The organism is Pseudomonas sp. GD03944 (assembly GCF_029839275.1).
In the GTDB taxonomy this organism is placed as follows: domain Bacteria; phylum Pseudomonadota; class Gammaproteobacteria; order Pseudomonadales; family Pseudomonadaceae; genus Aquipseudomonas.
This window is the reverse complement of the sequence record NZ_JAOCAH010000011.1, coordinates 111,183-167,129: the sequence shown is the minus strand read 5'-3', so window position 1 is coordinate 167,129 and position 55,947 is coordinate 111,183. Positions and strand designations below refer to the sequence as shown.

At 66.2% G+C, this 55,947-nt stretch carries 49 protein-coding genes and 1 pseudogene (2 of these 50 running past the window's edge); 26 read left to right on the top strand and 24 right to left on the bottom strand.

Annotated features, from left to right (window positions below):
- On the top strand, positions 1-495 hold the 3' portion of the coding sequence (catA, locus tag N5C28_RS17660; protein WP_279824373.1) for a catechol 1,2-dioxygenase. Its footprint begins 444 nt before the window's first position; 495 of the gene's 939 nt are visible here — the last part of the coding sequence; its start codon lies off the left edge, out of view; it ends in the stop codon at positions 493-495.
- Here catA and N5C28_RS17655 read toward each other — a convergent pair.
- Positions 489-719, bottom strand: a complete 231-nt coding sequence (locus N5C28_RS17655; protein WP_279824372.1) for a hypothetical protein — start codon at positions 717-719, stop codon at positions 489-491. The two genes, catA and N5C28_RS17655, sit on opposite strands and share 7 nt — an antisense overlap.
- 121 nt (positions 720-840) lie before the next feature.
- Here N5C28_RS17655 and N5C28_RS17650 point away from each other — a divergent pair, with 121 nt between their 5' ends.
- The gene (locus N5C28_RS17650; protein ID WP_279824371.1) at positions 841-2,022 is read left to right on the top strand and encodes an MFS transporter; all 1,182 of its coding nucleotides are present in this window, start codon (positions 841-843) and stop codon (positions 2,020-2,022) included.
- Positions 2,023-2,050: 28 nt separating this feature from the next.
- Here the strand turns inward: N5C28_RS17650 and N5C28_RS17645 are convergent, their stop codons facing one another.
- Both N5C28_RS17645 and N5C28_RS17640 read right to left on the bottom strand, forming a co-directional pair.
- On the bottom strand, positions 2,051-2,212 hold the full coding sequence (locus N5C28_RS17645) for a hypothetical protein (RefSeq protein ID WP_279824370.1): 162 nt from the start codon (positions 2,210-2,212) through the stop codon (positions 2,051-2,053).
- Positions 2,213-2,340: 128 nt separating this feature from the next.
- Positions 2,341-3,219: an alpha/beta hydrolase gene (locus tag N5C28_RS17640; RefSeq protein WP_279824369.1), complete on the bottom strand. Its 879-nt coding sequence runs from the start codon at positions 3,217-3,219 to the stop codon at positions 2,341-2,343.
- Positions 3,220-3,578: 359 nt separating this feature from the next.
- On the opposite strand from N5C28_RS17640, the gene N5C28_RS17635 reads away from it, so the two are divergent.
- On the top strand, positions 3,579-5,204 hold the full coding sequence (locus tag N5C28_RS17635; protein ID WP_279824368.1) for a methyl-accepting chemotaxis protein: 1,626 nt from the start codon (positions 3,579-3,581) through the stop codon (positions 5,202-5,204).
- Between the two features lie 42 nt (positions 5,205-5,246).
- Here the strand turns inward: N5C28_RS17635 and N5C28_RS17630 are convergent, their stop codons facing one another.
- A complete protein-coding gene (locus tag N5C28_RS17630) occupies positions 5,247-6,689 on the bottom strand; it encodes a SulP family inorganic anion transporter (RefSeq protein WP_279824367.1) in 1,443 nt (480 codons plus the stop codon).
- 231 nt (positions 6,690-6,920) lie between these two features.
- Here N5C28_RS17630 and N5C28_RS17625 point away from each other — a divergent pair, with 231 nt between their 5' ends.
- Complete coding sequence (locus N5C28_RS17625; RefSeq protein WP_279824366.1) at positions 6,921-11,942, top strand: autotransporter domain-containing protein; 5,022 nt, start codon at positions 6,921-6,923, stop codon at positions 11,940-11,942.
- 27 nt (positions 11,943-11,969) lie between these two features.
- Here the strand turns inward: N5C28_RS17625 and N5C28_RS17620 are convergent, their stop codons facing one another.
- Complete coding sequence (locus N5C28_RS17620; RefSeq protein WP_279824365.1) at positions 11,970-12,443, bottom strand: Lrp/AsnC family transcriptional regulator; 474 nt, start codon at positions 12,441-12,443, stop codon at positions 11,970-11,972.
- Between the two features lie 132 nt (positions 12,444-12,575).
- Between N5C28_RS17620 and N5C28_RS17615 the strand changes: the two genes are divergently transcribed.
- Positions 12,576-13,478 carry a DMT family transporter gene (locus tag N5C28_RS17615; protein ID WP_279824363.1) on the top strand — a complete coding sequence of 301 codons (903 nt, stop codon included), beginning with the start codon at positions 12,576-12,578 and terminating at the stop codon, positions 13,476-13,478.
- A gap of 6 nt (positions 13,479-13,484) precedes the next feature.
- On the opposite strand, the gene N5C28_RS17610 is transcribed toward N5C28_RS17615, so the two are convergent.
- A complete protein-coding gene (locus N5C28_RS17610; RefSeq protein ID WP_279824362.1) occupies positions 13,485-14,537 on the bottom strand; it encodes a GGDEF domain-containing protein in 1,053 nt (350 codons plus the stop codon).
- Positions 14,538-14,718: 181 nt separating this feature from the next.
- Here N5C28_RS17610 and N5C28_RS17605 point away from each other — a divergent pair, with 181 nt between their 5' ends.
- Positions 14,719-15,501, top strand: a complete 783-nt coding sequence (locus tag N5C28_RS17605) for a transporter substrate-binding domain-containing protein (protein ID WP_279824361.1) — start codon at positions 14,719-14,721, stop codon at positions 15,499-15,501.
- A 3-nt stretch (positions 15,502-15,504) separates the two neighbouring features.
- Here the strand turns inward: N5C28_RS17605 and N5C28_RS17600 are convergent, their stop codons facing one another.
- Positions 15,505-16,071 (bottom strand): hypothetical protein, encoded by a 567-nt coding sequence (locus tag N5C28_RS17600; protein ID WP_279824410.1) that lies wholly within the window; start codon positions 16,069-16,071, stop codon positions 15,505-15,507.
- 86 nt (positions 16,072-16,157) lie between these two features.
- Positions 16,158-16,862 (bottom strand): glutathione S-transferase N-terminal domain-containing protein, encoded by a 705-nt coding sequence (locus tag N5C28_RS17595; RefSeq protein WP_279824360.1) that lies wholly within the window; start codon positions 16,860-16,862, stop codon positions 16,158-16,160.
- Positions 16,863-16,969: 107 nt separating this feature from the next.
- Here N5C28_RS17595 and N5C28_RS17590 point away from each other — a divergent pair, with 107 nt between their 5' ends.
- Positions 16,970-17,407 (top strand): HIT family protein, encoded by a 438-nt coding sequence (locus tag N5C28_RS17590; RefSeq protein WP_279824359.1) that lies wholly within the window; start codon positions 16,970-16,972, stop codon positions 17,405-17,407.
- A gap of 13 nt (positions 17,408-17,420) precedes the next feature.
- On the opposite strand, the gene N5C28_RS17585 is transcribed toward N5C28_RS17590, so the two are convergent.
- Positions 17,421-18,320 carry a LysR family transcriptional regulator gene (locus tag N5C28_RS17585; protein ID WP_279824357.1) on the bottom strand — a complete coding sequence of 300 codons (900 nt, stop codon included), beginning with the start codon at positions 18,318-18,320 and terminating at the stop codon, positions 17,421-17,423.
- 114 nt (positions 18,321-18,434) lie between these two features.
- Here N5C28_RS17585 and N5C28_RS17580 point away from each other — a divergent pair, with 114 nt between their 5' ends.
- The 3 genes from N5C28_RS17580 to N5C28_RS17570 all read left to right on the top strand — a co-directional run bounded on the left by N5C28_RS17580 (position 18,435) and on the right by N5C28_RS17570 (position 21,302).
- Entirely contained in the window at positions 18,435-19,193 is a 759-nt protein-coding gene (locus N5C28_RS17580; protein ID WP_279824356.1) for an SDR family oxidoreductase, read from the top strand.
- A gap of 273 nt (positions 19,194-19,466) precedes the next feature.
- Positions 19,467-20,756, top strand: coding sequence for an NAD(P)/FAD-dependent oxidoreductase (locus tag N5C28_RS17575; protein WP_279824354.1), 1,290 nt, complete (start codon positions 19,467-19,469; stop codon positions 20,754-20,756).
- A gap of 111 nt (positions 20,757-20,867) precedes the next feature.
- Positions 20,868-21,302: a 3-isopropylmalate dehydratase gene (locus tag N5C28_RS17570; protein WP_279824353.1), complete on the top strand. Its 435-nt coding sequence runs from the start codon at positions 20,868-20,870 to the stop codon at positions 21,300-21,302.
- Here the strand turns inward: N5C28_RS17570 and N5C28_RS17565 are convergent, their stop codons facing one another.
- Together N5C28_RS17565 and N5C28_RS17560 are read right to left on the bottom strand one after the other, a co-directional pair.
- On the bottom strand, positions 21,303-23,615 hold the full coding sequence (locus tag N5C28_RS17565; protein WP_279824352.1) for an ATP-dependent DNA helicase: 2,313 nt from the start codon (positions 23,613-23,615) through the stop codon (positions 21,303-21,305).
- Complete coding sequence (locus N5C28_RS17560) at positions 23,612-25,255, bottom strand: VRR-NUC domain-containing protein (protein WP_279824351.1); 1,644 nt, start codon at positions 25,253-25,255, stop codon at positions 23,612-23,614. The genes N5C28_RS17565 and N5C28_RS17560 overlap by 4 nt, the downstream gene beginning before the upstream one ends.
- 254 nt (positions 25,256-25,509) lie before the next feature.
- Between N5C28_RS17560 and N5C28_RS17555 the strand changes: the two genes are divergently transcribed.
- On the top strand, positions 25,510-27,750 hold the full coding sequence (locus tag N5C28_RS17555) for a TonB-dependent siderophore receptor (protein WP_279824350.1): 2,241 nt from the start codon (positions 25,510-25,512) through the stop codon (positions 27,748-27,750).
- A gap of 675 nt (positions 27,751-28,425) precedes the next feature.
- On the opposite strand, the gene N5C28_RS17550 is transcribed toward N5C28_RS17555, so the two are convergent.
- The gene (locus N5C28_RS17550; RefSeq protein ID WP_279824348.1) at positions 28,426-29,343 is read right to left on the bottom strand and encodes a LysR family transcriptional regulator; all 918 of its coding nucleotides are present in this window, start codon (positions 29,341-29,343) and stop codon (positions 28,426-28,428) included.
- Positions 29,344-29,462: 119 nt separating this feature from the next.
- On the opposite strand from N5C28_RS17550, the gene N5C28_RS17545 reads away from it, so the two are divergent.
- Entirely contained in the window at positions 29,463-29,903 is a 441-nt protein-coding gene (locus N5C28_RS17545; protein WP_279824347.1) for a carboxymuconolactone decarboxylase family protein, read from the top strand.
- Positions 29,904-29,908: 5 nt separating this feature from the next.
- Entirely contained in the window at positions 29,909-30,319 is a 411-nt protein-coding gene (locus N5C28_RS17540; protein ID WP_279824346.1) for a cupin domain-containing protein, read from the top strand.
- Positions 30,320-30,356: 37 nt separating this feature from the next.
- On the opposite strand, the gene N5C28_RS17535 is transcribed toward N5C28_RS17540, so the two are convergent.
- Positions 30,357-31,583, bottom strand: a complete 1,227-nt coding sequence (locus N5C28_RS17535; RefSeq protein ID WP_279824345.1) for an MFS transporter — start codon at positions 31,581-31,583, stop codon at positions 30,357-30,359.
- 420 nt (positions 31,584-32,003) lie between these two features.
- Positions 32,004-33,317: an aspartate aminotransferase family protein gene (locus N5C28_RS17530; protein ID WP_279824344.1), complete on the bottom strand. Its 1,314-nt coding sequence runs from the start codon at positions 33,315-33,317 to the stop codon at positions 32,004-32,006.
- A gap of 104 nt (positions 33,318-33,421) precedes the next feature.
- On the opposite strand from N5C28_RS17530, the gene N5C28_RS17525 reads away from it, so the two are divergent.
- Complete coding sequence (locus N5C28_RS17525; RefSeq protein WP_279824343.1) at positions 33,422-34,279, top strand: LysR family transcriptional regulator; 858 nt, start codon at positions 33,422-33,424, stop codon at positions 34,277-34,279.
- A 458-nt stretch (positions 34,280-34,737) separates the two neighbouring features.
- Here N5C28_RS17525 and N5C28_RS17520 read toward each other — a convergent pair whose 3' ends face one another.
- The gene (locus tag N5C28_RS17520) at positions 34,738-36,348 is read right to left on the bottom strand and encodes an FMN-binding glutamate synthase family protein (protein ID WP_279824342.1); all 1,611 of its coding nucleotides are present in this window, start codon (positions 36,346-36,348) and stop codon (positions 34,738-34,740) included.
- 346 nt (positions 36,349-36,694) lie between these two features.
- On the opposite strand from N5C28_RS17520, the gene N5C28_RS17515 reads away from it, so the two are divergent.
- Positions 36,695-37,816, top strand: a complete 1,122-nt coding sequence (locus tag N5C28_RS17515; RefSeq protein WP_279824341.1) for a beta-ketoacyl-ACP synthase III — start codon at positions 36,695-36,697, stop codon at positions 37,814-37,816.
- A gap of 423 nt (positions 37,817-38,239) precedes the next feature.
- On the opposite strand, the gene hmpA is transcribed toward N5C28_RS17515, so the two are convergent.
- The gene (hmpA, locus tag N5C28_RS17510; protein ID WP_279824340.1) at positions 38,240-39,421 is read right to left on the bottom strand and encodes an NO-inducible flavohemoprotein; all 1,182 of its coding nucleotides are present in this window, start codon (positions 39,419-39,421) and stop codon (positions 38,240-38,242) included.
- 201 nt (positions 39,422-39,622) lie between these two features.
- Between hmpA and norR the strand changes: the two genes are divergently transcribed.
- The 5 genes from norR to N5C28_RS17485 all read left to right on the top strand — a co-directional run bounded on the left by norR (position 39,623) and on the right by N5C28_RS17485 (position 44,245).
- Positions 39,623-41,179, top strand: a complete 1,557-nt coding sequence (gene norR / locus N5C28_RS17505) for a nitric oxide reductase transcriptional regulator NorR (protein ID WP_279824339.1) — start codon at positions 39,623-39,625, stop codon at positions 41,177-41,179.
- Positions 41,180-41,231: 52 nt separating this feature from the next.
- Positions 41,232-41,690, top strand: coding sequence for a GNAT family N-acetyltransferase (locus tag N5C28_RS17500; RefSeq protein WP_279824338.1), 459 nt, complete (start codon positions 41,232-41,234; stop codon positions 41,688-41,690).
- Between the two features lie 287 nt (positions 41,691-41,977).
- The gene (locus N5C28_RS17495; protein ID WP_279824337.1) at positions 41,978-42,115 is read left to right on the top strand and encodes a hypothetical protein; all 138 of its coding nucleotides are present in this window, start codon (positions 41,978-41,980) and stop codon (positions 42,113-42,115) included.
- 245 nt (positions 42,116-42,360) lie between these two features.
- Positions 42,361-43,851, top strand: a complete 1,491-nt coding sequence (putP, locus tag N5C28_RS17490) for a sodium/proline symporter PutP (RefSeq protein ID WP_279824336.1) — start codon at positions 42,361-42,363, stop codon at positions 43,849-43,851.
- A gap of 172 nt (positions 43,852-44,023) precedes the next feature.
- Positions 44,024-44,245: a VF530 family protein gene (locus N5C28_RS17485; RefSeq protein WP_279824334.1), complete on the top strand. Its 222-nt coding sequence runs from the start codon at positions 44,024-44,026 to the stop codon at positions 44,243-44,245.
- Between the two features lies 1 nt (position 44,246).
- Here the strand turns inward: N5C28_RS17485 and N5C28_RS17480 are convergent, their stop codons facing one another.
- Positions 44,247-47,354, bottom strand: coding sequence for a transglycosylase domain-containing protein (locus N5C28_RS17480; RefSeq protein ID WP_279824333.1), 3,108 nt, complete (start codon positions 47,352-47,354; stop codon positions 44,247-44,249).
- 145 nt (positions 47,355-47,499) lie between these two features.
- Between N5C28_RS17480 and N5C28_RS17475 the strand changes: the two genes are divergently transcribed.
- The 4 genes from N5C28_RS17475 to N5C28_RS17460 are packed head-to-tail and all read left to right on the top strand — an operon-like array spanning position 47,500 to position 49,891.
- The gene (locus tag N5C28_RS17475) at positions 47,500-48,186 is read left to right on the top strand and encodes a methyltransferase domain-containing protein (RefSeq protein WP_279824331.1); all 687 of its coding nucleotides are present in this window, start codon (positions 47,500-47,502) and stop codon (positions 48,184-48,186) included.
- A gap of 19 nt (positions 48,187-48,205) precedes the next feature.
- Entirely contained in the window at positions 48,206-48,616 is a 411-nt protein-coding gene (locus tag N5C28_RS17470) for a VOC family protein (RefSeq protein ID WP_279824330.1), read from the top strand.
- 17 nt (positions 48,617-48,633) lie between these two features.
- Positions 48,634-49,050: a VOC family protein gene (locus tag N5C28_RS17465; protein WP_279824329.1), complete on the top strand. Its 417-nt coding sequence runs from the start codon at positions 48,634-48,636 to the stop codon at positions 49,048-49,050.
- Between the two features lie 19 nt (positions 49,051-49,069).
- Positions 49,070-49,891 (top strand): aldo/keto reductase, encoded by an 822-nt coding sequence (locus N5C28_RS17460; protein WP_279824327.1) that lies wholly within the window; start codon positions 49,070-49,072, stop codon positions 49,889-49,891.
- 19 nt (positions 49,892-49,910) lie between these two features.
- Here N5C28_RS17460 and N5C28_RS17455 read toward each other — a convergent pair whose 3' ends face one another.
- The 4 genes and pseudogenes from N5C28_RS17455 to N5C28_RS17440 all read right to left on the bottom strand — a co-directional run.
- Positions 49,911-50,240, bottom strand: coding sequence for a DHCW motif cupin fold protein (locus N5C28_RS17455; protein WP_279824326.1), 330 nt, complete (start codon positions 50,238-50,240; stop codon positions 49,911-49,913).
- A gap of 118 nt (positions 50,241-50,358) precedes the next feature.
- Positions 50,359-51,108 (bottom strand): SDR family oxidoreductase, encoded by a 750-nt coding sequence (locus N5C28_RS17450; protein WP_279824324.1) that lies wholly within the window; start codon positions 51,106-51,108, stop codon positions 50,359-50,361.
- A gap of 24 nt (positions 51,109-51,132) precedes the next feature.
- Entirely contained in the window at positions 51,133-51,519 is a 387-nt protein-coding gene (locus N5C28_RS17445; RefSeq protein ID WP_279824322.1) for a MerR family DNA-binding transcriptional regulator, read from the bottom strand.
- A 189-nt stretch (positions 51,520-51,708) separates the two neighbouring features.
- A pseudogene (locus N5C28_RS17440) lies at positions 51,709-51,951 on the bottom strand (hypothetical protein); the annotation flags it as partial.
- 600 nt (positions 51,952-52,551) lie between these two features.
- On the opposite strand from N5C28_RS17440, the gene N5C28_RS17435 reads away from it, so the two are divergent.
- Positions 52,552-52,908: a hypothetical protein gene (locus N5C28_RS17435; protein WP_279824321.1), complete on the top strand. Its 357-nt coding sequence runs from the start codon at positions 52,552-52,554 to the stop codon at positions 52,906-52,908.
- Positions 52,909-53,072: 164 nt separating this feature from the next.
- On the opposite strand, the gene N5C28_RS17430 is transcribed toward N5C28_RS17435, so the two are convergent.
- On the bottom strand, positions 53,073-54,041 hold the full coding sequence (locus N5C28_RS17430) for an MBL fold metallo-hydrolase (protein ID WP_279824320.1): 969 nt from the start codon (positions 54,039-54,041) through the stop codon (positions 53,073-53,075).
- Between the two features lie 333 nt (positions 54,042-54,374).
- Here N5C28_RS17430 and N5C28_RS17425 point away from each other — a divergent pair, with 333 nt between their 5' ends.
- Positions 54,375-55,070 (top strand): tRNA (adenine(22)-N(1))-methyltransferase TrmK, encoded by a 696-nt coding sequence (locus tag N5C28_RS17425; RefSeq protein WP_279824318.1) that lies wholly within the window; start codon positions 54,375-54,377, stop codon positions 55,068-55,070.
- A gap of 184 nt (positions 55,071-55,254) precedes the next feature.
- Here the strand turns inward: N5C28_RS17425 and N5C28_RS17420 are convergent, their stop codons facing one another.
- Both N5C28_RS17420 and N5C28_RS17415 read right to left on the bottom strand, forming a co-directional pair.
- Positions 55,255-55,518, bottom strand: coding sequence for a hypothetical protein (locus N5C28_RS17420; protein WP_279824317.1), 264 nt, complete (start codon positions 55,516-55,518; stop codon positions 55,255-55,257).
- A gap of 30 nt (positions 55,519-55,548) precedes the next feature.
- Positions 55,549-55,947, bottom strand: partial view of an exodeoxyribonuclease III gene (locus N5C28_RS17415; RefSeq protein WP_279824315.1) — the end only. It continues 414 nt past the right edge of the window; only the last 399 of its 813 coding nucleotides appear in the window; its start codon lies beyond the right edge, outside the window — the gene reads right to left on this strand; its stop codon occupies positions 55,549-55,551.

Below are 55,947 nucleotides of genomic sequence, written 5' to 3'. Positions count from 1 at the left end.
GGCGCCGTTGTCGACTTGTGGCACGCCAATACCAAGGGCACCTACTCCTACTTCGATTCGAGCCAAAGCGAATTCAACCTGCGTCGCCGCATCGTCACCGATGCCGAGGGCCGCTACCGTGCCCGCAGTATCATCCCGTCAGGCTATGGCTGCCCGCCGGAAGGCACCACCCAGGAAGTGCTCAACCTGCTTGGTCGTCACGGCAACCGTCCGGCGCATATCCATTTCTTCATTTCCGCGTCGGGTTATCGCCACCTGACCACGCAGATCAATCTGGCTGGCGACGAGTACCTATGGGATGACTTTGCGTATGCCACCCGTGAGGGCTTGATAGGCGATGTCAACTTCGTCGAGAACGAGGCTGCTGCGCGTGACCATGGTTTCCAAGGCGCTCGTTTCGCCGAAGTGAAATTCGACTTCCAGTTGCAGAGCGCCACCTTGCCTGATGCCGAGCAGCGTAATGTGCGCCCTCGTGCGTTGCAGTCCACTCAATAGTTATCCAGTTTCAGGTCGGCTCCGCGCTGCCAATGCAGGTTCTGGACCTGTGTTGGCAGCAAGAGCACATTCATGTCGCTATCGCCCAAGGCTGTCGCATGCAGTGGTCTGGCGTTGGAGGCTGTAGCGATGGTTCGGTGTGGAAAATGACCGGCACCTGGCCGCAGCGTTCTGCTTTTTTCAATTGAAGCAGAGGCATGGTAACGAAGGCGACGCATGACCATTGCGAGCTCTAGCGTGCCGTGTTGGCTCGTCCGCCAGGCATATTCACTATGCCCAGCAATCATTTGACCCAGCGTTCAACAATCCCTAGGGTGGCCAGCCGAATTCAAGCCAGAGGCAGCCATGTCCAACCGTTCCCCATTGCCACCTCTTGTCTATCTGCTGGGCGTGACCATTTTTTCGCTGGTGACCGCCGAGTTCATGGTCGCGGGGATGATGCCGGCGTTGGCCGATGCGTTCTCGGTGAGCCTGGCCCAGGTCGGTAACCTGATCGCCTTCTATGCCCTGGGCATGGCCCTGGGTGGGCCGCCCGTGACCATGCTGCTGTTGGCCAAGGGCATCAGCAGCAAGCATGCCCTGGTCGGTCTGCTGGCGGTGTATGTGGCGGCCGGTGCGCTGGCCGCGGCGGCCCAGAGTTACGAGGTGATGCTGGTGGCGCGGGTGATCATGGGCGTATCTAGCGCGGCCTGCATCGGTTTGTGCATGACGCTCTGCGCCGGGCTGGTCGGGCCTGCCGAGCGTGGTCGGGCGGCGTCGGTGGTGCTGGCCGGGTTGATGCTGTCGCCGGTCATTGGCGTGCCGATGACCACCCTGGTGGAACAGCATTTCGGCTGGCGAGCCAGCTCGTGGGCGGTGGTGGCACTGGCGCTGCTGTGTACAGTGCTGGCCGTGTTGCGCCTGCCGAAGGACGAGGCCGGTAGCCAGCCTGCACTGGGCCGGCAACTTGCGGACGTGCGCAACCGCAGCCTGTGGGGGGCGTACCTCACCAGCGGCCTGATCATTGGCTCCACCTTCGCAGCCTTCAGTTATTGCGTGCCGATCTTCATTCAGGAGGTTGGCATTTCGCCGACGCATATCGCGCTGCTGCTCGCCAGCTACGGCGTGGCCAATGTGCTGGGCAATATGTTCATCGGCCGCATCGCCGACCGTTATACCTTCCCCGCGCTTGCCTGCGGGCTGGCGGTGATGGTGCTGGCGTTGAGCGGTTTTGCCCTTGCAGGGGATCTGCACTGGCTGAGCCTGGTGTGCTTCATCCTGCTCGGGCTGACCGGTGTGGCGCTGAACCCGGCGATGGTGGCCCGGGTGATGAGGGCGGCCGAGCCCGGTGCCCTGGTCAACACCCTGCACACCTCGGTGATCACCGCCGGGCTGGCATTCGGCAGTTGGGCCGGTGGTGCGGTGATCGACGCCGGCTACGGCTTGCGCGCACCGTTCTGGGTGGGGGCGGCCATGGCGCTCCTGGGGCTGCTGAGCGTTGTCCGCCCGCTGCTGGCCACCCCGCCGGCGATGAAGCCCTGCACCTGATGCGGCTCCCGGCTTGCCTGGCACCGGGTCATACCCGGAGCAGGCAGGTCGTGGCGGGCGGCTGAGAGACACACAGCACGTAAGGGGCCGGCGTCGGCTCCGGTTTGGGGGCGAGTGGGTTGAGGAAGCCGGCGGTGTAGGCGAGGGCGAGCAGGGCGATCAGGGTGTTGATAAGGGGGAGTTTGTTCATGGTCGTTGTTTCCTTGTAGACCATGTATTTAGTGTTCTCACCCTTCGAAAACGGCCCGAAATCGCACTTTTCCTGAAATTTTTTTCAGCCGTTGCCGCCCCGTTCGGTCACCCCCTCCAGATGGCGCCTTATGCAACCGTGTGCACCCGGCCAAGAAAGCCGCGGGTCAGCGCCACCATTTCTTCGAGATGGGTTTCCAGCAGCCAGTGGCCGCCGTCGTTGAACAGGTGCAGTTCGGCGTTGGGCAGGTCGCGCAGGTAGGCCCGGGCCGAGGCTTCGGGCATGTAGCCGTCGCGCGGGCCCCAGACGATCAGGGTCGGCGGCTGGTGCTCGCGCAGGTAGGCCTGGTAACGCGGGAACCAGGCGAGGTTGTCCTTGAGGCCGGCGATCACGTCTACCGCTATCTGCCGACGCCGGGGCGTCATCAGCGCCCAGTGCAGGTGCCAGAGGTCCGGCGGGATGCGCAGCGCCATGTCCGGGCCCACCTCGTTCAGGAACTCCTCCTCGAAGCCATCCAGGCTCACCGCTTGCGCCAGCTCGTCCCGTGCCGCCTGGGTCGGGTTGGCGAAGAATTGCTGCAGTCCGGCGTATTTCGGCCCCAGGGTGTCTTCGTAGATGTCGCCGTTCTGCACGACGAGTGCAGCGATGCGGTCGGGCTGGGCGATGGCCAGGCGCAAGCCGATCTGCGAGCCGAAATCGTGCAGGTACAGGGCGAAGCGGGCGATGCCCAGACGCTGGGTAAAACGGTCGAGAAAATCCGCGTAGCCGTCGAAGTCATAGGCGAAGGTGTCCGGCGTGGCCGAGTAGCCGCAGCCGGGAAAGTCCGGCGCCACCAGGTGCCAGCGATCGCCGAGGCGCGCCATGTAGTTGCGGAACTCGTAGGACGAGCAGGGGTAGCCGTGGGGCAGCAGCACAACGGGGGCGTCCGTCGGGCCGGCGCTGCGGTAGAAGATGTCGACCCCGTCGAGGTCCAGATGAAGGTGGCGAACCGGAAAGGTGGAAGGCATGGCGGCGTCCTTGTGCAATGAGCTGTCCTGGCTCTGACCGCCATGCACCGGCCAGCGCTTCATTTACCCGCCGGGTGGTCGCCCCGGCAGCGTGCCGCCATGGCTCGCGAGGCTCTACCGCGCCGGTAGCCCGGATGCTGCCGGCTGTCGGAAGGCGCCCCGTTTGTGTGCAAGCCCCCCCTATCCGGCTGAGTCATCGTACGACTATGATGGCTCCGCGCAATCAGAGGCTGCCCGGGTCGCCGACCCTCCCGCTGCTTGTCGCGTGAACCGAAGGGCCTTGATGCACCAGGCTGTGTCGTATGGGGTGTGGGGTCTGCTGTGCGGTTGTCGTACAACAATATCTCTCAGAGGTCTCCATGCTTCTTCGTCAATGGAATATCGCTCCACGGGCTGCATTCGGTTTTGCCTTGATCGCCATGATGGTGGCGCTGCTCGGTGTCTTTTCCCTGGGCAAGATGTCCAGCATCCGCGAGCGCGCCGAGGTGATCGAACAGGATTGGGTGCCGAGCATCCGCGCGGTCGACACCATCCGCGAGAACATGCTGCGCATCCGCACCATTTCCCTGCGGCTGGCCCTGGACCCGGAGCCGGCCAACATCGACACCTACCGCAGCCAGTACGAGGCCCGCAATCAGGTGTTGATGACCAATATCAGCGACTACGAGCGGCTGGTCGACACCCCGGAAGAAGAGCGCCTCTACGAGCAGTTCCGCCGCGATTTCGCCATTTACCAGCGCGGCATGGCCGACTCCTTCACCCTGGCGCGCACCGGCGACACGGCGGCGCTGAACAAGCTGCTGCTGGTGGACATGAAGCCGGTGGTGGACGGCACCGGCGCGCAGCTCAACGAACTGGGCGAGATCTACGCCAAGGGCATCGAGCAGGAGGGACGTGAGGCGGCAGCGCAGTACGCCAACTCGCGCTATGTGGTAATCCTGGTGATTCTGATCGCCGCGCTGGCCACCGTCGGCCTGGCCTGGATGCTCACCCGCAGCATCGTCGGCCCGCTGCGCGGCGCGGTGCAGGCGGCCCAGCACGTGGCGGCCGGTGACCTGACCAAGCCGATCCAGGTCGACGGCCAGGACGAGGTCAGCCAGTTGCAGGCGTCCCTGCAGCAGATGCAGAACAACCTGCGCGAAACCATGGCGCAGATTTCCGGTTCGTCCACCCAACTGGCGGCGGCTGCCGAAGAGCTGAACGCGGTGACCGAGGAAGCCGGCCGTGGCCTGCAGCGGCAGAACGACGAGATCGAGCAGGCCGCCACGGCGGTCAACGAGATGAGCGCGGCGGTGGATGAGGTGGCGCGCAACGCGGTGTCCACGTCCGAGGCGTCCAAGGCCTCCAACCAGTCGGCGCAGCTGGGCCATGAGCGCGTGGCCGACACCATCGAGGCCATCACCACGCTGTCCGCCGAGGTGGACACCACGGCCGGGCTGGTGCGTGATTTGGCCAACCAGTCCCAGGACATCGGCAAGGTGCTGGACGTGATCCGCGCCATCGCCGAGCAGACCAACCTGCTGGCGCTCAACGCGGCCATCGAGGCGGCGCGGGCAGGCGAGTCCGGCCGTGGTTTCGCGGTGGTGGCCGACGAGGTGCGGGCCCTGGCGCACCGCACCCAGCAGTCGACCCAGGAAATCGAGCAGATGGTGTCCGGCATGCGCAATGGCGCCAGCCAGGCGTTGACCTCGATGCAGACCAGCAGCGGCAAGGCCCGCTCGACCCGCGAGCTGGCAGAGAGCGCCGGGCTGGCGCTGAGCGAGATCACCGGTTCCATCGGCGAGATGTACGAGCGCAACCTGGTAATCGCCAGCGCGGCGGAAGAGCAGGCCCAGGTGGCCCGCGAGGTGGACCGCAACCTGGTGAACATCCGCGACCTGTCGGTGCAGACCGCCACCGGCGCCCACCAGACCAGCGCCTCCAGCTACGAGCTGTCGCGCCTGGCGGCGGACCTCAACCGCCTGGTGGGGCGTTTCAGCCTGTAAGCCTCAGCGGCCGGCACCTGCCGTTGCGGGTGCCGGCGTCACTCAGTCGTGGGCGCCGGCGCGCTTGAGCAACTGCTTGCAACGCTCGGAGAGGTGCACCACGCGCAGGTGCTTGCCGGCTTTCTCATAGCGTTCGCGCAGGGTCTTCAGCGCGGCGATGGCCGAGTAATCGACAAAGCTCAGGTGGCGGCAGTCCAGCGTCACCTCGTGCGGGTCGTTGGCCACGTCGAACAGGTTGAGAAACGGCGTGGTCGAGGCGAAGAACAGCGTGCCGTGGGCCCGGTACAGGGTGCTGCCATCGGTTTGCGGGTCGCTGTCCACGTACAGTTCCCGGGCGTGCTGCCAGGCGAAGTTGAGCGCGGCGATGACGATGCCGCACAGCACGGCAGTGGCCAGGTCGGTGAACACGGTGATCACTGTCACCGCGACGATCACCAGCACATCGTTGGCCGGCACCTTGCCCAGCACCCGCAGCGAGGCCCAGGCGAAGGTCTGCTGCGATACCACGAACATCACCCCCACCAGCGCCGCCAGCGGGATCAGCTCGATCAGCGGGGCGAGAAACAGCACGAACAGCAGGATCATCACCCCACTGACCACCCCGGACAGCCGGCCACGACCGCCGGAGCTGAGGTTGATCACGGTCTGGCCGATCATCGCGCAACCGCCCATGCCGCCAAACGCCCCGGACACCATGTTGGCCGCGCCGAGGGCCACGCACTCGCGGTTGGTGTGGCCGCGGGTCTGGGTGATTTCGTCGGTGAGGTTCAGGGTCAGCAGGGTTTCCAGCAGGCCGACCAGGGCCATCAGTACCGCATAGGGCGCGATGATCCGCAGGGTTTCCAGGTTCCAGGGAATGTCCGGCAGGGCGAAGGTCGGCAGGCCGCCGGCGATGTGCGCCATGTCGCCCAGGGTGTGGGTGGGCAGGCCGAACAGGTAGACCAGCAGGCCGACGCCGAGGATCGCCACCAGGGCCGGCGGCACCGCGCGAGTCAGGCGCGGCAGCAGGTAGACGATGGCCATGGTCAGCGCCACCAGGCCGAGCATCCACAGCAACGGCGCGCCGCCGAGCCAGGCGTCGTCGTGCTTGAAATGCTCCAGCTGGGCCAGGGCGATGATGATCGCCAGGCCGTTGACGAAGCCGATCATCACCGGGTGCGGCACCATGCGTACCAGCTTGCCCAGGCGCAGCAAGCCGAACGCCAGCATGATCAGGCCGCCCAGCAGCACCGTGGCCAGCAGGTACTGCACGCCGTGCTGCACCACCAGCGCCACGATCACCACCGCCATCGAGCCGGCCGCGCCGGAGATCATCCCCGGGCGGCCGCCGAACAGGGCGGTGATCGTGCAGATGATGAACGCCCCGTACAGCCCCATCAGCGGGTTGAGGTGGGCCACCAGGGCAAAGGCGATGCACTCGGGCACCAGGGCGAAGGAGGAAGTGAGTCCGGCCAGGACGTCGGTGCGCAGACGGGCGAGTTTCATGGGCTACCTGAAGCGAGAACGGTGATCGCGGCATGGGGGCAAGGCGCGCCCGGCATGCCTGAAAGGGCTGCGGATAGTACGGAATCGCGCGGCGTGTCACCAGTTCAATCTGATCGGCGTGCGTCCCGCTTCGGCCGGTTAATTCAGAACGCTCCTATATCCATTCCTCGCAGGGGAAACCCTAATGCCGCCTCCGTCCTGAGTAAGCTTCGGCCAGCGAGTGAGTGTGAGATGAGCAAGCCCGGTACCCGGTTTCAGATACGCAGCAACCCCTTGAAGTCGGGCATCGGCGTGAAGTCGCTGCTGTCGGCGGTGCTGCTCACCCCGTCGGCCCTGGCCCAGGCGCAGGGTGTTGTCCCGCCGGCCACGGGCAGCCAGCCGGGGCCCTATGTCACGCCCCACACCCTGGAAACCCCCGCGCTGTGGAGCGCGGATGCCGAGTACCGGGCGAACTGGGGGCTGGACCTCACCGGGTTCCATGCGGCCTATGCGGCAGGCGCCTACGGGCAGCACATCAAGGTGGGGGTGCTGGATGACGGCACCTGGTCGGGCCATCGCGAGTTCAGCACCCGCAACAACCTGCTGCCTTTCGGCGGGCCCTTCGGTGCAACGGACGTCCCAGCCATCAGCAGTTCCGGCGTGCTGCTCAATCACGGCCTGCATGTCGCGGGCATCATCGGCGCCAACCGCGACGGTGAAGGCATGCACGGCGGGGCCTTTCTGTCGACGGTCTACGCCGGTGTCGGGGCTGGGAGCAATACGCCGCTGACGCGGCCAGGGGCTGCCCAGGCGGTCATCGACAGCGGCGTCGATTTTCTGAACAACAGTTGGGGCAGTCGCTATCAGCGCGACATTCTTTACCCCACCCCGTTTTCGCCGCAGAGGAGTATTTCCCGTTACGCGATTCCCATGGCCATCGAGGCCGACGGCGCCACTCGGGCGTCGTACCATGGCCCCGACATCCACGCGTCCGGGCGTGCCACCGCGCACCTCTTGCGTGGCAATCGCGTGATGCTGCAAGCGATGCGTGACATCGCGCGGTCCGGCGTCGTGAACGTCTTCGCCACAGGCAACGACACCCATGGTTCCGTGATGTTCAGGGGCGTCTCGCCGGCGCCGCTGACCGTGACGTTGCCGAATGTGCTGGCGTCCGGCCCCAGGTTGTTGGCAGACCACGCCTCCACGGCCGGCTCGACCTACCAGGCGCTCAACGGTCGATTCGAGCGGGCGAACTGGTTCTCGCCGAACCGCGATGCCCGGCTGGCCACCTACCGTGGCCTGATGACCGAGGTGGAGGCACTGGACGCCGAGGTCCGCAACGACCCGCGCCTCGTGCGCCTGGCCGATCACCTGCAGCTGCTGCTCGAGCCGGTCGATGGCGAGGCCACGGGCTACGAACGACTCGAACGCCTGCGCGCAGACAGTACCTGGGCCAGCACCGAGCCCACGGTGCTGCAACCCCTCAAGGCGTTGCGCAGCGACTTCCTCAAGATCACCTCACTGACCGATGGGGACGTCGACAGGTACCTGGCCAACGCGCGTATTCAGCTGGGCAACCTGGATCAGGTTTCGAGGCTGCACCCGGCGGTGGTCACGTTCCAGACGGAGGTGGCCGCGCTCGAGGCCGATCGCGACCTGTACCAGCGTGGCCAGTTCGACCCCACGGAGGCGGATCGTGCTTTTCTTGAAAGCGTGCGCACCCAGGACGATTTCCGGCAGCTCGAAAAGCACTGGCTGACCGTCGCCAACCTCAGCGGCGATGAGCGCCTGACGGCCAATTCCAAGCTGTGCGGGCCATCGAAGTACTACTGCCTGGCCGCCCCGGGCGGGTCTTATTCCCAGTCGCCGGATGCCGAGGAGGTGGCGGTACCGGCCGTCCCCGCGGGCGCTCCGGTCTTCGATCAGCACGGCGTCGCTCGGCAGGGCAGGGTGCCCGCGCCCGCCTACCAGATCTTCAGCCTGGGCATCACCAGCGATGTTCCGGCAGGCAGCAGCAATGCCGAGAAACAGCAGGCGGCGACCTCGGCCTACCAGATGATGAGCGGCACTTCGATGGCCGCGCCCCATGCGACGGCAGGGCTGGCGGTGCTGAAATCCCGCTTTCCCTACCTGGAGAACGCCCAGGTCCGGGACACCTTGCTGTCGACTGCCAGGGACATCGGCGCCCCGGGCATCGACCGGGTCTACGGCTGGGGCCTGATGGACCTGGAAAAGGCCATGGGCGGGCCGGCGAAGCTCTGGCAGTTGAAGAAGGACTACGACCTGACATTCGCCGAGCAGCGCGCCGCGGAAAAATACAACCCGATCGTCGCCACTGCCGAGTACTACGAGCGTGCAGCACCGCTCGCCATCGCCGAGGCAATCGCCAGGAATCAGCCCCTTGGCGAGAACCATGCCCGTCTGGCGATGGAAATCAACCAGCTTGCGCAGGAGGGCAATATGGCCGACGCCCAGGCGCGCGCCGCACTGGAAGCGGGCGACAGGACCACGGCCATCAGGCAATCCGAGCTGGCGAACGACAAGTTCGCCGAAGCGCGAAAGAAGAACGAAGAAGCCGAGCGCATCCTCACTGAAATCCGCCAGAACGAAGCGCTGGCCAACGAGGCGATAGGCCGTGCGCGCACCAGCGAACTGACCCGTGATCAGGCCAACGAACCGGAGGACACGCTGGCCGCCGCCTTCGAATACTTCGACTTTCGGGTCGATGTCCCCGGCGAGCGGACGGCGGCGTGCGACTCGCAAGCCTGCATCGCGGACTACTGGAGCAACGACATCGACGGCCCTGGCGGGCTGACCAAGCTGGGCAGCGGGGCGCTGGCCCTGGTCGGCGACAACACCTACGAAGGCGGTACGCGTATCGACGGCGGTGTCCTGCAACTGGGCATGGGCGGCACCACCGGCAGCGTGACCGGCAACATTGCCAACAACGCCGTGCTGGCCTTTCACCGGGCGGATGAGTGGGCGTACCCGGGCGTCATCAGCGGCAGCGGTTCGCTCGAAACCTATGGCGGCACCCTGCGTTTGCTGGGCAGCAATACCTACAGCGGCGACACCCAGGTCAACGGCGGGGTTCTCTCGGTGGATGGCAGCGTCGCCTCGCGGGTGAAGGTCAACGCCGGTGGCCGGCTGGGCGGCACCGGCCGTGTTGGCGCGCTGCTGGTACGTGACGGCGGGACGCTGGCGCTGGGCGATGCGGTGGGCACCCTCACGGTGGCCGACGATGCCCGGTTCGAACCCGGCAGCCACTACGACGTGAAAATAGCCACCGACCAGAGCCGGTCCGACCGCTTGCAGGTGCTCGGTGCCGTCACGCTGCTCGGTGGCAACGTGTCGGTACGCATGGAAGGCGAGGCGAACCCGCTGAGCCAGCTCTCGACGGAGGCGCTGTTCTCGCGCAAGTACGACATCATCACGGCGGGCCGGGGTGTGACCAACCGCTTCGACGGGGTGACGCCCCAGTACAATTACATCACCGCTCAGCTCGACTACGCCGACCCTAGCAAAGTGGTGCTGCACTTCGACCTCACCCAGGAGGCCAAGTCCGAAGAGGCGAGGCGCAAGCAGGCCGAGTTGGAGGAGCGTGAGCGCGAGTTGGCGGCGCGACAGAACGAGGAACCCCAGCCCCAGGAGACGCCTGTGGCCCTGGGGCCAGCCGCATCACCCGCCGAGGCCACGGACGATGTAAAGCCGGAAGAGGTTGCGGCTGTCGTCACTCCCGATCCGCAGGTCGAGCCGCAGGAGCCAGAGGTGGTACTGCCTGTTGCCGCGCTTGAGCCCGAAGTTGAGCCGGTTGCAGTCGTCGAGCCTGTCACACCACCTTCCGATGAAGTGGTGCAGCTGGAGCCAGACGTCGTGTTGCCTGTAGCCGCGCCCGATCCTGAGACCAAGCCGCAAGAGCCGGTTGTGGCCATCGAGCCCGTCGCACCGCCTGTCGAAGTAGTGGCACAGCTGGAGCCAGAGGGGGTACCGCCTGTTGCCATGCCTGATCCCGGGCCGCTGCAGCCGTCCGAGGACGCAGCGCCCCCAAGTGAGGCACTGGCCAGCCTGGAGGCTGATGTGCAGCGCAGGCGGTTGGAGCTGCTGGACCTGCGCTTTCGCGAGCTCGATCTGTTGGGGGCGACCACGCCGAATCGCAGAAGCGTCGGCGAGGGCGTGAAGTCCCTCGGGCTGGCGAGCGGTCATCCCCTGGTCGCCGGGCTGCTGGGCTCCGAAGTGGGCGCCGTTCCCGATTTCGACAGCCTGAGCGGTGAGGTGCATGCGACTCTGGTCGGCGCGCTGCCGGACGACAGCCGTTTCGTGTCCCGGGTGGCGCTCGATCGCTTGCGGGCGCGGTTCGCCGAAACGCCAACCGTGGAATACGCGCTGGTCGAGGGGCCGCTGCTGGCCAGCCTGACGGCGGGCGGCGGTGCGTTTGCCTTTGCTCCCGTGCCGAGGGATTCGCTCTTCTGGGCCCAGGCCTATGGCGGGCGGGCCCATGCCGACAGCGACGGCAATGCTGCCGGTTATCGCAGCAGTAGCGGCGGCCTGGTCCTGGGCGTGGACGGTGTCGCGGGCAACGATTGGCGGCTGGGCTTGCTGATGAGCCTTGGCAGCAGCTCGTTGCAGGCAAACACCGGGCGCGCCTCGATCGACACCTACCGCCTGGGTGCCTACGGCGGCACGCACATCCAGGGGCTGGAACTGCGGCTCGGTGGCAACCTCGCCTGGCATGAGATCGACACCCGGCGCCAGGCGCACTGGTTCGGGGTGACGGAACACAACAAGGCGTCCTATGACGCCGTGAGCACCGAGCTGTACGGCGAACTGGCCTACCCGATGATCACGCCGGTCGCCACCGTCGAGCCCTTCATCGGTGTGTCCCATGTGCATGTGAGAACCGAGGGCTTCGAGGAGGACGGCGCCGTCACCGGCCTTGCCGGCAGCGCCGACGCGATCGACACGAGCCGGGTGACGACAGGCCTGCATGCCGCCCGGGCATTCAATCCCAACGAGCAGACGCATCTCACCGTGCGGGGCATGCTGGGCTGGTCACAGGCCTTCGGCGACACCGCCCCGCAGGCGTCCCTCGGTTTTGCCGGGGGCGACCGATTCGCCATTCAGGGCCTGCCGATGGCACGCCAGCGCACCACCGTCGAGCTCGGCCTGGACGCCGCATTCGGTCGCACGACCCAGCTGGGCATCACCTACACCCGGCAGTTTGCCGGGGCGCTGACCGACAACGCGGTCAAGGCCCAGTTGCAGATACGTTTCTGACGAGGCGCGCCACGCGCGCTCAACCGTTCAGCGCAAGGCCGGCCGCTCGCCGGCCTTGCCGCGTGGGGCGATGCCCGGCGGGCGACGCTTGATCGGCTGGGATTTGACGATGGCGGTGCTGGTCTGGGCCTTGTCGGCAATGCGGTCGAGGATGTGGTCGAGCTGATCGATGGAGCGCACGTGCAGGCGCACGATGTAGCAATCATCGCCGGTGACCTTGTCGCACTCGCAGAACTCCGGGGTGTCTTCGATCAGCTTCTGCACCGTGTGCAGCATGCCCGGCAGGGGCTTGATGCGCACGATGGCCTGCAGCTGATAGCCCAGGGCGCGGGGATCGACGTCGATGGTGAAGCCACGGATCACGCCGCGCTCTTCCAGGCGACGCAGGCGTTCCGAGGCGCTGGGCGCCGACAGGCCGATGCGTCGCGCCAGTTCCTTGAGGGAAATGCGCGAGTCCTGCAGCAGGGTTTCGAGGATTTTCTGGTCGATCTCGTCGATCATTTTCTCTCTCCAGGCAGATTGGCCTGATCGCCTTCGATAATTAGGTTTTTGTCGTACTTGGCCTTTTTTAGACCATGTTGCGGTGGGCGGCAACGGATTAGCGTATGCCTCAGTCGATGACGGAGGTGTTCCATGGGCAGCAGCACGCTACGCGGCACGGTCGAGATGACCGCCGCCATGATGATTTCGGGGACCATTGGCTGGTTCGTGGCGGTGTCCGGCCAGCCGGTGATGGATGTGGTGTTCTGGCGCTGCCTGATCGGTGCGCCGGTGCTGTTGGTGGTGTGCGCCGCCTTCGGCCTGTTGCGCGGGCACCTGACACCGCGCCTGCTGGGACTGGCGGCGCTCGGCGGGGTGGCCATCGTGCTCAACTGGTTGCTGCTGTTTGCCGCCTATCCCCGGGCCTCGATCTCCATCGCCACGGCGGTCTACAACACCCAGCCGTTCATGCTGGTGGCGCTGGGCGCACTGTTCTTCGCCGAGCGCCTGACCCTGAACAAGTTGCTGTGGCTGGCCCTGGCCTTCGTCGGCATGCTGCTGATCGTGCAGGCCAAGCCCGGCGGCGGGTACAGCGGCAGCGACACCCTGGTCGGCATCCTATTGGCCTTGGGCGCGGCGTTCTTCTACGCCCTGGCTGCCATCGTCGCCAAGCACCTGAAGGGCACGCCGCCACACCTGATCGCGCTGATCCAGGTCTGCGTCGGCACGCTGATGCTGGCGCCGTTCGCCAACCTGGGTGCGCTGCCGGGCGATGGTGCGACCTGGGTCACCTTGCTGACGCTGGGGGTGGTGCACACCGGGCTGATGTACATCCTGCTCTACGGGGCGATTCAGAAACTGCCCACCGCGCTGACCGGGGCGCTGTCGTTCATCTATCCGGTGGTGGCGATCCTGGTGGATTTCCTGGCCTTCGACCACCGCTTGCAGCCGGTGCAATTGCTGGGCATCGCCGCGATCCTGGTCGCGGCGGCGGGGATGACCCTGGGGTGGCGGCTGTGGCGCCCGGCCGCTGTCACCCAGACCGCCAGCGAGTGAGGCCGGTCAGCGTGCCGGGGCGATGCCGCCGAAGGCCGGCTGGTCGGTGGCGATCACCCGGTTGCGGCCGGTGCGCTTGGCCACGTAGGTGCGCCGGTCGGCGACCTTCATCAGTTCGTCCAGGGTCGCGCCGTCCTGGCCCAGGGTGGCCACCCCGGCGCTGAGCGTCATGTTCAGCGGCGCCTCGGCCAGCGGCAGGGGCGCGGCGGTCAGACGCAGGCGCAGGTCTTCGGCGATATCGGTGGCCTGGGCCATGCTGGCGCGGGGCAGCAGCACGGCGAATTCCTCACCGCCCAGGCGGCAGAACAGGTCGGTGCTGCGCAGTCGCTCGCCCAGCACGTCGACCAGGTGACACAGCGCCTGGTCGCCGACGCTGTGGCCGTGGCGGTCGTTGATCTGCTTGAAATGGTCGATGTCGAGGAACACCAGCGACAGCGGCGCGCCGGTGCGACGGGCGTGGGCGCTCTCGCGCTGGAATATCTCGGCCAGTCGCGTGCGGTTGGCCAGGCCGGTGAGGCTGTCGGTGCTGGCCAGTTCCAGCAGGCGCTGTTCGTTGTGCAGGCGGCTGCGCTCGTAGATGTGCGAGAACAGCATGATCGCCAGGCTCGCCAGCCCGATGTTGGCGGTGACCTCCAGGTCCATCAGGGTGTCGCCGCTGTGGTGCCCGTGGTTGAAGGCCAGCAGGCCGAGGCTGATGAACAGCAGGGCGGTCCAGAACCCCTGACGCAGGCCCAGTAGCAGGTAGCAGATGATGGGGATGGTCTGGATCCAGGCGAACACCGCGAAGGTGGCGTTGGGCAACACCAGCGCCACCATCATGATCAGGAAGAACGGTCCCAGGTAGACCTGGGTCCATGTACGCAGGTGCGGGGTGCGGTCGACGATGCGCAGCAGGAATGCCGAAAACGCCGCGTAGCCCAGTTCGAGGACGGCCAGTAGCCAGATGTCACGCAGGATGTTGACGGTGGCGAAGAAGATGCCGCAGCCCAGGGTGGTCCACAACAGTGCTTTAAGGACTCGGCGCCGGTAGCGGTCGCTGCGATCCAGGGGTTCAGACATGCCGGGCCTTTGCCTCGAAGCTTCATTCAGGACTCCACGCTATTGTGCTTGCCGGGCGATGTCCAGCGTGCAATGCCCTGCGCAGGGGCGCGGGCCACCCGGACGGTCCGCCGACCGGCTAGACTGATGCCAGGGATCGGGGCGGGTGCGAGCGCTGGACATGGGGTGTATCGGTAGGGACATGGCGGCGCGTTGCAGGGTGTTCCATGGCGTGTTGGTCGGGTTGGCGCTGCTGCCGGGCCTGGCCCTGGCCTGCGAGAAAACCCTGCGCTGGGACGACGATCCGCCCTTCAGCCTGCAACGGGCCGATGGCGAGGTCGCAGGCATCTATGTCGAGAGCAATCGCCTGGTGCTCGAACGTCTCGGCTGCACGGTGCGGCTGGTCAAACTGCCCTGGGGCCGGGCGCTCAAGGAGCTGGAGCTGGGGCGGCTGGACGTGCTGCCCGGTGCCTTTCGCCGGCCGGACCGCGAAGCCTACGCCTACTTCACTGGCCCGTTCGGGCCCCCCTCGCGCAACCTCTTGTTCATGCACCAGGAGGCTCAGGCACGGTACCCGGTCACGCGCCTGGATGCATTGCGCGGCAGCGACTTTCGCCTGGGCTCGCAGACCAACGTCTCCTACGGCGAGGCCTACCAGACGCTGATGCAGGACGCGGCGTTCGCCGCCCGGGTGCACTTCACCGCCAACCGTGGCGGTCTATGGCGCATGGTGGCGCACCGGCGCATCGACGGGGTGATCGCCGACGAGCTGACCGGGCGCTACGAAATCAACCAGTTGGGGCTGGGGGAGGCGACCCGGCCGACCGCCGTGGTGGTGGCTGATGAGGCGGCCGAAGTGGCCCTGAGCAAGCGCAGCAACGATCAGGCGTTCGTGGCCCGCTACCGCAAGGCATTGGCGGCCCTGGTCGAGGACGGCACCTTCGCGCGGATCGTCGAACAGTACGTGGAGGCGCCGCCGCGTTGACGCTCAGTTGAGCTTGAAACGCGCCAGTTCCTGGGCCGAAAGCACGCGCATGCGGTGCGGCTCGATGCGCTGCATTTCACTGGCCAGCTGGCTGGCCACGTTCATTTCGCGGAAGTAGGCCGCCGGGTCGTAGCGCGTGTTGCGCTGCTGCGCGTGGGCCTGGGCCGAGTCGCCGCTGGGAAAGTAGGGGCGGTGCAGGCCGACATGGCCCTTCACCGTGCGCTTCTGGCCGGCGGCCAGCAGGTACACGCAACTGCCCTGGCACACACCGGTGGAGGGCACCAGCGCGTCGAAGCCGGTTTCGCGCAGCAGACGGCCCATGCGGATGGCCTCGGGCGCGCTGCCGCCGATGCTGTCGAGGAGCACGATCTTGCGGGTAAAGGTGCCCGGGTTAGCGCGGATGCCCTTGAGCAGGGCTTCGTAGTCGCCGGGGGCGATGTCTTCGGAAATCTTCACCGCCAGCACCGCGCCCAGGGTCTTGTGCTGCGCCGCCTCGACTTCGACCTTGGCCAATGCCGTCAGCGGCAGGGTCGCTGCAAGGCAGAGCAGGGCGGTTCGAAGCAGGGGCATACGCATGGACAGGCTCGTGGCGTCGGGGTGAAGGGCACAGAAGATAACCCGTGGCGGGTTTGCGCGCATCCACCCCGAATGGTGCGTCAGCCGCGCTTGGGAATGGCCAGGCCGCGTTCCACCGCCGGGCGCGCGACGAACTGCTCCAGCACGCGCTTGACCTGGGTGAAGCGCTCGAACTGCACCAGCTCGCCAGCGGCGTAGAAGCCCACCAGGTTGCGCACCCACGGGAAGATCGCGATGTCGGCGATGCTGTAGTCGTCGCCCATGATCCACTGGCGGTTTTCTAGGTGCTTGTCGAGTACGCCGAGCAGGCGCGCGGATTCGTTGACGTAGCGGTCGCGGGGGCGCTTGTCTTCGTAGTCCTTGCCGGCGAAGGCATGGAAGAAGCCCAGCTGGCCGAACATCGGGCCGATGCCACCCATCTGGAACATCAGCCACTGGATGGTCTCGTAGCGGCGCGCCGGGTCGCTGGGGATCAACTGGCCGCTCTTGTCGGCGAGGTACAGCAGGATCGCCCCGGACTCGAACAGCGCCAGCGGTTTGCCGCCCGGGCCGTTGGGGTCGAGGATGGCCGGGATCTTGTTGTTCGGGTTGAGCGACAGGAACGCCGGGGACAGCTGGTCGTTGGTCTCGAAACTCACCAGATGCGGCTCGTAGGGCAGGCCGATTTCCTCCAGCATGATCGACACCTTGACGCCGTTGGGCGTGGGCAGCGAGTAGAGCTGCAGGCGGTCGGGCTGGGTGGCGGGCCATTTCTCGGTGATGGGGAAGGCGGACAGGTCTGGCATGGGGACTCCGGACAGGCGAACGAAAACAGCAGAATAGCGGGCGTTGCCCGTGCGGTCATGTGCCCGGTATCGTGCGGCCATCGAAACCTGGTGAATGGAGAGACCCGATGAGCCTGCATGGCGATTACGATCCACAGAACATCTTTGCCCAGATCATTCGCGGCGAGGCGCCGTGCTTCAAGCTCTACGAAGACGACGACGTGCTCGCCTTCCTCGACCTGTTCCCCCAGTCCTACGGCCACACCCTGGTGATCCCCAAGCGCTCGGCGGCCCGCAATATCCTCGATATCGACGACGACGCCCTGGCCAAGGTGATGCGCGTGGTGCGTCAGCTGACCCAGGTGCTGGTCGACGAGCTGCAGCCGGACGGCGTGCAGGTGGCGCAGTTCAACGGCGCGCCAGCCGGGCAGACGGTGTTCCATATCCACATGCACATCGTGCCGCGTTTCTCCGGCGAAGGCCTGGGCATCCACGCGGCCAACCAGGCCGACAAGGCCGAGCTGGAAAAACTGCAGGCGCGCCTGCTCACGCGTATAGCCGGCTGACACCACGGCCTGTTCAGGCGCTGGTTTCCTCGGTAATCAGCGCTTCCAGCCAGTGCATGAACGCCCGCACGCGCTGGGGCTGGTGGCGGTGGGCGTACAGCAGGCTGACCGGCATTGGCGCCGGCAAGTAGGCCGGCAGGATGCTGCACAGCAGGCCCTCGTCCAGCAGCGCACGCATGCCCACCAGCGGCGCCTGGATGATGCCCAGCCCACCCAGGCACGTGCCTTCGTAGGCATCGATGTTGTTCACCGTGATGTTGCCGGGCATCGACCGGTACGCGGTGACGCCATCGACCTGGTACTCGAAGCCGTCGGAGCGCGTGCCCAACACCCCCACGTAGTGGATCAGCCGGTGCTGCGCCAGGTCATCGAGGCTCTGCGGCATGCCGTACTGCGCCAGGTAGGCGGGGCTGGCGCAATTGACCATGGCGAAGTGGCCGAGCGGGCGGGCGACCAGGCTGCTGTCGTGGACCTCGCCCACGCGCACCACGCAATCGAACCCCTCTCGCACCAGGTCGACCCGCCGGTCGCTGCTGCTGATTTCCAGCTCGATCAGCGGGTGGCGATGCAGGAACTCCCCCAGGCGCGGCGTGACCAGGCGCCTGGCCATGCCGGTGGGCATGTCGATCCGCAGGCGGCCGCCCAGTTGCGTGGCGTCCTGGCGGAACAGGTTTTCCAGCTCGTCCATGTTGGCCAGCATGTCCCGGCTGCGCTCGTACAGCACCAGGCCATCCTGGGTGGGCTGCACCTTGCGCGTGGTGCGCTGCAGCAGGCGCGTGCCGAGCAGGGTTTCCAGCGTCTGCACCTGTTGCGACACGCTGGAGCGTGGCAGCCCCAGGCTGTCGGCGGCCTGGGTGAAACTGGCCAGCTCGCTGACGCGGACGAAGGTGCGCAGCAGTTCCAGTTTGTTCATGGCGGCACCTTGTCGATTGTTCGTCTGTGGCGATCAGTATTTCCGAATTTGCTGTGTTTATCGGTTTTTATCAAGCCAATAACCTGTGCTCATTCTTCCTCAAGGAGCACCGCCATGACCCGTAAAATCGCATTGATCACCGGCGCCAGCCGTGGCCTGGGACGCAACACCGCCTTGCACTTGGCTGCCCAGGGTGTGGACATCATCGGCACCTACCGCAGCAACGCCGCCGACGCGCAGAGTCTGGTCAGCGAGGTCGAGAAGCTCGGCGCCCGTGCGCTGGTGCTGCCGCTGGATGTCAGCCAGAGTGGCCAGTTCGCGGCCTTCGCCGCCGAGGTGGCGGCCGGCCTGCAGCACACCTTCGGCCGCAACCAGTTCGACTTCCTGGTCAACAACGCCGGCATGGGCGTGCACGCCAGTTTTGCCGAGACCTCCGAAGCGCAGTTCGACGAGTTGGTGAGCGTTCACCTCAAGGGGCCGTTCTTCCTCACCCAGCACCTGTTGCCGCTGATTGCCGACCAGGGGCGCATTCTCAATATCTCCAGCGGACTGGCGCGTTTCAGCCTGCCGGGCTATGCCGCCTACGCCACCATGAAGGGCGGTATCGAGGTGCTGACCCGTTACCTGGCGAAGGAGCTGGGACCACGCGGCATCAGCGTGAACGTACTGGCCCCCGGCGCCATCGAAACCGATTTCGGTGGTGGGGTGGTGCGCGACAACAGCGAGGTCAATGCCTTCATTGCCAGCAACACCGCCCAGGGCCGGGTGGGCTTGCCGGACGATATCGGCGGCGCGATTGCCGTGTTGCTCGGTGATGGCGGGCGCTGGATCACCGGGCAGCGGATAGAAGCCTCTGGTGGCATGTACCTCTAAGAACCTGTTCACGATCTGCTGCGCGTCGGCCCTACTGCGTTAAAAACAGGCTCAGAATGCTCATTTACAGCACGTAAACTCCGCTTCTTCGCCTGTTTTTGCCTTGTATGGCTCTAGCTCGCGAGATCGTGCACAGGCTCTAAGCGCCACGCGTTGCCGATGCCGGGCAGGCTGTGCGGAGCCGCACATTGGCAGCATTGGCCTGCGGCCGGCCTGGCGCTGATGCAGACGTTGAAGGGTAGAATCGGCTCGTTCGCATGAGGGAGACGGGCTGTGAAGGGATTACCGATTGCCATTGTCGGGGCAGGCACCGCCGGGTTGGCCAGCGCGCTGCTCCTGGCCCGCCAGGGCTTCGAGGTGCACCTGCTGGAGCGGGTGCCGGCGCTGCAGGCGGTGGGCGCTGGCGTGCTGCTGCAGCCGTCGGGCCTGGCGGTGCTGCGCGAACTGGGTCTGCTGACCGAATGCACCGGCCTCGGTGCCCCGGTCAGCCGCCTGTTCGGCACCACGGCGGGCGGTCGGGTGATTCTCGACACCCGCTATGCCCACTGGCAGCCCGACAGCTATGGCATGGGCATTCACCGCAGCGTATTGCTGCACGCCCTGCACAACGCCGCCCAGCAGGCCGGGGTGCGCATCCTCACCGGCATGAACATCACCCGCTTCAGCCAGCAGGCCAGCCACGTGCAGCTGTATCGCCAGGACGAACAGGGCACCGAGCACCCGTGCGGCGAATACGGCGCGCTGATTCTGGCGGACGGCGTGCGCTCGACCCTGCGCGCGCAGATGCAGGTGCGCCAGGCCATCCAGCCCTACCCCTGGGGCGCCTTGTGGAGCATCGTGCCGACCCCGGCGGGGGCCGACTCCACCGACCTGCGCCAGTGGTACCGGCAGTGCTCGCAGATGTTCGGCGTGATGCCGACCGGGCGCACCCACCACAACCGCGAGCAACGCCTGAGCAGCCTGTTCTGGAGCCTGCCCGTGGCGCAGTTCGACGCCTGTCGCCAGGCCGGCCTGGACGCCTGGAAGCAGCAGGTGCTGCAGCTGGCTGGCGAGGCGGCCGAACCCTTCCTGGCCCAGGTCGAGCGCCCGGAGCAGCTGAGCCAGGCGGTCTATGCCGATGTGCGCATGCGGCAGTGGCACGATGGCCGGGTGATCGCCATTGGCGATTGCGCCCATGCCATGAGCCCGCAGCTGGGGCAGGGGGTGAACATGGCCCTGGTGGATGCCGCGGCACTGGATCAGGTGCTGCGCGCGGCACCCGCCGGGGAGGCGCTGGACTGGCCCGCGGTGTTCGCCGGCTACGCCCAGGCGCGGCGTGACCACCTGCGTTATTACCGCCAGGCCAGCCGCCTGCTCACGCCGTTGTTCCAGTCCCACAGCCGCACCCTGGCGGTATTGCGCGACACGGCGCTGTACCTGGCGCGGCACAGCCCGTTCGGGCGTCAGCACGCGGTCAGCACGCTGATCGGTGCGCGCACCGGCTGGCTGCTCAGCACCTACACCGCGGATTCGCTGGCGATCTGGCGCGAAGATCCGGTGGTCGAAGCGGTACTGGCCGAATGAACCGAACGCCAGCCTGGCGTTCTGTGTATATGCTGAGGTGAGCGGCATGCGCCGCTCCGCTGTTCCCACCCGGTCCGCCGGATTCCGTATTACCGCCCATGGAGGGTGCCCATGCGCTTGATCTGTGCCGTTCTGCCTCTGCTGTTGCTCGCCGGTTGTTCTTCGTTCAAGGCCGATCCCGACAAGGTGACCGATGTGCCTGCCGACCGCCTGCTGGGTTACCAGGAGCCGGTCAACAATGGCGGGGAACTGGTGGTCAACCGCGACCTGGGCCTGATGGGCGGTGGCTGCTACGTGGCGCTGCTGGTCGATCGCAAAGTGGCCGCGCGCATCGGCATGGGCGAGAAGGCCAGCTTCCAGGTGCCTCCGGGCAACCGCATCATCGGCATCGGCATCGACAAGGCGGATGACACCCTGTGTGGCATGGGCCGCCTGAACCGCGAGAAGTTGGTGCGCGTCGAGCCCGGCCAGCGCTACGACTTCCGCATCGTCAGCCAGAACAAGGGCGGCTTCAATATCCTCCCGGAAACGCTGGAAACGCCCTGACTACAACAGGGGCGCCGGAGCCGGTCGCGGATACAGCAACGGCAGGCGATGGCGCCCCACCTCCCACCAGGTCGGCAGCAGCCGGCGGATGGCCGGCTGGTTGAAGCGGTCGTCGATCAGGTACACCACCCCTTCGTCCTGCTGGGTGCGGATCACCCGACCTGCCGCCTGCACCACCTTCTGCATACCCGGAAACAGGTAGGTGTAGTCGTAGCCGACCTCGCTGCCGAACATGGCCTGCATGCGCAGTTTGATCTCTTCGTTGATCGGGTTGATCTGCGGCAGGCCGAGGGTGGCGATGAACGCGCCGATCAGGCGGTCGCCGGGCAGGTCGATGCCCTCGCCGAACGCCCCGCCCAATACCGCGAAGCCGATGCCCTGGCCGCCGCTGCTGAACCGGTCGAGAAAGCCCTGGCGCTGGGCTTCGTCCATTTGCCGCGACTGCTCCCACACCGGGATGCCCGGGTAGGCCTCGCAGAACGCATCCAGCACCTGGCGCAAGTAGGTGTAGCTGCTGAAGAACGCCAGGTAGTTGCCCGGCCGCTCGGCGAACTGGCGCGCCATCAGCGCGGCGATGGGGATCAGCGAGTGGTCGCGGTGCACGAAGCGCGTGGACAGGTTGCTCACCGCATGCACCTGCAACTGCGAGGCGGCGAAGGGCGACTCCACGTCGATCCACGGCGTTTCGTCCGGCAGGCCGAGCAGGTCGGCGTAGTAGTTGGCCGGGCTCAGCGTGGCGGAAAACAGCGTGCAGGTGTGGGCGGCATCGAAGCGCGGTTGCAGGAACGGCGCCGGCACGATGTTGCGGATGCATAGGGTCGAAGTGGTATCGCCGGTCAGGGTCGGTGTGCGGCTGATGTCGAACAGCGAGTGGCTGTCGAAGGCTTCGCCCAGGCGGCAGAAGAGCATGGCGTCGAGGTAGAAACGCAGCAGCTCGGCGTCGTTGCCCGTGGGCTGTTCGGTGAGGTGGTCGGTCAGGGAGCTGACGGCTTTCTGCAGCGCCATGATGAACAGCTCCGGGGCCAGCGGGTACACCTGGTACTCGTCCAGCTGGTCCTTGTGCAGCAGCTCCCAATGGCGCTCGACCCGCTCCAGCGGGCCTTTGAGCATGGACGGGGCGATGCGCCGCAGCGCCTTGAAACGCGTCTGGTCGAGCTCGGCGGTGTACATGCTGCGCGCCCGTTCGATCAGGTTGTGCGCTTCGTCCACCAGCAGCGCCACGCGCCATTCGTTGAGCAGGGTGAGGCCGTAGAGCAGGCCGCCCATGTCGAAGTAGTAGTTGTAGTCGCACACCACCACGTCGGCCCAGCGGCACAGTTCCTGGCTCAGGTAGTACGGGCAGATGCCATGCTCCAGGGCTACCTGGCGCACGCCGTGCTGGTCCAGCCACTGATGCTCCAGGGCGGCCTTGCGCGCATCCGGCAGGCGGTCGTAGAAGCCCTTGGCCAACGGGCAGGCGTCGCCGTGACAGGCCTTGTCGGGGTGTTCGCAGGCCTTGTCCCGGGCCACGTACTCCAGCACGCGCAGCGGCATGCCGGCCTCCTGGTGACGCAGGGTGGCCAGGGCGTCCAGCGCCAGGCGCCGGCCCGGGGTCTTGGCAGTGAGGAAGAACAGGCGGTCGAGCTTCTGCTGGGGGAAGGCCTTGAGCTGCGGGAACAGCGTGCCGAGGGTCTTGCCGATGCCGGTGGTGGCCTGGGCCATCAGGCAGTGGCCATCGCGGGCGGCGCGGTACACCGATTCGGCCAGTTGGCGCTGCCCGCTGCGGAAGGTGGCATGGGGAAAACGCAGGCGCTCCAGGGCCTCGTCGCGCGCTTCCTGGTGTGCGCGCTCGTGCTCCGCCCAGGCGATGAAACGGCTGCACTGCAGCTCGAAGAACAGGCGCAGCTCGTCGGCGGCGAAGGTCTCGTGGAAGGCGGTTTCGTGCTGGCTGAGCACGTTGAAGTAGACCACCGCCAGGTTGATCTCGCGCAGGCCGCGTTCCTGGCACAGCAGCCAGCCGTAGACCTTGGCCTGGGCCCAGTGCAGCTGGCGGTGGTTCTCCGGGATGCGCGCGATGTCGCCGCGGTGGGTCTTGATCTCCTCCAGGCGATTGGCCTCGGGGTCGTAGCCATCGGCCCGGCCGCGCACCAGCAGGCCCTGGTAGTTGCCGGCCAGCGGCACTTCGGCGTGGTAGTCGGGGCCGCGCCGGCCGACCACGATGGCGTGGCCTGCCATGCCTTCCTGGGCGGTGGGCGAGGGCGTGAAGCGCAGGTCGAGGTCGCCGACCTTGGCGGTGAACTCGCACAGCGCGCGCACTGCAACCTGATAGTTCATGCCTCGGCCCACTGCACGTAGCACACGTCCACCGGCATGCCGTGCTCGGCGCAGAACGCCAGCCAGCGCCGCTGGTTGTCCTGCAGGCGATCGCCGGGGCCCTTGACCTCGATCATCCGGTAGCGGCGCTCGGCGGGCCAGAACTGGATCAGGTCGGGCATGCCGGCGCGGTTGGCCTTGATGTCGCGCAGCAGGCGGGTGAACCAGGCGTGCAGGTGCGCGGCGGGCAGGCAATCCAGGGCCTGCTGCAGCAGCGTTTCGTCCAATGCTCCCCAGAACACGAAAGGCGACTGGATGCCGTACTTGTCGGCGTAGGTCTGGCGGATCACGTCCTGGTAGCTGCCGGTGTGCAGGTGCGCCAGGCAGGCCTCGAAACGCTCGGCGCGGCGGGCCAGGAAGTCATGCTCCAGCAGGTCCACCGGGCCGCTGTGGAAGGGGTGGAAGAAGGCACCCGGCAGCGGCGCGAAGATCGCCTCCCAGCACAGCAGGCCGAACAGGCTGCAGATCAGTCTGTTTTCCACGTAATGCACCGGGCTGTGGTCCTGGTGCAGGTGGGCGAGAACGGCGAATTCCACCCGCAGGGCATCGTCGGCGCGCGCCAGGCTGAGGTCCAGGCGGCTGGGCGGGGCGGCCTTAGGTTTGGCCGCCCTGGCATGGCCCAGGTGACGGCCGAGGCGTACCAGGGCGCGCTCCACCAACTGTGCTTCGGCGTCGTCCCGTGGAGCGCTGGCGGCGAGCTGCGCCAGTGCGTAGGCCTCGGCGAACTGCGCGCAACGTTCCAGCACGCGGATCTGCCGTTGCCGGGCGCCGGGGTAGGGGTTGTCGGCGTAGCAGAGCAGGGCGGCGTCGAATGCACCCTCGCGTTCCAGGTACTGGCCGATGCGAAAGCGCAACTTGGCGTGGCGCCGGGCGATCAGCGGGCTGTCCAGTGGCGTCTGGTCGATCAGCTCGAGCACCTCCTCGACCGCGCCGCCGGCTTCGAAATACTCCTGGCAGCGGCGCAGGAACAGGTAGGCGTCGACGTCGTCGCGGTTGCGAAAGCCCCGGGAGCTGGCGTCCAGTGCCACGCTCTCATAGCGGAAGATGCCCAGGTCGGCGAGCACGAACTCGCTCCAGTCCTGGTGCAGGTTGCCAAAGAACATCAGGCGCAGGCGTTCGCACAGCTCGCCGATGGTCAGGCTGAACACCTGCTCGTCCAGGGTCGGGCACCAGTCGGCGAACGGCTGCAGCAGGTCCTCATGCTGCTCGGCGAGGTGCTCGAACAACTGGTCTTTCTTCAGCGTCTTGAAACTGGGGTCGGCGAGCTGGGCGAGCAGCTCGTCCTTGCGCAGCAGGCTGAACAACGCCTCCAGGGGCAGCTCGGCGTCCTGGCGGATCCAGCCGGCCGCCAGCAGCGGCAGTGCTGCCTGGCGCGGGCAGCCAATCTCGGCGTAGTCGAGCTTGCTTGCGCGAAAATGCGGGCCCTTGCGCATGATCATCCGCACCAGCAGGGCCTGGGCTTCCAGCGGCAACTCGGCGAAACGCTCGACGAACGCGAGCTCGGCCTCGATCAGCACGTCGTCATAGCGCTCGCGCAGCCAGGCCAGCGCCTTGTGGAAGTTCGCCAGGTAATAGAAACGGGGATCGAGCTGAAACTGCATGAACGTGCCGGCACTGGTTTTATATACAGATATCAGCGCAGCGCCGGCTTTGCAACGACAGGCAGATGGGAGGTTGCAGGGGTGGCGCCATCAGGACAGGTGCACAACACGGACCGAATGCGCTTGCACTGTTACAAAAAGTAAAGTCAAATTAAGAAGTATTATCATTGCTTGCTGGAATTTATTTCCATCCGCACTGTCCTGCCATCCGCTGGATTTCATCCCCCCGAATACTTCCCACGTCAGGAAACGTCATGGTTGCCGCATTGTCTCGCGCTCCGTTCCGCTTCACCTTGCTCGCGCTGTGCTGCGCGGCGAGTTTCTCCACATTGGCCGCCACCGAGGATCAGGTTGGCGAAACCGTTAATGGGCAGGAAGCCGGATCGATCGTACTGGACAACGTCACCGTGGACGCCACCGCGGTCGACCGCAACGCCCTGCCACCGGCCTACGCCGGCGGCCAGGTGGCACGCGGCGGCCAACTCGGTGTGCTGGGCAACCAGGACATCATGGACGTACCGTTCAACGTCACCAGCTACACCGAGCAACTGATCCGCGACCAGCAGGCCGAAAGCGTCGGCGATGTGCTGCTCAATGATTCGTCGGTGCGGCAGTACGCTGGCTTCGCCAACCAGGCGCAGGCGTTCGTCATCCGTGGCTACAAGCTGGAAGGCGATGACATTTCCTACAACGGTCTTTACGGCGTGCTGCCGCGCCAGATCATCTCCACCGATGCGCTGGAGCGCGTCGAAGTGTTCAAGGGCCCCAACGCCTTTATCAACGGCGTGACGCCGACCGGCTCCGGTATCGGTGGTGGGGTCAACCTGCAGCCCAAGCGCGCCCAGGACACCCCGACCCGCAGCTTCACCGCCGACATCAGCGACGATGGTCGTATCGGCCAGCATCTGGACGTGGGCCAGCGCTTCGGCGACGAGAACCGCTTTGGTGTGCGACTCAACCTGTCCCAGCGCGAAGGCGACACCGCTGTCGACGACGAAAACCAGCGCACCAAGCTGTTCGTGGCCGGCCTGGATTACCGCGGCGACAACTTCCGCCTGTCCGGTGACTTCGGCTACCAGAAGCAGCGCGTGAATGGTGGTCGCAACTCGGTGCAATTGAATCTTGCCAGCGTGACGCATATTCCCGACGCGCCGTCCGCCGACACCAACTACGCGGCCAAGTGGTCCTACACCCAGCTCGAAGACACCTTCGGCATGGTCCGTGGTGAGTACGACCTGAACGACGCCTGGACTGCCTACCTGGCTGGTGGCGTCAAGCACACCCGTGAGGTCGGTCGTTACTCCGGCGTAACGCTGGTCGACAATCAGGGTGGCACCACCGTGGGTGGCTCGTTCATTCCTCACGACGAAGACAGTACTACGGTCATGGCAGGGCTCAACGGTGCACTGCAGACCGGCGCAATCAGCCATAAGGTCAGTTTCGGTGTCAGCAGCATCTGGGCCCAGAAACGCAACGCCTTCGACTTTGCATCGACTGTTCCTGGTGATCTCTACCACCCCGTGACACCACCGTACCCGACCTTTCCGGGCTTCGTCGGTGGCGATATCCATGATCCGGGTGTGACCGACAAGACCACCAACCAGAGCCTGGCGATTTCCGACACGCTGGGTTTCATGGATGACCGGCTGCTGGTGACCGTAGGCCTTCGTCGCCAGTCGCTGTTGGTGCAGAACTACGCCTACGATGGTGGCTCGTCGTCAAACTACGACGGCGCGCGCGAGTCGAAGTACGACAAGATGATCACGACACCGGTCTACGGTGTTGTGTTCAAGCCTTGGGAGCATGTGTCCTTCTACGCCAACCGTATCGAAGGTTTGGCTCAGGGGCCGAATGCGCCGGCTGACTTTGGTGGCACGCCGCTGACCAATGCCAACCAGTCGTTCGCGCCTGCACGTTCCAAGCAGATCGAGGCAGGCGTGAAGGTCGATATGGGCACCTATGGCGGTAGCCTGGGCGTTTACCGCATCGAACAACCGGCCGATGGCTATACAGATGCGGCGACCTTCACCTACGTTCGTGAAGGCGAGCAGGTCAACCGTGGTGTAGAACTGAACATCTTCGGCGAGCCGCTGGATGGCCTGCGTCTGATCAGCGGTCTGACGGTGATGGACACCGAGCTGAAGAGCACCCAGAACGGCGCCAACGACGGCAATGATGCCATCGGTGTACCGCGCTTCCAGTTCAACGCCAGCGTCGATTGGGACGTGCCGGGCCTCGAAGGTGTGGCGCTGAACGCGCGCATGCTGCGCACCGGTGGCCAGTACGCCGATGCGGCGAACAACCTGAGCCTGCCGACCTGGAACCGCTTCGACCTCGGTGCCCGCTACGGCTTCAAGATGGATGACAAGTACATCACCTTGCGGGCCAACGTGGAGAACGTGACCAACGAAGAGTACTGGGCCTCTGCTCACGCCGGTTACCTGACCCAAGGCGAACCGCGCCTGGTCAAACTGTCCGGCACCGTCGACTTCTAAGTCGCTTCACGCTGCACCCAAAGCCGCTGCGGGCCCTGCCTGCAGCGGCTTTTTGCATTCCGCACCACCAGTCTCCCGTGACGCGCCGATCCCCCTGTAGGAGCGGACTTGTCCGCGAGCTTTACTGTCTGCGACCTGGACGCGGCGCGTCCGGGGATGCATTCCCACGCAGAGCATGGGAACGATCAGCATGTAGGGTGGATGACGCTTTTTTCATCCACCGGCTTTTGCCCTGCCGGGCATGGTGGATGGGTGAAGCGACATCCACCCTACATTCTGCCCACCGTTCTCCCGTGGCGCGTCGATCCCCCCTGTAGGAGCGGACTTGTCCGCGAGCTTTGCTTGCTGCGGCCTGGACGCGGAGCGTCCGGGGATGCATTCCCACGCGGAGCATGGGAACGATCAAACGTAGGGTGGAGACGCTTTTTTCTACCGGCTCTTTGCCCTGCCGGGCCTGGTGGATGGGTGAAGCGACATCCACCCTACATTCTGCCCACCGTTCTCCCGTGACGCGCCGATCCCCCTGTAGGAGCGGACTTGTCCGCGAGCTTTGCTTGCTGCGGCCTGGACGCAGAGCGTCCGGGATGCATGCCCACGCAGAGCATGGGAACGATCAGCACGTAGGGTGGATGATGCTTTTTTCATTCATCGGCTCTTTGCACTGTCCCGATCCGCTCAACCCAGCGTCCACAGCGGGTCGTTGGCCATCAGGGCCATGGCCCAGTCGGCGAACACGCGGACCCGGGCCGAGAGGTGGCGTGAGTAGGGGTAGACCAGGCTCATGGGCATGCTGGTGGGCACCCACTCCGGCAGCACGGTGACCAGTTGGCCGCTTTGCAGCTGCGGCATGGCTTCCGCGGTGGGCACGCAGGCCAGGCCGAGCCCGGCCTCGACCGCGGCGATGTAGGCGCCGCCATTGTTGAAGCGCATCAGCGGGGCCTGGGTGATGCGGTGCGTGTGCTCGCCGTGGTGCAGCACCACGCTGTTCTGCCGGCCGCTGGCCGGGAAGACGAAGGCCAGGTGGCGGTGCTGTTCCAGGTCGGCCGGGGTGTGCAGTGCCGGGGCCGTGGCCAGGTACTGGGGCGAGGCGCAGAGGCTGAAGCGCATCTGCCCGATGGGCCGGCACACCAGGTTGGGGTCACTGACCGGGCCGCCGCGAATCGCGCAATCAATGCCTTCCTGCACCAGGTCGACCACCCGTTCGCTGCAGCCGATGTCCAGGTGGATCGCCGGGTACTGGCTGACGAAGCGGGGCAGGGCGGGAATCACCAGGAAACGTCCCACCGGCGACGGCATTTCCACCCGCACCCGGCCCTGGGGCGCGGCGCCGCGGTTGGACATGCTCGCCTCCAGCTCGTCGATGTCTTCGAGCAGCGCCCGGGCCCGCTCGTAGTAGGCCGCACCGTCGGTGGTGGGTGAGACGCGGCGGGTGGTGCGGTGCAGCAGCTTGATGCCCAGTTGCGTCTCCAAGGCCTGGAGCTGGCCGGACACGGTGGTCTTGGGCATGCCCAGGGCCGTGGCGGCGCGGGTGAAGCTGCCCAGTTCGACGATGCGGCAGAAGGCGCGCATCGCATCGATTCGGTCGAAGGCCATGATTGTGCGGTTTCTCGCTCAATGTTTGCTGGTTTGGCTAATTTATCTGCGTATTGCCCGGTAATAAAGTCACCTCATCGCCTTGGCATGTCGCCACGGCGGCCGACCGGAGAACCTCCATGACTGCACCACGAGTCCCATACGCCGAGGTGGCGCCCCATGTGTTCAAGGCCATGCTGGGCCTGGAAAAGGCCCTGGGTGAAACCCTGCTCGAACAGTCGCTGCGCGAGCTGGTGAAGATCCGCGCCTCGCAGCTCAATGGCTGCGCCTACTGCATCGACCTGCACAGCGCCGATGCCATCAAGGCCGGCGAAACCCCGCGCCGCCTGCTCGCGCTGTCCACCTGGGAGGACACGCCGTTCTTCAGCCCCCGCGAGCGTGCCGCCTTGCTGTGGACGGAAACCCTGACCCTGCTGCCCGAGCGCCATGCGCCGGACGCGATCTACCAGCAGGTGGCAGAACACTTCAGCGAACGCGAACTGGCCGAACTGACCTTCGCCATCGCCACCATCAACGCGTGGAACCGCTTCGGTGTCGGTTTCGCCCGTCAGCCGGAGTGACCACCATGAATCTCATCACGCGTTGGATGGTCATTGGCGCTCTGTTGTTGGCCAGTGGCGCAGCCTTGGCCCATGGTGGCGGGGCGGGGGACGAAACTGTCACGCCGCTGGTCAAGGTGACGCTGCCCGAGGGCGTTCCGCCCCATGCCGTGGCGCTGCGGGTCGAGTTCGCGCCGGGGGCGACGTCCACGCCCCATACGCACCCGGGGCCGGCGTTCGTGGTGGTGGTCGAAGGTGAGGTGGAATCGGCCATGGGCCAGGGCCCGGTGCAGCGCTTCAAGGCCGGCGATGCCTGGTACGAAGCGTCGGGCGACCTGCACCGGGTGGCGCGCAATGCCAGCAGCACCCAGCGCGCCGTGCTGGTGGCCTGGCTGTTGTCGGATGGGCAGAGCGAACTGGTCAGCCCTGCGCCTTAGGTAGGACGGCTGGCCTCGCCAGGCGAGGCCGGTTCGGTCAGTGGCTGGGCATGCGCGGGGTGGTCGGGTGATCGCTGGGCGGCAGGCTGTCCTGCATCTTCCAGGCCCAGCAGAACACCGCCAGCCCGGCCAGGGCGGTGGCGGCACCGATGTAGCCGGTGGAGGTCCAGCCGAAGCCGGCGGTGATCGCCAGGCCGCCGAGCCACGGGCCCAGGGCATTGGCGATGTTGAACGCGGCATGGTTGGAGGCCGCCGCCAGGGTCTGGGCGTCGTGGGCGACGTCCATCAGGTGCGTCTGCAGGGCCGGCGACAGCGAGACCATGGTGCCCACGGCGAACACCGCCGGCAGCACCGTCCAGATCGAATGCGCGGCGAACGGGAAGATCAGCAGCACCAGGGCGCTCCACATCAGCAGCCAGGCCACCGCCTTGAAGCGCAGCCGGTCGAACAGCCAGCCGCCGAACATGTTGCCGAGAATGCCACCCAGACCGAACACCCCGAGGGCCAGTGGAATCCAGTTTTCCCCGACCTGGGTCACTTCCAGCAGGGTTGGGGCCATGTAGCTGAACACGCAGAACATCCCGGCGAAACCCACCGAGCTGATGGCCAGGGCCAGCCACACCGGCGCCCGGTTGAAGGCGCGCAGTTCGCGCATCGGGTTGCTGCGCGGTTGCTGGCGGTCCAGCGGCAGGAACAGCCCGACCATGGCCACGGTCAGCAGGGCGATCACCCCCACCAGGCCGAACGCGTAGCGCCAGCTCAGCCATTGGCCGAGCCAGGTGGCGACCGGGTTGCCGATCAGGATGGCCACGGTCAGGCCCATCAGCACCCGGCTCACCGCCTTGGCCCGCTTGTGCGGTGGCGCCATGGAGGCGGCCACCAGCATCGCCATGCCGAAGTAAGCGCCATGGGGCAGGCCGGCGAAGAAGCGGAAGGCCATCAGCGTGTGGTAATCCGGGGCGAAGGCGCTGGCGAAGTTGCCCAGGGCGAACACCGCCATCAGCAACAGCAGCAGGTGCCGGCGCAGCATGCGCGAGCCGAGGATTGCCAGGATCGGCGCCCCCACCACCACGCCCAGGGCGTAGGTGCTGATCACGTTGCCCACCTGCGGTTCGCTGATGCCCAGGTCCTGGGCGACGTTGGGCATCAGGCCCATGATCGCGAATTCACCGGTGCCGATGGCGAAGCCGCCCAGGGCGAGGGCCAGTTCGATCAGGACGATGGCGCGGGGTGACAGGCGTGGCGGGGAAGCGTGTTCGGTCATGCGGATCTCGGAATGGGTAACGCAAACGCGCTGGAGGATGCACCAGGCGTTTGACGATCAGGCGGTTGTGGCTCAAGGGCGGGGCTTGCGACGACAGGGTGCAGCAATACCGTCGAATTCGCCAGCCCGTCAGACGGGCGCGGGGCGTAGACGCCGCGTTCGGCGCCGACGATACAGGCCGGAGGATGAGGGATTCATCCCGGGTGTCGCTGCGCTCGACCCAGGCTACGCGGGGGATGACGCTCACTGTGGGTGGAGTGGTGGATGGGTGAAGCGTCATCCACCCTACAAGGGCGGTAGCGTGCTTGAGGTGTGCTGCGTTCGACCCGGGTTACGTAGGGTGGATGACGCTCTTTTCATCCGCCATGGGGTAACAAGGGAATGGTGGGTGGAGGAAGCGCCCTCCACCACTGCGCTGTGTCAGCCGCGTTTGCCCAGGCAGTTGCCGATGGCGTTGCCGAGCAGGGCCAGGCCCAGGTCGATTTCTTCGTCGCGCACGGTCAGCGGCGGGGCGATGCGGAACACGCCGCCCATGCCGGGCAGCGACACGATGTTCATGCTCAGGCCCAAGCGCATGCATTCGCGGGTGATGGCGCTGCCGAGTTCGGCGGCCGGTTCCTTGGTGGCGCGGTCCTTGACGATCTCCATGCCCAGCAGCAGGCCGCGGCCGCGCACGTCGCCGATGCAGTCGAAGCGCTCCTGCAGGGCCAGCAGGCCGTTGCGCAGGCGCGCGCCGGCCACGTTGGCGCGCTCGACCAGGTTGTCGCGTTCCACCACTTCCAGCACCTTGAGGCCCACCGCCGCCGGCAGCGGGTCGGAGACGTGGGTGGTGTAGAACAGGAAGCCGCGTTCGTGGGCTTCTTCTTCGATGGCCCTGGAGGTCACCACCGCCGCCAGGGGCAGGCCGGCGCCGAGGGTCTTCGACAGGGTCAGGATGTCCGGTGTCACGCCGTCGCGCTGGCAGGCGAACATCATGCCGGTGCGGCCGATGCCGGTCTGCGCTTCGTCGAGGATCAGCAGCATGCCGCGCTCCTCGCACTTGGTCTTGAGGGCGCGCATGTAGCCGGCCGGCAGCTCGATGATGCCGCCGGAGCTGAGGATCGGCTCGGCGATGAAGGCCGCCAGGTTGCCGCTGGACTGCCGGTCGATCAGGTCGAAGGCGTAATCCAGTTCGGCTTGCCAGTCGAATTCGCCGCCGCGCTCGAAACGCGGGCGGTAGGGGAACGGCGCCGGGATGGCGAACGAGCCCACTGCTGCCGGCCCGTAGCCCTTGCGCCCGGCGCTGTAGGTGGCGGACGCCGCGTAGCCGGTCATGCCGTGCCAGGACTGGGCGAAGCCGACGATCTCGAACTTGCCGGTGACCAGCTTGGCCATGCGGATCGCCGCTTCGTTGGATTCGGCACCGGTGCTCAGCAGCAGGGTGCGGTCCAGGCCGTCGGGCGTGACCTCTGCCAGCTTGCGCGCCAGGTCCACCACCGGCCGCGAGAGCATGCCGCTGAACAGGTGGTCGAGCTTGCGGATGTGTTCGCTGACCACCTCACTGATGTCGGGGTGGCCATGGCCGAGCAGGGCGCTCATCTGGCCCGAGGTGAAATCGAGGATTGGCCGGCTCTCGGCGTCGTAGACGAAGCTGCCCTGGGCGCGCTCGATGATCATCGGCTCGAAGGTGCCGCCGTAGCGAATCAGGTGTTCGCGGGCATTATGCCAGAAGGTGGGGTCATCGTTCCTGGACATGGCGGCCATCCTGCGTGCTGGGGAGTTGAGCTTGCAGTCTAGGCAGGGCTCTGGCTTTATTGAATCGAATAGTTCTTATGGAAGGTATCAGGGAGGCTTATAGCGTGAGCGGGTCACTGGACATCGATCTGTTGCGCTCCTTCACCGTGATCGCCGAGAGCGGCAGCCTCAGCCGCGCCGCGAGCCGGGTGGGGCGCACCCAGTCGGCGTTGAGCATGCAGATGAAGCGCCTGGAGGATACCCTCAATCAGCCGCTGCTGCTGCGCACCGGCCGTGGCGTGCAGCTCACCGCCCAGGGCGAGCGGCTGCTGCCCCATGCCCAGCGCATCCTGCGCAGCCACGACGAAGCGATGGCCGAGTTGTCGGGCAAGGGCCTGTCCGGGACTATCCGCTTCGGCTGCCCGGATGACTACGCGGCGGTGTTCCTGCCGTCGCTGCTGCGCGACTTCGCCAGCCAGCATCCACAGGTGCTGGTGGAGGTGATCTGCACGGTCAGCCCGCGCCTGCTCGAACAGCTGGATACGCACGCGGTGGACCTGGCGATGATTTCCCAGCCCGACGACCCGGGCACGGAGGGCGTGATCCGCCGCGAGCCACTGGTGTGGGTGGCCAGCCAGGGCACGGCGGTGGCGGATTTCGACCTGCTGCCGCTGGCGCTGTCGCACCCCGACACCCTGGACCACCAGGCCGCCCGCCGCACTTTGGAAGAACAGGGCCGGGCCTACCGGGTTGCCTACGCCAGCAGCAGCCTGGCCGGGCTCACCGCCCTGGTGCGCTCCGGCCAGGCCATCGCGGTGCTGACCCAGACCGCCGTGCCGGATGACCTGCAGATCCTCCCGCCGTCGGCTGGCCTGCCGGAACTGCCGGGCGTGGGCATCACCCTGCGCTTCGACAAGGACTCCCCCTCGGCCCTGGTCACCGCCTTCGCCGACCACATCCGCAGCATCCTGCCGGCGCTGTAAGGGCCGGCACCACATGTCCTGTAGGAGGGGCTTCAGCCCCGAGCTTTTGAAGGCGCTCAGCCCCCATCGCGGCTAAAGCCCCTCCCATGAATCCTGGGTGATATCCAAAAGCCCAGGCCACCAAAAATCCCTGTGGGAGGGGCTTCAGCCCCGAGCTTTTAGAAGGGCTCAACCCCAATCGCGGCTAAAGCCCCTCCCACGAACCTTGGTGATACCCAAAAGCCCAGGCCACCACACATCCCTGTAGGAGGGGCTTCAGCCCCGAGCTTTTAAAAGGGCTCAACCCCTATCGCGGCTAAAGCCCCTCCCACGGACCTTGGTGATACCCAAAAGCCCAGGCCATCACACATCCCCTGTAGGAGGGGCTTCAGCCCTGAGCTTTTAAAGGGCTCAACCCTTATCGCGGCTAAAGCCCCTCCCACAAAAAACAGGACTGCTCAAAAACCTTCCTCTACCCCTCAAACATTCGCCGCTTCGAAGCTGTCGGCCCGGGCCATGTGCCACATGCGTTCGTAGAACTCGCCTTCGATCTTGCCGCTGAGCAGCTCGCCCGGCTTGAGGAACACGTGCTGCTGGGAGAACAGCTTGATCTCGGTGGCCGACAGGCGTTGCACCAGGTGGCGGGCGTCGATCTGCGAGGGGTGGTCGAGGCCGGCGGCGGCGAGCATTTCGGCCAGGGCCTTGAGGGTGTTGCGGTGGAAGTTGTAGACCCGCTGGGCCTTGTCTTCGACCACCAGGGCGCGCTGGCGCAGCGGGTCCTGGGTGGCAACGCCGGTCGGGCATTTGTTGGTGTGGCAGCTCTGGCTCTGGATGCAGCCGATGGCGAACATGAAGCCGCGCGCCGAGTTGGCCCAGTCGGCGCCGATGGCCAGCACCCGGGCGATGTCGAAGGCGCTGACGATCTTGCCGCTGGCGCCGAGCTTGATCTTGTCGCGCAGGTTCAGGCCGACCAGGGTGTTGTGCACGAACATCAGGCCTTCACGCATTGGCACGCCGAGGTGGTCGGTGAATTCCAGGGGCGCGGCGCCGGTGCCGCCTTCCTTGCCGTCGACGACGATGAAGTCCGGCAGGATGCCGGTTTCCAGCATGGCCTTGGCGATGCCCATGAATTCCCACGGGTGGCCGAGGCAGAACTTGAAGCCCACCGGCTTGCCGCCGGAGAGCTGGCGCAGCTGGGCAACGAACTGCAGCAGCTCGATGGGCGTGGAGAAGGCGCTGTGGCGTGACGGCGACACGCAGTCCTCGCCCATGGGCACGCCCCGGGTGCTGGCGATTTCTTCGGTGATCTTGTGCTTGGGCAGGATGCCGCCGTGGCCGGGCTTGGCGCCCTGGCTGAGCTTGATCTCGATCATGCGCACCTGGGCGGTCTGTGCCTGGGCGGCGAAGCGCTCGGGGTCGAACTGGCCGTCGCTGGTGCGGCAGCCGAAGTAGCCGCTGCCCAGCTCCCAGATCAGGTCGCCGTCGTGCTCGCGGTGGTAGGGGCTGATGCTGCCCTCGCCGGTGTCATGGGCGAAGTTGCCCAGCTTGGCGCCGTGGTTGAGCGCGCGGATGGCGTTGGCGCTGAGCGAGCCGAAGCTCATGGCCGAGATGTTGAACAGCGACGCGGAATAGGGCTGCGTGCACTGCGGGCCGCCGATCTCGACGCGGAAGCTGCACGGGTCGCTGAGCGGCGCCGGGCGCATGGAATGGCTGATGAACTCGAAGCCGGTCTGGTACACGTCGGTCAGGGTGCCGAACGGCTTGTCGGCACCTTCGTTCTTGGCCCGGGCGTAGACCAGCGAGCGCTGTGCCCGGGAGAACGGCAACTGTTCGCCGTCGGCCTCCAGCAGGTACTGGCGGATTTCCGGGCGGATGCCTTCGACCAGGTAGCGGATGTTGCCCAGGATCGGGTAGTTGCGCCGCACGGCGTGGCGGGTCTGCAGCAGGTCGTTGATGCCGATCAGGCTCAGCACGGTGCCGATGAAGGTCAGCGGCCAGACCCATTCGTGGTGCAGGAAGGCCAGGCTGAGCAGGGTGAGTAGAAGGCAACTGGCGAAGAAGGCGTAACGGCTGAGCAGCGACAGAGTCATTCGGGGTCCTGTTGGAAAGCGGGCGCAGGGTCTCAATGTAGACGGCCCGGCCGGGTTTAGTCGATGACCCTTTAGTGTGGGTCAGCGCCCTGCTGGCGACTGGCTACACTGTGGCAGGACGCTATCAGGCCGCGATCGGCCGCGAAACGCCGGTATTCTTACCCGCCGTCAGTCAGCGCTGCGTTCGAGCAGCGGACGAAAAGCACCGGTCTGTGGCACACTCTGCGCCATGACCTGGGGCAGGCGTCTGGCCCCGTCGACTCTCAGAATTCGTGCCCCGTGGCGTCCGCCAGGGGCCGCCTGGCTAACCTGGCCGCGACCTGCGGCGAGAACAAGAGGAATGACCGTGCATAACGTCGTCATCAGCGGTACCGGCCTGTACACCCCGGCCAACAGCATTTCCAACGACGAGCTGGTGGAGTCATTCAACACCTACGTGCAGCAGTTCAACGCCGACAACGCCGAGGCCATCGCCCGTGGCGAAATCGAAGCGCTGACCGAATCCAACAGCGCCTTCATCGAGAAGGCCTCGGGCATCAAGAGCCGCTTCGTCATCGACAAGGCCGGCATCCTCGACCCGCAGCGCATGGTGCCGAGCATCCCGGAGCGCAGCAACGAGGAGTGGGGCATCCTCTGCGAGATGGCCGTGGGCGCTGCCAAGCAGGCCCTGGAGCGCGCCGGCAAGACCGCTGCCGACATCGACGGGGTGATCGTCGCCTGTTCCAACCTGCAGCGCGCCTACCCGGCCGTGGCCATCGAAGTGCAGGCGGCGCTGGGCATCCAGGGCTTCGGCTACGACATGAACGTGGCCTGCTCCTCGGCCACCTTCGGCATCCAGGCTGCCGCTAACAGCGTGCAGCTGGGCCAGGCCCGCGCGGTGCTGATGGTCAACCCGGAAATCTGCACCGGCCACCTGAACTTCCGTGACCGCGATAGCCACTTCATCTTCGGCGACGCCGCCACCGCGGTGATCATCGAGCGTGCCGACCAGGCGACCTCGCCGTACCAGTTCGACGTGGTCAGCACCAAGCTGCTGACCCAGTTCAGCAACAACATCCGCAACAACTTCGGTTTCCTCAACCGTGCCGCGCCGGAAGGCGAGGGCGCGCGCGACAAGCTGTTCGTGCAGGAAGGCCGCAAGGTGTTCAAGGACGTGTGCCCGATGGTCGCCGAGCTGATCGGTGTGCACCTGCAGGAAAACGGCCTCGACGTCGCCGACGTGAAGCGCTTCTGGCTGCACCAGGCCAACCTCAACATGAACCTGCTGATCGCCCGCAAGCTGCTGGGCCGTGACGCCGAGCCGCACGAGGCGCCGGTGATCCTCGACACCTACGCCAACACCAGCTCCGCCGGTTCGGTGATCGCCCTGCACAAATACCAGGACGACCTGCCGAGCGGCACCCTGGGTGTGCTCAGCTCGTTCGGCGCCGGCTACTCCATCGGCAGCGTGATCCTGCGCAAGCGCTGATCCGCCGAAGCTGCCCGGCGCCAACCGCGTTGCCGGGCGTGGTGGATGGGTGAAGCGTCATCCACCCTACGGGGTCATCCGAACCGGGGTGTTGGTGGGTTTCCCGGGTGTCGCTCCGCTCGACCCAGGCTACGTGTAGGGTGGATGACGCTCTTTTCATCCACCGTGGGTTGCGGGGGCGTGGTAAATGGGTGAAGCGTCATCCACCCTACGGGTTGTCCGAGCCAGGGTGTTAGTGGGTTTCCCGGGTGTCGCTCCGCTCGACCCAGGCTACGTGTAGGGTGGATGACGCTTTTTTCATCCACCAGCGGGTAGCGCACGCCGCATACAAAAACGCCGCGCCCCTCGACCGAGGGGCGCGGCGTTTTCATGTGTACGGTCCCGCGGTGGCCGGTCGTGGTCAGCCGCCGCGGGAACGGTTCGTCAGGCGTCCAGCGCGCTGGCCGGGCCGAAGAACTCGTAGTGCGACTGCTTTTCCGGGACGCCGATATCGCGCAGGTGCTTCTTCACCTGGGCCATGAACGGCTTCGGACCGAGGAAGTAGGCATCCAGGTCGGTGTCTTGCGGCAGCCACTGGGCCAGCAGGTCGCGGGTCAGGAAGCCCTCGGCATGCACGCCGTCACCCGGTTTCACCTCGTTGTAGCAGAAGTAGTGGGTGACCTGCGGGTGCGCCGCGGTCTGCGCTTCGATCCAGTCGCGGAAGGCATGCACCTCGGCATTGCGGGCGCAGTGGATGAAGTGGATCGGGCGGCCGCTGGGCAGCGCGCTCTGCAGCATGGCCAGCGCCGGGGTGATGCCGACACCGGCGGTGATCAGCGCCAGGGGCTTCTTCGACGGGCGCAGCACGAAGTCACCGGCTGGCGGGAACAGCTCCAGGCTGTCGCCGACCTGGACGTTGTCGTGCAGGTGGTTGGACACTCGGCCACCGTTCTCGCGCTTCACGCTGATGCGGTATTCGCGGCCGTTGGCGGGGGCCGACAGCGAGTAGTTGCGGCGCTCTTCGCCGGTTTCCAGCAGCAGGCGCAGGCCGATGTACTGGCCGGGTTCGAAGTCGATGGCCGAGCCACCGTCTGCCGGCGCCAGGTAGAAGGAGGTGATTTCCGCGCTTTCGGCGACCTTGTCGGTCACCTTGAACAGGCGGCCACCACGCCAGCCGCCTTCGGCCTGGGCGCTGCGGGCGTAGGTTTCCTCTTCGGCGTTGATGAAGATCTCGGACAACTGACCGTAGGCGGCAGCCCAGGCGTCGATCACTTCGTCGGTGGCGATTTCGGCGCCCAGCACTTCGCGGATGGCCTGCAGCAGGCAGGTGCCGACGATGGGGTAGTGCTCCGGCAGGATCTGCAGGGCAACGTGCTTGTTCACCACTTTCGACACCAGCGGGCCGAGGGCTTCGAGCTGGTCGATGTGGCGGGCGTACATCAGCACGCCGTTGGCCAGGGCGCGTTGCTGGTCACCGCTGGCCTGGTGGGCCTGGTTGAACAGCGGGCGCACCTGCGGGTACTCCTTGAGCATTTTGGCGTAGAAGTGACGGGTCAGGGCTTCGCCGCCGGTTTCCAGCAGCGGGACGGTGGCTTTTACGAGGGCACGTTGTTGGTTCGTCAGCATGATGGGTTCCTGCAAGGCAATGTGTAGGGATGTCGTTGGAAAAAATTTCGTGGTACCAGCAGCGGCGTGCTAGCGTTAGCACTGCTTGTTATTCCAGTTTTCGTGCCATCTTTTTTATTGTTTAAAATCAATCACTTAATGAAAAATGTGTTTTTATGACTACTCAATAAATCGGGTCATAAAGACTTTTAGGTAGTCGCAATGACCGCAAACCCCTTGTTGAACGCCTTGATCCCCCTGGTGGCCGACCTGTCCAAGGACATGAGCGACGCCGAGCGCTACCGGCGCTTGCTGGCAGCCTCCCGCGAGTTGTTCCCGTGCGACGCCGTGGCGCTGCTCAAACTGAGCGACGAGGTGCTGGTGCCGGTGGCCGTGGAAGGGCTCAGCGCCGACAGCCTGGGCCGCCGCTTCAAGGCCGCCGAGCATCCCCGCCTGCAGGCCCTGCTGGAGAATCGCGGGCCGACCCGTTTCGCCGCCGATTGCGGCTTGCCGGACCCCTATGACGGCCTGGTGGAAGGCCACAGCGGCCACCTGGAAGTGCACGATTGCCTGGGCTGCCCGCTGTACCTGGACGACCAGCTCTGGGGCCTGCTGACCCTGGATGCCCTGGACCCGGCGCGTTTCGGCCAGGTCGACCTCAACACCCTGGAGGCCTTCGCCAGCCTGGCGGCGGCCACCGTCAAGGCCAGCGAGCGGATCAATGGCCTGGCGCGTCGCGTCGAAGACGAGCGCCAGCTGACCGCCGTCTACAAGGAAGCCGCGACCCGTCATCGCCCGCGCGAGATGATCGGCCAGAGCGCGGTGCACAAGCGCCTGCAGGACGAAATCAAGCTGGTAGGCGACAGTGACCTCACCGTGCTGGTCACCGGCGAGACCGGGGTCGGCAAGGAACTGGTGGCGGAAGCCATCCATGGCGCCTCGGCCCGGGCGCGCAAGCCGCTGATCAGCATCAACTGCGCGGCGTTGCCCGACACCCTGGTGGAAAGCGAGCTGTTCGGCCACGTGCGCGGCGCGTTCTCCGGCGCGGTCGGCGAGCGCAGCGGCAAGTTCGAACTGGCCGACGGCGGCACCCTGTTCCTCGACGAAGTGGGCGAGCTGCCCCTGGCGGTGCAGGCCAAGCTGTTGCGCGTGCTGCAGAGCGGCCAGTTGCAGCGGGTCGGCTCGGACCGCGAGCACCGGGTCGATGTGCGGGTGATCGCGGCGACCAACCGGGACCTGGCCGATGAAGTGAAGGCCGGGCGTTTCCGCGCCGACCTCTACCACCGCCTCAGCGTCTACCCGCTGCAGGTGCCGCCGCTGCGCGAGCGCGGCCGCGACGTGGTGCTGCTGGCCGGTTACTTCCTCGAAGAGAACCGTGCGCGCATGGGGCTGCGCAGCCTGCGCCTGAGCCCGGATGCGCAGAAGGTGCTGCTGGGCTACGACTGGCCCGGCAACGTGCGCGAACTGGAGCACCTGATCGGCCGCGCCGCGCTCAAGGCCCTGGCCCAGCAGCCCGAGCGGCCGCGCATCCTCAGCATCGACGTGGTGGCCCTGGACCTGCCGGGCACCGGTAGTGTCGCTGCCGCCCAGAGCGCTGCGGCGGCCGTGCCGGAAATCCCGGTGGGGCAGGACCTGCGTACCGCCATGGACAGCTTCCAGCGCAGCCTGATCGAGCAGACCCTGGCGCGCCACCAGGGCAAGTGGGCGGAAGTCGCCCGCGAGCTGAGCGTCGACCGCGCCAACCTCAATCGCCTGGCCAAGCGGCTCGGCATCAAGTGATTCAAGGGCGCCCTGTACGGGCGCCTTCCCAACCCGCGAGACGATTGCGTACATGCCCATCACCTGGCAACTCCTGCACCACAGCGAACTGAGCAAGAACGACCTGTATGCCGCCCTGCGCCTGCGCACCCAGGTGTTCGTGGTCGAACAGCAATGCCCCTACCAGGAAGTCGATGGCCTCGACCTGCAGGCCGACACCTGTCACCTGCTGGCCTGGGACGGCGATACCCTGGTGGCCTACCTGCGCTTGCTGGACCCTTCCACCCAGGAAGGCGAAGTGACCATCGGCCGGGTGGTGATCGCCGAACAGGCCCGCGGCACCGGCCTCGGTCATACCCTGATGGAGCAGGCGCTGGCCGCGTGCGCCGAGCGCTGGCCGGAAATCCCCGTGTACCTCTCGGCCCAGGCGCACCTGCAGCGCTTCTACGGTCGCTCCGGCTTCGTGGCGGTGACCGAGGAGTACCTGGAAGACGGCATCCCGCATATCGGCATGCGCCGCATCGTCGACTAGGCGCCTGTCCAGGCCAGCCCGCGGGGTAGAGCCGTTGCAGGATTTCACAGCGTGTTCGCCCCGTGGGCTGGGCGTACACGGGCATTTCGTGTAAGTTCCGCGCGCCGTAGTTTCTTGAAAAAACTCCAGAGGTTTTCGCAAGAAGCTGTCATCGCTCTGCCACTAAATTCCGCGCTCCACATTTTTCGATGCACGGTTCACAGTCGAGGATTGGTCAGACCAGCCGATGTGAGCTAGACCGTAAGTGTGGTGTGCATGACCCGAGTTTTCACAAGAGGATGGACGTGATGCCCCGCATCAGTCTCGCCGTACAGTGCATGAACCGTGATGCGGCTACCGGTAGCGGTGGTTGTGTCCTGCCTGTGCAGGCCTCTGTGGTGACCGGTGAGTCGGCGAACATGCTGGTGCAGGCCAGCCAGGATTGAGTGTTTGACGGGCGAGTGTCGAAAGGCATTCGCCCGTTGTCGTATTGGGAGGCGGATTCCTCCCGGACGACGAGGTCGTCTGATCGGTGGATGGGCTGTGCGGGGGTTCGCCAGCGTCATCGGGTTCGCCGTTCAGGCGCAGTGTCGAGAATGCGCGGGCGCCACAAGCGCACGCACTTTGCCATGCAGGGCGCGGGCTTATCCCCCGTTGCCTGAATAACAACAAACGAGAGGGGAGTTCCCCAATGACAGCTAGTACTCCAATGCTGGTCACCTTCGTGGTCTATATCCTGGCCATGGTGTTGATCGGCTTCATCGCCTACCGCGCCACCAAGAACTTCTCCGACTACATCCTGGGCGGTCGCAGCCTGGGCAGTTTCGTCACCGCGCTGTCGGCCGGTGCATCGGACATGAGCGGCTGGCTGCTGATGGGCCTGCCGGGCGCGATCTTCGTCGCCGGTATCTCCGAAAGCTGGATCGCCATCGGCCTGATCATCGGTGCGTACCTGAACTGGCTGTTCGTCGCCGGTCGCCTGCGCGTGCAGACCGAGCACAACGGCAACGCCCTGACCCTGCCGGACTACTTCACTAACCGCTTCGAAGACAGCAGCCGCGTGCTGCGCATCTTCTCGGCCCTGGTGATCCTGGTGTTCTTCACCATCTACTGCGCCTCGGGCGTGGTCGCCGGTGCCCGCCTGTTCGAATCCACCTTCGGCCTGTCCTATGACACCGCCCTGTGGGTCGGCGCAGCCGCCACCATCCTCTACGTGTTCGTCGGTGGTTTCCTGGCCGTGAGCTGGACCGACACCGTACAGGCCACCATGATGATCTTCGCTCTGCTGATCACCCCGGTGTTCGTGATCCTGGCCCTGGGCGACTACGACGCGGCCATGGCCACCATCGAGCAGGCCAACCCGGCCAACTTCGACATGTTCCGCGGCCTGTCCTTCATCGCCATCATTTCCCTGCTGGGCTGGGGCCTGGGCTACTTCGGCCAGCCGCACATCCTGGTGCGCTTCATGGCCGCCGACTCGGTCAAGTCGATCCCGGCTGCACGCCGCATCGGCATGGCCTGGATGATTCTGTGCCTGGGCGGCGCCGTAGCCGTGGGCTTCTTCGGCATCGCCTACTTCGCCAACAACCCGGGGCAGGCCGGTCCGGTCACCGAGAACGGCGAGCGCGTGTTCATCGAACTGACCAAGATCCTGTTCAACCCCTGGATTGCCGGCCTGGTGCTGTCCGCCATCCTGGCGGCCGTGATGAGCACCCTGAGCTGCCAGCTGCTGGTGTGCTCCAGTGCCCTGACCGAAGACTTCTACAAGGCTTTCCTGCGCAAAGGCGCCAGCCAGAAGGAACTGGTCTGGGTTGGCCGTGGCATGGTGCTGCTGATCGCGGTGGTAGCGATCCTGATCGCCTCCAACCCCGATGCCAAGGTCCTGGGCCTGGTGTCCTACGCCTGGGCGGGCTTCGGCGCTGCCTTCGGTCCGGTGGTGATCCTGTCCCTGGTCTGGAAAGGCATGACCCGTAACGGCGCCCTGGCCGGTATGCTGGTCGGTGCCTTCACCGTGGTGCTGTGGAAAGAGTTCGTGGGCCTGGGCCTGTACGAAATCATCCCGGGCTTCATCCTGGCCACCATCGCCATCGTGGTCTTCAGCAAGATCGGCAACGGTCCGAGCACTTCCATGCAGAAGCGCTTCGACGAAGCCGAGAAGGAATACCAGGACGCGCACATCTGAGTGCGTGCCGACCCGGGCGCAGGCCCGGGTTCCTGAGTCTCCTGAAAAAGGCCGATCCCCCGGGATCGGCCTTTTTTGTTTGCAGGGCCTCGGCGCGCGCGGTTGTGCTTTCACTCCCGCCCGGCCTTGGCTAAGTTGGCGACCCTTCTCTTCGTACCCCGGCAGGCCCCGCATGACCCAATCGCCAAAGAATCCGCTGCACGGCATCACCCTGGAAGCCATCGTCACGGACCTGGTGGCGAAGCTGGGCTGGGACGGGCTGGCCAAGCGGATCGACATTCGCTGCTTCAAGAGCGACCCGAGCATCAAGTCCAGCCTGACCTTCCTGCGCAAGACACCCTGGGCACGGGAAAAGGTCGAGGCCCTGTACCTGCAGCAGCAACGCAAGGGCTGAGCTACTGCCAGCTGGCCTGCACCGGCGCCATCGCCAGGTTGCACTGCGTGCCGCTGCCGGGTTCCAGGTAGGGCGCGAGGATCGGCGCCATGCCCTTGAGCACCTGCACCGGCAGGGCTGAGGTGAAGGTGAAGCGTTCCGCCTCCCGGCCCGGGACGAAGGCGGTGAGGGTGCCGTAGTGGCGCGGGCCGAGGTAAAACACGAAGGTCGCGGTGCGGTTCATCGCCCGTGAGCTGAGCACCCGCCCACCGGCGCCCACGGTTTCGATGCGGTTGTCGCCGGTCCCGGTCTTGCCGCCCAGGGTCAGCACCTGGCCGTCAGCCAGACTGAAACTGCCTTGCAGGCGCCGTGCGGTGCCGCCTTCAACCACCTGGGACAACGCCTCGCGCAACGCCGCCGCCACTTCCGATGCCATGACCCGCTCGCCCTGCAGCGGTGCGTGGGCCACCCGGGTTTCGTAAGGCGTGCCGGCCGCAAAGTGCAGGCTGTCGATGCGCTGGGTGGGTTGGCGGATGCCGTCGTTCTGGATGATGCCCATCAGCTCGGCCAGCGCCGCCGGGCGATCACCGGAACTGCCGATGGCGGTGGCCAGCGACGGCACCAGGTGCTCGAAGGGGTAGCCGAGGTTCTTCCAGCGGCGGTGGATATCCAGGAACGCCTCCACCTCCAGCATGATGCGGATCCGGCTGTCGCGGGCGCTCTTGTGGCGGCTGCGGAACAGCCAGCCGTAGACCTCCTGGCGCTCGTCGCGGCTGGCGCTGACGGCATCGCGGAAGGTGGCCTGCGGGTTCTGGTTCAGGTAGCCCAGCAGCCACAGTTCGAGCGGGTGGACCCGGGCGATGTAGCCCTGGTCCGGCAGGGTGTAGGCGCCCGGGCCATAGTTGCCGTAGAGCTCGGCGATGCGCTTGTCGCTGAGTTTCTCCTGGGGCACATGGCTGCGCAGGAAACTGGCGAAGGCCGCCTGGTCCGTCTCCGGCATCAGGTAGCGGTGCACCGCCGCCAGGCGCACCGAGGTGTGGCGCAGGCCGCTGAGAAAGGTCTCCAGGCGGTCCTGGGCGCCCTGGCCCTGGTACTTGCGCCAGAAGCGCAGCAGGAACGTGGTGCCTTCGCGGTCGGCGAAGCGGCTCAGGTACTCCAGGCGCCGCGGGTCCTTGTCGTCCTTGAGCAACTGGGCGCTGTTGCCGGGGGCCTGGTAGGTGCTGTAGCGCACCACATCGCGCATCAGGCGGATGAAGGGCAGGTTGATCGATTCGCGCAGGGACTCGCGCAGCGTCGGGTTGCGCCCGTTGTCCTCGCGGCGGAAGTTGCCGAAGGTGTGCAGCCCGCCGCCGGTGAAGAAGCGTTCGCCGGGGCTGGCGGAATAGCGGCGCTCCATGGCCGCGTCGAGCATCGTCGGCAGGCTGGCGCCCGGGTTCAGGCGCAGGTAGTCGAGGGCCCAGCGGGTCAGCAGGTCCATCTCCGCCACTTCCACCTGGCGCAGTTGCTCCGGGCTCTGCCCGGCATGGCGCCCGTGCAGCTCGGCGATGATCTCCAGGTAGGTGGCCAGCACCCGCAGTTTGGCGGTGGAGCCCAGCTCCAGCTTGCTGCCTTCGTTGATGTCGAACGGCTGGTCGGTACTGTCGGTCTGCACCCGCACCAGACTGCCATTGGCGGTGCGTTCGAACAGGGTGAAGCTGTAGCGCACGTCGGCGGTCTTCTCGGCAGACAACAGGCGCTCGCCAAACAGGCCAATCTGCTTGGCGAAGGCCGGGTCGGCCAGTTGCTGCAGGTAATGGCTGACCGCCTGTTGCAATTCGTCGTTGAGCGAGGTGGTGGCGTCCAGGTCCAGGCGGTCGAGGTCGTACAGCGGCATGTTCAGCAGGTTGGACAGGCGCGAGCGGGCCACGCTGATGCCCTTGTTGCTGTCCACCGCCTGCAGGGTCGGGTCCAGCTGCCAGTCGCGGTACTGCAAGGGCTGCGCCAGGGCGGCGTCGCGCAGGTCGGTATCGATCAGGCCGCCGCCGGCGATCAGGCGGATGTGGCTGTCGGTCAGCTCGTTCAGCGCGTCGCGGCCCTGGGCCAGGTAAAAGGACGGGCGGCGCTGGGCGATCATCAGGGCCAGCACCTGGCGCAGCGCCAGGCCGCGTTCGGCGAGGCTGGCCTCGGGCGAGCGCGCCGGGTCGAGCAGACGGTTGACCCGGGCGAAGTCGGCGCCGTACCAGATGCGCAGGCCGTCGGCCAGGCCGTGCACTTCACCGTGGCCGGGGGCGGCGGAGAGCGGCACGCTGTTGAGGTAGTCGCGCACGATGTTCTCGCGCACCGCCCGGGTCTGTGGGCCGCCCTGGTAGGCTCGCACGCTGGCGGACACCATCTGCCGCAGCTTCTCGGCCGCCGACAGGGTCAGGCCGTCCTGGGAGTGGCGGTATTTCTCCAGCTGGGTGGCCAGGGTGCTGCCGCCGGCGGACTGGTCCTGCATGTCCAGCACCTTGCCCAGCTGCGACAGCGCCGCCATGGCGAAGCGCGGCCAGTCCACCGCCGGGTTGGCCTGCGGGTGGCGTTCGTCGAGCAGGTGGCGGTTCTCGATGAACAGCAGGCTGCCGGTCACCAGCGGCGGGATGGCGCTGAAGCTCGGGTAGCGCTGTTGCGGGTAGCGGAAGCTGTAGAAGGGCGTGCCGCGGCAGTCGCTGATGGTCAGCCCGGTCTGGATCTTTTCCGCGAAGGGCGGGAAGAACCCGCGCTCGGTGTAGGCCGCCAGGGCCGGGGAGAACTGCGCCTGCTGCTCGATGACGAAGCCGCGCTGGCCCAGGCGTTCGAGCATCATAGGCAGGTAGGTGTAGCCCAGGCGCTTGTCGAACGGGCCGTCCTGGGGGTAGACGATGCGCGGGCTGGGGCCGGGCTCCACGCGGTAGGTCAGCTCCGTGGCGTAGCGGCTCAGGTAGTGGGACTGGAAATGCGCGGTGCGCAGTTCATAGGCCAGCAGTGCGATTGCCATCACCAGCAGCAGGCTGGTCACCAGCCAGAGGTATCCGACCCAACGGCGCCGGGGCCGCTCGGGTGTCAGCCGTACGACGGGCTGACTGCTCGACGGAAGGGCCGTGTGCTCAGTATCGGATTGCCACAATACGCCCATGATCGGTTGGCCTTGTCTGACTCATCCTCTCCCCCACAAGCGTAGTCGCTGATGGGCGACTTAGACGGGATTGCGATTAACGCAGCGCAAAAAATGGCGGGAGCCCCTAGAATCGATGGCATTGTCGAGCGACCGGTCACTGCCCATGCAACGCGATCACCGAGAGCAACTCAGCCTGAGCTGGCAGGCCAATGCCGATGCCTGGACCGCGGCGGTGCGCGAGCAACGCATCGAAAGCCGGCGCCTGGTGACCGACGCGGCCATTCTCCAGGCCGTGCTGGCCCTGGCGCCCACCCGGGTGCTGGATGTGGGCTGCGGGGAAGGCTGGTTGTGCCGCGGCCTGGCCGAGCGCGGTATCGAGTCAGTGGGGGTGGACGCCTCCGCCCCGCTGATCGACCGCGCCCGCGCCACCGACGGCGCCAAGGGCAACTACCGGGTCTGCGGCTACGCCGAACTGGGCGAGATGGCCGAGCAACTGGGGCGTTTCGACGTGCTGGTGTGCAACTTCGCCCTGCTCGAAGACCCCCTGACCCCGACCCTGGAAGCGCTGCACGGCGTGCTGGCGCCGGGTGGCCGGCTGCTGATCCAGACCCTGCACCCCTGGCGCGCCTGCAACGATGCCTCCTACCGCGACGGCTGGCGGGTCGAGACCTTCGCGGGTTTCGGCGAGGGCTTCCAAGAACCCATGCCGTGGTTCTTCCGCACCCTCGAATCCTGGCTGACCCTGCTCACCGACACCGGCTGGCGCCTGCAATGGCTGCAGGAGCCGCTGCACCCGGAAAGCGAACAGCCGGTGTCGCTGTTATTGCTGCTCAGCGCCGAGCCGCGCTGAACCGCGAGCAGGCCCGCCGATGAAACTGCTGATCAACCTCGACGTGCCGGACCTGCCGGCGGCGGAGGCCTTCTACACGCAAGCCTTCGACCTGCAGGTCGGGCGGCGGCTGTTCGAGGGCGAGGTGGTGGAGCTGCTGGGCGGCCCGGCGCCGATCTACCTGCTGCTCAAGCCAGCCGGCAGCCAGCCCTGCGGCGCGAGCACGGCGCTACGCGATTACCAGCGCCACTGGACACCCCTGCACCTGGATATCGTGGTCGATGACATGGAGGCTGCCTTGGCCCGTGCCCTGGCAGCCGGTGCCCGGCAGGAGGGCGAAATCAGCGAAGCTGCCTGGGGACGCCTGGTGGGCCTCAGTGACCCGTTCGGCCACGGCATCTGCCTGCTGCAATGGCGCGGGCGCGGCTACGATGAGGTGGTCCACACCTGAACGACGGAGGACAGCTCATGTCGATACCCAAGACCGGTGCCAGCCTGGTGCCCTGCCTGCGCTACCGCGACGCGCCGGCGGCCATCGACTGGCTGTGCGAACACTTCGGCTTCGAACGCCACCTGGTGGTGCCGGACGAGCAGGGCGGCATCGCCCATGCCCAGCTCCGCCACGGCACCAGCATGCTGATGCTCGGCTCGGTGGCCGATTCCGACTACGGCCGACAGATGCGCCAGCCGGACGAGGCGGGTGGCTGCACCCAGAGCCTGTACCTGGTGGTCGATGATGCCGATGCCCAGTACGCCCGCGCGGTGGCCGGTGGAGCCCGGGTGGTGATCGACATCCGCGACGAAGACTACGGCGGCCGGGGCTTCACCTGCCGCGATCCGGAGGGGCATCTGTGGAGCTTCGGCACCTATGATCCCTGGCAATGACACACGAACAGGAGGCGTGATGCGTACGCTCGAACTGGCCGGCGAACAGGTGCCGGTGATTGGCCAGGGTACCTGGCGCATGGGGGAAGACAGCAACCGGCACCAGGCCGAAGTGGCGGCGCTGCGCCAGGGCGTGGAACTGGGCCTGCGCCTGATCGACACGGCGGAAATGTACGGCGAGGGTGGCGCCGAGGTGGTGGTGGGCCAGGCCATCGCCGGCCTGCGCGACCAGGTGTTCCTGGTCAGCAAGGTTTACCCGCACAACGCCAGCCGCAGCGGCGTGGCGGCGGCCTGCGAGCGCAGCCTCAAGCGCCTGCAGGTCGACTGCATCGACCTCTACCTGCTGCACTGGCGCGGCCAGTACCCGCTGGAAGAAACCGTCGAGGCCTTCGAACGCCTGCACGAGCAGGGCAAGATCAAGCGTTGGGGCGTGTCCAACTTCGACCTGTCGGACATGGAGGAACTGAATGCCTCGGCCTGCGCCACCAACCAGGTGCTGTACAACCCCGAGGCGCGCGGCATCGAGTTCGACCTGCTGCCCTGGCAGCAGCACCAGGGCATGCCGCTCATGGCCTACTGTCCGCTGGGCCAGGCCGGCAGCCTGCTGCGCAACCCGATCCTGGCTGAGGTCGCCGAGCGTCACGGCGTGACCCCGGCCCAGGTGGCCCTGGCCTGGGCGTTGCGCAAGCCGGGGGTGATCGTCATCCCGAAAGCGGTCGATGCCAAGCACCTGCGCCTGAACGCTGCGGCGGCCGCGCTGGAGCTGAGCCCGGAGTGCCTGGACCTGATCGACACCGCCTACCCGGCGCCGACGCGCAAGCGCTACCTGCAGATGGTGTAGCAGCGCGTGGTCGAGGCAGTCAGTCGACGATGAACAATCGGGCGCCGGTGGCGGTGGATGAGCGGTGCGCCTCGGCCTGGTCGGCCACCTGGTAGCTCATGCCCGGGGTCATCACGAAGCGGCGGCCGTCCTCCAGCTCGGTGTGCAGCTCACCCTCCAGGCACAGCAGGATATGCCCCTTCTTGCACCAGTGGTCGGCCAGGTAGCCGGGCGTGTACTCGACCATGCGCACCCGCAGGTTGCCGAAGTGCTGCGTGCGCCAATAGGCGGTGCCGGTCTCGCCACTGTGTTCGGTGCGCTCGATGCTGCTCCAGTCGGTGATGCCAAAGGGGATGTCGCGGATATCCATGCGAAGGCGCCTTGTAGAGGGGCTAGACAGAGGCGCATTCAACCACAGTCGAACGCGGCGGTTGGGGGATTTCGCAGGGCCTCGAAGGCGCCGGCAGCCTCAGCTGCCGGCATGGGCGTCACAGCTGGCTGAGGCCGCCGTCGACGCACAGGTCGATACCGGTGATGAAGCTGCTGTCCTGGGAGGCGAGGAACAGCGCGGCGTCTGCCAGCTCTTCCGAGCGGCCGAGCCGGCCCAGGGGAATCCTTGCCGACAGCATCGCTTCGAATTCGCCGAACTGCGCGGCGCTGACCCCCAGCTTCTCGATGATCGGCGTGTTCACCGGGCCCGGGCTCAGGCAGTTGACGCGAATCCGCCGCTGCTTGAGCTCGGCGGCCCAGCTGCGCGCGAACGAACGCACGGCGGCCTTGGTCGCGGCATAGACGATATGGTCGTCCAGGGCCATGCGGTGGGCGATCGACGACACCAGCACCACTGAACCGCCGTCGCTGAGCAGTGGCAGCGCCTTCTGCACCGTGTAGAAGGTGCCCTTGGCGTTGATTGCGAACTGGCTGTCGAACTGCTGCTCGTCCACCGCCTCCGAGGGCGCGGGCAGGATGATTCCGGCGCTGGCGACGAGGATGTCGAGGCGGCCATGGCGTTCGGCGATGTCTGCGTACAGCCGATCCAGGTCGTCCAGGTTGCTGATGTCGAGGCTGAGCCCGCGGGCTGTGCCGCCAATTGCCGCAACGGCTTCTTCGACCACGGCCTGGCGCCTGCCAGTGATGATGACCTGGGCGCCGTGTTCAGCGAACAGCTTGGCGGTGGCCAGGCCGATACCGCTGTTGCCGCCGGTCACGAGGGCGATCTTGCCTGCTAGTTTTTCCATGGGTGCTCCGATAGGACTGAGTCTTCACGTAAGGGCCATGGAGGGCGTCATCGGGGATTCGCGCAGGGGCGTGTAGCGCTCGATCTTCGCTGCCAGCCGGGCGCGGCGTTCGGCCAGCTGACCTTGCAGCTCGTCCAGCACCTTCAGTTTGTCCACGTGCTGCTGCAGGCAGGCCAGGAAGCCATCGCTGTCTTCCTCGTCCTCCAGGTACTGCAACAAGCCCAGGATCTGCCGCGTACTGAACCCGCAGCCGATCAACTCCCGTATCCACACCACACGCTGCACCATGGCCACCGGGTAATCGCGGTAACCGTTGGCCAGCCGAACGGAATGGATAAGCTCGCGTGCCTCGTAATGACGCAGCGAACGCGTACTGACACCGGCCCTCAGGGCCAACTCCCCAATGTGCATGACGATCTCCATGGGTGAATGCTAAGGGCTTGACGCTAGTGTCAAGGTCAAGCCCGACGGAGCAGAAGAATGAATGGATGCCGCGGCGGGGCAGGCATAAAAAAGCCGGCTGTGGGGGCCGGCTTTGTTATGTCAGCAACTGCGCTGGGGTCATGCCGAAATCTCGATCAAGTGGTCGGTGCGGTCTCAGGCAACACGGCTTTCGATCAGACGATCCGAGCCACCTTCGGCGACGCGGTTTTCGATCAGGCGGTCGGAACCACCTTCGGCAACGCGGTTTTCGATCAGGCGGTCCGAACCACCTTCGGCGATGCGGTTTTCGATCAGACGATCCGAACCGCCTTCGGCGACGACAGGTTGGGCGGAAGAGGCAGCGAATACGTTGGCGGCCAGTACAGTGAAAGCAAAGCTGAGGATGAGTTGGCGTTTCATGATGGTGTGCTCCGGGGTGTTTGGGGTTGGTATGGAGCAGATGTTACGGGCGTGAATTTTTAAGAGAACTTCATTGGGGTGATGGTAAACATCGACGTTAGAGATGGTTCATTGGGAGGCTCTAGGGCGGGGTTCTTTGCCTGGTAAACCTTTACACGGCGGTGCCGGAAGCCTTCAGTCCGTAGCGGACGCAGAGCGTCCGGGGCTGCATTCCCACGCGGAGCGTGGGAACGATCAGGTGGAGGAGCGGCGGATAACTGATGGCTCCCACGCTCCGCGTGGTAGCCCAATCCCGTGACGCTCCGCGTCACCAGCAGTAGGTCGGGCAGCCCGAATTCCTTAGCGGACGCAGAGTGTTCGAGGCTGCATTCCCACGCGGAGTGTGGGAACGATCAATGGCAGAGCTCGAGGCCAAGGCCTCTCCTACAGTGGGGCGCGGTCGCTTCTGTAGGAGCGGGCTTGCCCGCGAGCTTTTCGTTCAGGCTGCATCAGAGCTGTGAAGCGCTCACGTAGCCGACGATGCGATGAAACCACTATGCTCGCGGCCCATAATGCAGAACCAAACGCCTCAGGCCGAGGCGAGCGCATAAAGGAAAATGGATGCTGGAGCTGCTGCTTTTTCTGACCCTGGGGCTAGGCCTGTTCGCGGCACCCGCGTTCCTGGTGTGGCGCGGGCAGCAGATGGGCTGGTGGGGCCGATACCTGCTGGCCCTGGTGCCTGTCGTTTATACCGGCGCGGGCTGGTGGCTGGGGATCGTGGCCTACGACTACTTCGGCTGCCAGGGCGGCGCGAAGAACGTCCATGCCTGCCTGGCCGGTGGTGCGGAGGTTATCGCCCTGGTCGGGCATGGCCTCTTCCTGTCCATACCGTTCATGTTCGTTGCGGTACCGCTGTCGCTGTGGTTTCTGCTGGATACCACGATGAAGCACATCGGCCAGTGGAACAGGCAGGTGTGAGTCGACCTTGGTGGTTCCCACGCTCCGCGTGGGAGCCCGAATCCCGTGACGCTCCGCGTCACCAGCAGTAGATCTGGCAACCGACATTCCGTAGCGGACGCAGAGCGTCCGGGGCTGCATTCCCACGCAGCGCGTAGGAACGATCAGCGCGACCCAGCCCGCACTCAATAATCCCAGAACGCCGCGACCCAGCGGAATGCATCGCCGTCCAGGGCCACGCGGCCGACGGAGGGGAAGGGCAGGTGGGTGGCGACGAACAGTTCACCGCTGGCGGCAGCCTCCTGCATCAGGCGTACGCGCACACGCACCGATTCTTCCGGGTCATGTTCGAAGCCGTTGTGCCATTCGGGGTGTTCGAAGGCGACCGGGAACAGGGCGTCGCCGGCGAAGGTCAGGCGCTCGTTGCCGGAGTCCACGTACACCACGCAATGTCCCGGGGTATGGCCACCGGTGAGCTTGGCGACTACGCCGGGCGCCACTTCACAGGCGTCGTCGAACAGCCGGATGTTGCCCTGGTACGCCTTGAGGAACTGGTTGGCCGTGGCGCGCAACACGTCCGGCACCGGCGACGGCATGGAGGTGTTGTCGAAGTCGGGCGATGCCCAGAACGCCACCTCGGTGGCCGACACATGGATGCGCACGTCCGGGCTCAGCCGGTTTTTCACGTCCTCGACGAGCAGCCCGCCGATGTGGTCCATGTGCATGTGGGTGATGATCACGTCGGTCACGGCCGACAGGGCGATGCCGGCCGCTTCCAGGCGCTTGGGAAATTGCCCCGCACGCGGGAAGCCCGGGAATTGCCCGCCCAGCCCGGCGTCGACCAGGATGGTCTGCTCGCCGCTGCGCACCACCAGCACGTTCAGCGCCCAGTCGTACATGTCCGGGCCGAGGAACATGTCCTTGAACCAGGCCGCCCGGTCAGCCGGGTCGGCGTTGATGGACATGGTCTCGGTCGGCAGCGGCAATACCCCGTCGCTGATCACCAGCACGTCGATGTCGCCGACCCGCAGGGCGTAGCGCGATGGCACCAGGTCGTCGGTGGTGTTCAGCTGGCTGATGCCCGGCGCACGCGGGCTGGTGCGGGTGGGTTGAGTCGCCGTGGCGGTGGCGGGGATGGTCAGGTGTGTGGTCATGGTGGCTCTCCTGCGGCGTGGGCCAAGAATCTCTGGCGACGGGCGCTTTCGGCACGAGAGCGACGGATCACCGAGGCCACGAGTGTGCTGCTCGATGGCGCGGGCCCGACAGCTATACATGGGTATCGAGGCAGGCGACCCAATGATCAGGTCGTTGATCCTTGCGGATGTTGGTGCCGGCACGAAGGGCTCGCCCACCCGGCACCCAGGGCGCGATGTGCCGCCCAGGGGTAGCAATCGAGGCGGGCGACTGGTCGCGTGCATTTGCCATGGGCCGCCACGCTCGGCAGAATCGCGCGCCGACCTGGCTGACATGCCCCGAAGAGACCGCCGTTGAACGAACAGACTTTGTCCAGACGCCTGGAACGCGTGGCCGCCCATGTGCCGGCCGGCGCGCGGCTGGCCGATATCGGCTCGGATCACGCCTACCTGCCGGTGGCGCTGATGAAGCGCGGCATCATCGAATCGGCGGTAGCCGGCGAGGTGGCCCGCACGCCGTTTCACGCCGCCGAGCGCACCGTGCGCGAGAACGACCTGGGCCCACGTATCACCGTGCGCCTGGCTGATGGTTTGGCGGCCATCGAGCCGGAAGACGGCATCACCGCGATCAGCCTTTGCGGCATGGGTGGCGAGAAGATCCGCGACATCCTCGACAGCGGCAAGGCACGCCTGAGCGGCGCGGAACGCCTGGTCCTGCAGCCCAACGGCGGCGAGCAGCCGCTGCGCCAGTGGCTGATGGACAACGGCTACCGCATCCTCTGCGAGGAAGTGCTGCGCGAGAACCGCTTCGACTACGAAATCATCGTCGCCGAGCGCATCGGCCCGGTGACCTACACCGCCGAAGAACTCTACTTCGGCCCCCTGCAGTTGCAGCAGCGCAGCCAGGCCTTCGTCACCAAGTGGCAGCGCCGCCTGCGCCTCAAGCAGCGCACCCTCGCCAGCTTCGCCAAGGCGCGGCACGCGGTCCCCGAAGAGAAAGTGCAAGAGCTCGCCCAGGAAGCCCGGTGGATCACCGAGCTGCTGGCCTGAGCACCCAACAGCCAGCTGGTTATTGCTGCATACGCCGATGATGCAGCAGTACTGGAAACTGCTGAGCGCCGCTGAACCCCAGGCCGAATGAGCCCTTCTACCGCGCCAGTACCGGGCAGGGCGCCGGCCGCAAAAAGGTGAACGATGCGCCAGGGGGCCAGTCAGAAACAGGGAACGCACTGCTCTAAGGAGAGACTCCCATGTTGAAATTTCTAGGCAGCACCGTCGGCATCATCTTTTTGATTGGCCTGCTGGTCGTGATCGGTTTCTTCTCGCTGATTTTCTGATGCGATAACGCGGTAAAGGCGCCTGCGGGGAGGGCGGATCGGATCCGTTTTCCCCGGCCGCGCGTGCCGCCCGAGCGCTCCTGCGCTGCTGAGCGCTTTCTCGTGGGCAGCGCCTGTTCACGGGCGCGCTTCTGCGGCACGAAGCTGCACCATCTGTTCACACCTTATCTCCTGTCCCCATTTACCTGCTGTCACGCAGAAGGCCGCTTGCGGGCGCGTTTGCGCGTGCCCAGTTGAATCCACACCGGGGCGTGGTCGCTGGGGTGTGCTTCGTTGCGCACCCAGGCATCCACGCCTGCCCGCTCGAGATAGGGCGCCACCGTCGGGTTGAGCAGCAGGTGATCGATGCGCAGGCCGGCGTTGCGCTGCCAGTGCTGGCGAAAATAATCCCAGAAGGTGTAGACCCGCTCCTCGGGGTACAGGTGGCGCAGCGCGTCGATCCAGCCCTGGGCCAGCAACCGCTCGAAGCATTCACGGCTCTCGGGTTGCAGCAGCGCATCCTTGCGCCATGACTGCGGGTTGTAGATGTCCAGGTCGGTGGGCACCACATTGAAGTCACCGGCCAGCACCACGGGATGTTCGCTGGCGAC

Coding starts and splice junctions, on each gene's coding strand:
- N5C28_RS17610 (WP_279824362.1), bottom strand. CDS start 14,537: ATGTCTGAACCCCTGGATCGCAGCGACCGCTACCGGCGCCGAGTCCTT.
- N5C28_RS17445 (WP_279824322.1), bottom strand. CDS start 51,519: ATGCACATTGGGGAGTTGGCCCTGAGGGCCGGTGTCAGTACGCGTTCG.
- N5C28_RS17640 (WP_279824369.1), bottom strand. CDS start 3,219: ATGCCTTCCACCTTTCCGGTTCGCCACCTTCATCTGGACCTCGACGGG.
- N5C28_RS17560 (WP_279824351.1), bottom strand. CDS start 25,255: ATGCAGTTTCAGCTCGATCCCCGTTTCTATTACCTGGCGAACTTCCAC.
- putP (WP_279824336.1), top strand. CDS start 42,361: ATGACAGCTAGTACTCCAATGCTGGTCACCTTCGTGGTCTATATCCTG.
- N5C28_RS17455 (WP_279824326.1), bottom strand. CDS start 50,240: ATGGATATCCGCGACATCCCCTTTGGCATCACCGACTGGAGCAGCATC.
- N5C28_RS17595 (WP_279824360.1), bottom strand. CDS start 16,862: ATGCCAGACCTGTCCGCCTTCCCCATCACCGAGAAATGGCCCGCCACC.
- N5C28_RS17540 (WP_279824346.1), top strand. CDS start 29,909: ATGAATCTCATCACGCGTTGGATGGTCATTGGCGCTCTGTTGTTGGCC.
- N5C28_RS17590 (WP_279824359.1), top strand. CDS start 16,970: ATGAGCCTGCATGGCGATTACGATCCACAGAACATCTTTGCCCAGATC.
- N5C28_RS17555 (WP_279824350.1), top strand. CDS start 25,510: ATGGTTGCCGCATTGTCTCGCGCTCCGTTCCGCTTCACCTTGCTCGCG.
- N5C28_RS17600 (WP_279824410.1), bottom strand. CDS start 16,071: ATGCCCCTGCTTCGAACCGCCCTGCTCTGCCTTGCAGCGACCCTGCCG.
- N5C28_RS17580 (WP_279824356.1), top strand. CDS start 18,435: ATGACCCGTAAAATCGCATTGATCACCGGCGCCAGCCGTGGCCTGGGA.
- N5C28_RS17470 (WP_279824330.1), top strand. CDS start 48,206: ATGAAACTGCTGATCAACCTCGACGTGCCGGACCTGCCGGCGGCGGAG.
- N5C28_RS17535 (WP_279824345.1), bottom strand. CDS start 31,583: ATGACCGAACACGCTTCCCCGCCACGCCTGTCACCCCGCGCCATCGTC.
- N5C28_RS17545 (WP_279824347.1), top strand. CDS start 29,463: ATGACTGCACCACGAGTCCCATACGCCGAGGTGGCGCCCCATGTGTTC.
- N5C28_RS17530 (WP_279824344.1), bottom strand. CDS start 33,317: ATGTCCAGGAACGATGACCCCACCTTCTGGCATAATGCCCGCGAACAC.
- N5C28_RS17630 (WP_279824367.1), bottom strand. CDS start 6,689: ATGAAACTCGCCCGTCTGCGCACCGACGTCCTGGCCGGACTCACTTCC.
- N5C28_RS17650 (WP_279824371.1), top strand. CDS start 841: ATGTCCAACCGTTCCCCATTGCCACCTCTTGTCTATCTGCTGGGCGTG.
- N5C28_RS17480 (WP_279824333.1), bottom strand. CDS start 47,354: ATGGGCGTATTGTGGCAATCCGATACTGAGCACACGGCCCTTCCGTCG.
- N5C28_RS17465 (WP_279824329.1), top strand. CDS start 48,634: ATGTCGATACCCAAGACCGGTGCCAGCCTGGTGCCCTGCCTGCGCTAC.
- N5C28_RS17495 (WP_279824337.1), top strand. CDS start 41,978: ATGCCCCGCATCAGTCTCGCCGTACAGTGCATGAACCGTGATGCGGCT.
- N5C28_RS17615 (WP_279824363.1), top strand. CDS start 12,576: ATGGGCAGCAGCACGCTACGCGGCACGGTCGAGATGACCGCCGCCATG.
- N5C28_RS17655 (WP_279824372.1), bottom strand. CDS start 719: ATGGTCATGCGTCGCCTTCGTTACCATGCCTCTGCTTCAATTGAAAAA.
- N5C28_RS17430 (WP_279824320.1), bottom strand. CDS start 54,041: ATGACCACACACCTGACCATCCCCGCCACCGCCACGGCGACTCAACCC.
- N5C28_RS17635 (WP_279824368.1), top strand. CDS start 3,579: ATGCTTCTTCGTCAATGGAATATCGCTCCACGGGCTGCATTCGGTTTT.
- N5C28_RS17475 (WP_279824331.1), top strand. CDS start 47,500: ATGCAACGCGATCACCGAGAGCAACTCAGCCTGAGCTGGCAGGCCAAT.
- N5C28_RS17520 (WP_279824342.1), bottom strand. CDS start 36,348: ATGACTCTGTCGCTGCTCAGCCGTTACGCCTTCTTCGCCAGTTGCCTT.
- N5C28_RS17625 (WP_279824366.1), top strand. CDS start 6,921: ATGAGCAAGCCCGGTACCCGGTTTCAGATACGCAGCAACCCCTTGAAG.
- N5C28_RS17570 (WP_279824353.1), top strand. CDS start 20,868: ATGCGCTTGATCTGTGCCGTTCTGCCTCTGCTGTTGCTCGCCGGTTGT.
- norR (WP_279824339.1), top strand. CDS start 39,623: ATGACCGCAAACCCCTTGTTGAACGCCTTGATCCCCCTGGTGGCCGAC.
- N5C28_RS17645 (WP_279824370.1), bottom strand. CDS start 2,212: ATGAACAAACTCCCCCTTATCAACACCCTGATCGCCCTGCTCGCCCTC.
- N5C28_RS17500 (WP_279824338.1), top strand. CDS start 41,232: ATGCCCATCACCTGGCAACTCCTGCACCACAGCGAACTGAGCAAGAAC.
- N5C28_RS17620 (WP_279824365.1), bottom strand. CDS start 12,443: ATGATCGACGAGATCGACCAGAAAATCCTCGAAACCCTGCTGCAGGAC.
- N5C28_RS17485 (WP_279824334.1), top strand. CDS start 44,024: ATGACCCAATCGCCAAAGAATCCGCTGCACGGCATCACCCTGGAAGCC.
- N5C28_RS17460 (WP_279824327.1), top strand. CDS start 49,070: ATGCGTACGCTCGAACTGGCCGGCGAACAGGTGCCGGTGATTGGCCAG.
- N5C28_RS17565 (WP_279824352.1), bottom strand. CDS start 23,615: ATGAACTATCAGGTTGCAGTGCGCGCGCTGTGCGAGTTCACCGCCAAG.
- N5C28_RS17585 (WP_279824357.1), bottom strand. CDS start 18,320: ATGAACAAACTGGAACTGCTGCGCACCTTCGTCCGCGTCAGCGAGCTG.
- N5C28_RS17435 (WP_279824321.1), top strand. CDS start 52,552: ATGCTGGAGCTGCTGCTTTTTCTGACCCTGGGGCTAGGCCTGTTCGCG.
- N5C28_RS17550 (WP_279824348.1), bottom strand. CDS start 29,343: ATGGCCTTCGACCGAATCGATGCGATGCGCGCCTTCTGCCGCATCGTC.
- hmpA (WP_279824340.1), bottom strand. CDS start 39,421: ATGCTGACGAACCAACAACGTGCCCTCGTAAAAGCCACCGTCCCGCTG.
- N5C28_RS17450 (WP_279824324.1), bottom strand. CDS start 51,108: ATGGAAAAACTAGCAGGCAAGATCGCCCTCGTGACCGGCGGCAACAGC.
- N5C28_RS17605 (WP_279824361.1), top strand. CDS start 14,719: ATGGCGGCGCGTTGCAGGGTGTTCCATGGCGTGTTGGTCGGGTTGGCG.